The following is a 57671-nucleotide window of genomic DNA, read 5'->3' on the forward strand; positions in this document are numbered from 1 at the left end:
CAAAGAGCCTTTATTATTTCACGATTTATTATGACGATTCTTCTGTAAAAATTCCGGTATCTTGATGCCGCCCGTATCGGTTGTGCTGCTTATTGGCGGTTTAGCCTGACCTGACTGGCTTACAGGCTTACGATCAGGGTCCGTATTAAAGCTTGTCCTAGGAGGAACATATGAGCTTTGACCTGTTCTTAAAATATTATGTAATGATGAAGGGGAAGTGGTTCTCTTTAAGAACTCCGGTGTTTTTACCAGTTCTCTGGGTTTTGATTCAAGACCGGTAGCTATAACTGTAATAGATGCCGTATCCGGAGTGGAGTCGTCAAACATGGCACCGAAAATTATGTTTGCCGTATCCCCTGCTAATTCCTGAACCAATGTGGCGGCGTCATTTGCTTCAATTAGGCTGATATCACCGGATATATTAATAATTACATGAGTGGCTCCCTGTATGGTTGTTTCAAGAAGCGGACTTGTAATTGCCTGCTTTACTGCAGTTATACACTTATCGTCTCCGGTTCCATAACCGATACCTATATGGGCAATTCCCTTATCCTTCATGACGGTCTTAACATCGGCAAAGTCCAGGTTAATTAATCCCGGTACGTTGATTAGGTCCGTAATTCCCTGAACACCCTGCTGCAATACTTCATCCGCTTTTTTCAAAGCTTCCGGCATTGTTGTCCGGCGATCGACTATTTCAAGCAATTTATCGTTAGGTATTACGATTAGGGTATCAACCTGTTCCTTTAACCTTTCTATTCCCGCCAAAGCGTTTGCCATACGGGTCTTTGCTTCGAATTTAAAAGGTTTCGTTACTATTCCTACCGTAAGAATATCCATGTCTTTTGCAATCTGTGCAATTACAGGAGCGGCACCGGTACCGGTTCCTCCTCCCATGCCGCAGGTTACAAATACCATGTCTGCTCCTTTAATTACTTCAGTTAATTGTTCCCTGCTTTCTTCGGCGGCTTTCTGCCCGATTTCAGGCTGAGCTCCGGCACCAAGGCCTTTTGTCAGCTTTTCACCTATCTGAATACATACAGGAGCCTTACAGGTTTTAAGATGCTGCTTGTCCGTATTGACCCCGATAAATTCAACACCTTTTATATTCTCTTCTATCATTCTGTTAACGGCGTTGTTCCCTGCTCCTCCTACTCCGATAACAAGTATTTTCGCAGTATTTTCCGCCTCATTAGTTCTTATTTCAAGCAAGGTCAATTCCTCCTTCATCGTATTATTCAAAATTGAACTACTTACAATCTGATCTATTGGTAATTATACCATATTAAACCACATTATAATGGGACAAAAATCAGTCATAATACTACTTATTGTATATTTCTTATTATATATGATATCTTTAAATTCCCAAATAATCAAGCATAATTTTATTATTTTATGAATTATTTGATAATTTTTTATCTAATCTTCCGATTCCGGTTTTGCTATGAAATAATCTGTGCCGGTTGTCATATCTATGGTTAATTTTTTGCCCTCTACCTCGTCCAAAATGTTTTTTAATTTTGCCAAAACTTCATCATATGTACTTCGTTTGCCAAGCTTTGCTTTTATATCGCCGCAATCTAACGTTACTTCATATTTATTGTTGAAACTTATTGTATTTACGTTAAGACCGTACTTTTCAATCTGCTGTGTCAAATTCAGAATTACATCAAATAGCTCTTCTTTCTGCACCTCCAGTTTTTCGTTCAATGCAATTTTTTGAAATTTCAGTCCCTTGACCTGCGGAATATCGTCAATTTTATTTGACGTGCTTTCCACAATTATGCCGTCTTTATCAAAATAGAAGTAATCACTCATGAATTCTATACAGCCTATAATTCTCTTATCATAAACCCTGATACTGACGGAATTTCTGTCTACCAGTTCAAAGGACATTTTTTCTACAAACGGAATCCTGATATCAACAAAGTATTTGTACTTCAGATAAAATATAAGCGTATTTTTGTCTTCCCTCTTATTTATCAGCCTTTTAACAATTTGGTCCTGGCTATACCTTGAAGAACCGGTTACCGTAATATTTTTTAACTGAAAATAATATATAAAGATTGCAGCCGGTATTCCAAGAAAAACAGCTAATTTAATAAGGCGCTTGCTTATCCGTCTTAGTACACTGTTATTCTTCCTGTATAATTTGTTATCCATAATATACTCCATTCAGGTGCATATTCATAGTAGTATAATGGGCTTATAAAATATTCTCACTGCAAAAACTTACGTTAGCCCCGAGGCTGCCTAAGTCTCTGCATATATCCTCGTAACCCCGCTCGATTGTGTCCGCTTCCTTTACTATTGTAGTTCCTTCAGCAGCTATACCTGCTATAATAAGGGCAGCACCCGCCCGAAGATCATGGGCTTTTACTGTTGCTCCTTTAAGTTTTTTAACCCCCGATATAACTGCTTTCTTTTCTTTCTCATCTATAGTAATATTTGCCCCCATCTTCTTTAGTTCATAAGCATTCTGAAACCGTGATTCGAATATTGTTTCTATAATGGTACTTTTTCCGTCCGCAAGACTTAAGACGGTCATCAGTTGAGACTGCATATCGGTAGGAAATCCCGGATAAGGCTGAGTTTTAAGTACTTCAATAGGTAAAGGCCTTTTATCGCACTTTACTCTAAGGGAATTTGCACCTGTCTTTATGTCACATCCGACTTTACTTAACACCCTAATAACAGAATCCAATTGGTTTACAGGGGTGTTTTGTAAAATCACATCGCCTCCGGCAGCTGCTACGGCTGCCATATATGTTCCTGTTACAATCCTATCCGGTGAAAGCGTAAATTCCACATCACGAAGACTCTTTACGCCTTCTATCTCAATAAAGGCAGTCCCTTTTCCGCAGATTCTTGCTCCGGCTTCAACTAAGAAATTGCATAGTTCCAGTACTTCCGGTTCTCTTGCTGCATTAAATATCCTGGTAACCCCTTCCGAAAGTACCGCCGTAAGTATAATATTTTGTGTTGCCCCTACGCTTGGAAATTTTAGAAAGATATCGGTTCCGACAATTTTTTCCGTCCGGCAGTATATTATATCCTTGTCCTCCCCCAGAAACTCCTGGCTCACATTCATTCTCTTAATAGAGTCCAGATGAAAGTCTATGGGTCTTTTTCCTATTGAACATCCTCCCGGGTACGCTATGGAAACCTCATGACATCTTCCTAGTAGTGATCCCAAAAACAGAATGGAGCTTCTCATCTTCCGTACAGAACTTTCTGATACTTTTGCAGATGAAAGTTTTGAGGTGTCTATAATCAGAGTATTTTCATCCCATTCGGCCGAACACCCCAACTCCTTAAGTATTTTTATCATATGAAATACATCCAGTATCTTGGGACAATTCTTTAGTATGGTTAAACCTTTATTCAAAACTGTTGCAGCAATTATCGGCAATGCTGCATTTTTTGAACCCTGTATTGTTAATTCTCCTTTTAAACTGCCACCGCCGATAACCTTGATGCTCGACATAGCACACCTCAGACATTTATGGAAATACAATACACTATATGATATTTCCTTTGTCCGGGTGATAAAGTGGCAATAATCTATGAGTTAGTAGCCATAAACCGGAGCAAAACCAAGGACTTAAAGCCCCAATATTAAAATATTACGGCTTAAATCTGCTGTTCAAAACCGGTTTTTGGCTATTTACTGTCAATATAACGAAATATTGCGTTATCTTTGTATCTTTATTTGATTGGAGACACTTAGAACTATCCCCATTTCAAACAGGATAACAAGAAGCGAGCTTCCTCCGTAACTGATAAAAGGAAGAGGTATTCCGGTAGGCGGAATGGTGCTGGTTACAACCGCAATATTTATTAATACCTGAGATGCTATATGAGCAAGAACGCCGGTCGCTATAAGGCCTCCGTACAAATCCGGGGCATTTATGGCTATAATAAAAATACGCCAGAACAAAAGAATAAACAAAAGGATAAGGGCAACTGCCCCAAACAATCCCAACTCCTCGCAAATTACCGAAAAAATCATATCGTTATGGGATTCGGGAATAAAGCCCAGCTTTTGCATGCTCTCTCCCAAGCCCTTACCGAATATTCCGCCCGAAGCTATGGCATATAAGCCTTGAAGAATCTGATACCCCAGTTCATGGGTTTCAACATTTCTCCATGCTTCAATACGGGTGGATCTGAAGTCTACGAAGAATATCATAAGGGAGGCCAATCCGCCCATGACAATACCCGATATTATAAAATAAGCCTTTTTTCTGCTGGCTACAAAGCATATTGAAACTATTATTATGCCTATTATTAAGCCGGTAGATAAGTTCTCGACAATTATAAGGCCAACCAGGGGTGCCATAAATAAGCATACCCTAAGGAATCCCCATATTTTATCCAGCTTTTTGGGTGCCAGATTTACTATGAACGCTGTTCCTAAAATGACCGCTATCTTGGACAGCTCAGACGGCTGAAATGAAAAAGAACCTATGTTGATCCAACGTTTTGCACCTTTTACTTCTTCACCGAATACTAATACCAATGCCTGAAGCATTACGCATAAAAAATAAAGTATCGTTATGGGTCTGAGCTTAATTATAGGGAGCTTTCTTATATATATTCTGTAATCAATTTTGGATACAAACAGCATTATCAGTATTCCCGCTCCTCCGAAAAGTGCCTGTCTTGCCAGATAATAAGTAGCATCTCCATAGATCCTTTGAGCATTGTAGGACGATGTACTGTATATCATGACCAGGCCAAAGCACACAAGAAAAAGAATCAGGAATAACATACTATAATCATAATAATGATATGTTTTTTTTGCGTTTACTTCACCTGCTGTTCTTGCCATTTGATCTCCCATCTTTACTTGCGTAATTCTTTAACATATTCTTTAAACATCGTGCCGCGCTGTTCGAAATTGTCAAACATTCCCCAGCTGGCACAGGCCGGAGAAAGCAAAACCGCATCTCCGTACTTGGCTATTTTTGCACTTACAGAAACGGCCTCCTTTAAATCTTTTACCGTAATAATATCAGAAAAGCCGTATTTTACGGCAGTATCTGCTATCTTTTTTGCAGTCTGCCCCAAAAGAACCAATGTTTTTATCCTTCCCTCAAAAGACTGTATAAGGCTGTCAAAGTCCACCCCTTTATCGTATCCTCCCGCAATCAGTATGGTAGAACTTTTCATAGCCTTAACTGCTTTTATCGCAGCATCGGGATTGGTTGCTTTGGAGTCATTGTAGTATTTTACACCGTTTATAGTGTCTACGTATTCAATTCTATGTTCAACTCCCGTAAAGGATGTAACTGCCTTTTTTATAAGTTCCACTGGAACTCCCATGGCAAGGCCGATACCAAGGCAAGCCATGACATTTTCATAATTGTGTTTGCCTAAAATCTTAAGCTCATTTACGTTTATAATTTTTTCTATGTACCCGTTTTTGCAATAAACTATGTCATCCCCGTCCAGGTACAAGCCCTTTTTTAGCTTTCTTTCACTTGAAAAGTAAAGTACTTGCGTTTTTATGCGACTTCCTATTTCTCTTGTATATTCATCCTCATAATTTAGGATGCATAAATCATTTTTATCCTGATTCTTTGCTATATTTGCTTTAAGGCTAACATAGTTTTCCATGGTATGGTGCCTGTCTAAATGGTCCGGTGTAATATTCAGAATAACACTTATATGAGGATGAAATTCGTGTACTGTTTCAAGCTGGAAACTACTTACCTCAAGTACCGTTACGGACTTATCGGTAGTATCCGGGGCAATGTCGGAATATGGATTTCCGATATTTCCCGCCACAAACACTTCATTATAATATGTTTTTATAACTTCTCCCGTCAAAGAAGTAGTCGTGGTTTTCCCATTGGTTCCCGTTATGCCTATTATTTTGCCTTTTGCATATCGGTAAGCCAGTTCCAGTTCCCCCCATATGGGGATCTTTCTTTCCTGCACCTTTTTTACAAAAGGATGTTCCAATGTTATTCCGGGGCTTATAATCATAAGGTCAATTTCATCAAGAAGGTATGAAGGAAAGTCTCCGAGATAAGCCCTGAAATTTTTCTCAGTATCTATTTTCCCATAAAAATTAGTAATATCAAAATCTTTTCTTTCTTCATATAATAATACTGCTGCCTCTGATTTTTGCAGTAACTTAACTGCAGAAATACCGCTTCTTGCTGCACCGAATACCAAAACTTGCTTGCCTTTTAAATTCATTCAGTTACCATGCCCCACTTTGCTTAATTAATGGATTCCCATCAGAGCTATAAGACAAAGTATTGTTGTAACTATAGAAAACACGGCTACTATTCTGGTCTCAGACCAGCCCATCAATTCAAAATGATGATGGATGGGAGCCATCTTAAACAGTCTTTTGCCTCCGGTAAGTTTAAAATAACCGACCTGGAGTATGACAGAGATTACTTCTATCAAATATATGAATGCTACTAGAACAATAAATAATGGCATTCTAAGCATATATGCCGCAGAGGCTACAAAACCTCCCAAAGCCAGCGAACCGGTATCCCCCATAAACACTTTTGCCGGATATACGTTATACAGCAAAAACGCAAGCAAGCTTCCGGCTACTGCCCCACAAATCGGGGATATACCGCTTTTAAGGCCAATAGATACCACCGTAAAAAACGTGGCAATCAGTACGGTAACACTGGATTCCAGTCCGTCCAGTCCGTCGGTAAAATTGGAACCGTTTACGGTCCCCAAAACTACAAAGAACATCATCGGAATAAAAAGGTATGAAATATCTACATATTTACCTCCGGAAAACGGAATCATCATCCATGTAACATCTTCTACGGAACCCACCAGGTAAAAACCGAATATCGCGGTAACTAAAATCTGTCCCAAAAGCTTTTGCCATGCCTTTAACCCCAAAGAACGTTTCATAACCACTTTTATGTAATCATCCAAAAATCCGATGATACCGAAACCTATAGTGGCAAACAAAACGGGAATTATTTCTTTGTTGTCTTTCAGGTAAAAAAGGCAAGTAATAGAAATACTCAAAACAATTATTATTCCGCCCATGGTAGGTGTTCCTGATTTTTTAAGATGGGATTCCGGTCCTTCCTGTCTTACATACTGGCCGAACTTCATACGTCTTAAAATAGGTATCAATAAGGGACATAAAACAACACAAACACCAAATGATATTATAACCGGTAAAATAACCTGAAAATCCGAATAGTTCATAAAAAACTCCTTATCTGTCTTTTTTTAGGTATAATTCTTATGTATTTGTCTCTGATTATTATAAACAAGTGGCCTGAAACTTAAACTTATCAAAATAATAAAAGTAATTTTTGTATAGGAACACTCGGTTTATTATACTTTATGACATGTAAAATAACAATATTATTTGAACTGTAAAAATTACAAAAATTTATTGGTAATAAAGTACCAAAGGACTGTATTTATTTACAATTTCGCCCGGAAGCGGAAATTGTTCAATAACAATATCGCCTTCTCCGAGAGTATATATTTCTCCGAATTCGTATACTCTTAAAAGATCTTTCATTTCCTTTTTGGTCTTACCTATAAAGTCAGGAACAGTAAAAGTACCGACCTTATACTCCTTTTGCTCTTCTTCGGTATATCTTTCTTCAATTCCCAAATAAGGAAGAATATTATCGAATAATTCTGCAATGACCGGAGCCGCTATGGTTCCTCCGTAGTATATTCCTACCGGTTCGTCTATAAGTACAATGGCGATTACCTGAGGATCATCCGCAGGAGCAAAACCTACGAAAGATGATATGTATTTACCGGATCTTCTCGGAAGTTTTTCGGAAGTAGCTGTCTTTCCTCCTACACGAAAACCGGGAAGATAAGCTCTTTTTCCGGTACCGTCGGATACTACGGCTTCCAAAAGTTTTTTCATTGTTTCAGATGTTTCCTTTGAGATAACATTTTCAGTCGTTTTATATTCCAGAGTTTTTATTACTCTTCCGTCCGGTGCTTTGATTTGCAAACCGAAATGAGGTGTAACCAGTTTACCTCCATTGATAACCGCACTTACAGCCACAAGAAGCTGCAGGGGTGTTATCTGAAAGGACTGTCCGAATGACATGGTTGCAAGCTCCACAGCACCTACATTGTCTATATTGTGCATTATGGAATTTGCTTCTCCGGGAATGTCTACACCGGTCCTGTTAAACAGGCCGAGACGTTTGAAATAATCATACATTCTTTCTGCCCCAAGTCTTGCTCCGATTTCTATAAATACCGGATTGCATGAATTCTTTATTCCTTCAACAAAATTCTGACTGCCGTGGCCTCCGGCCTTATGGCAGCGGATAATCCGGTCTTCAACCGTCTTAAATCCGGGACAGAAAAATCTGTCTTCAAGTTTTACTTCATTTTCTTCCAAAGCGGCAGTTGCCGTAATTATTTTAAAAGCCGATCCCGGCTCATATGTATCGCTGATGCTGGCATTTCTCCACATCTGGTTTAGAAGTTCATTAAGCTTTTCATCACTTAAAGTTTCTCCTACATAATCTTTTGCAATCTCATTTATTAAAGTATAGGGATCGTTTAAGTCAAACTCAGGTGCATTGACCATAGCATAAATTTTGCCGTCTCTTGGGTCCATTACTATCAGTTTTACGTTCTTTGCGCTCTTGGCTTCCATCACTTTGTAAGCAGCCTGCTGAGCATACTTTTGTATATTTATATCCAGGCTTATGTAAAGATCGTTGCCCGGCTGAGGTTCTACCCTGTCTTCAGCCGCATTCGGTATTTCCACTCCGTAGGCGGTTGTAAGGGTAAGAATCATTCCGTTTATTCCTTTAAGATAATCTTCATATTTTACTTCCAGGCCGATTACTCCCTGGTTGTCACTGCCTGTAAATCCAATTACCTTGGATGCCAGGTTGCCGTAAGGATAGTATCTTTTGTAATCCTCATCAACCATAACCCCATCCAGTTTATACTCCCTGATTTTATCGGCTATTTCTTTACTTACATTGGATTTTATTCGTTCGATTGCCGATACTTTTTCCACCCTTTTCCTTACGTATTCCTCGCTTAAACCCAGATGTTCGGAAAGGACGGAAATCACCTTTTCAGGATCCGTTATCTGGCTGTGGATTACCGAAATTGTACATACGGGTTTGTTGGTTGCCAGTTCTACACCGTTTATGTCATATATGCTGCCTCGCTTGGCTTTAATGGGCCTTTCCCTTTCATGAAGAGCCTTAGCCTTGGCAGAATAATACTCAGATTTAAATATCATCAAATAAACAAGTCTTCCTGTCAGTATACAAGTTACCAGCAAAATAACCGATAAAACAATTAATATATTTCTTCTGTTATAAGTCCTGTTTCGTGCCATATCATCAGTCCCAATACTCTTATCGTTTTATTTTATTACCGATGATATGGCTTTATTCATTGGTGTAATTTTTAATCGGCCGGATTTTTACGGTCCGTTGGGATTTTCGTCTATGCTGTCATTATGGCCGTTTGAGTTTTGCGTGTTTTGATTTACCTCAAGGTTTGAATCTTCGCCCGCATCATTAGAGATGTTTGTACTATTGCTGCTTGAGTTATTGTTATTAACATTATTATCATTGGTACCGTTGCCGTTTAAATTGTTGTCATTTGAGCTGTTATTGCCATTTCTATTTGAATTATTGCCGTTTGACGTATTTTGATCGGAGCTACCGGCATTTGTATTACCGTTTGCATTGCCGCTGTTTATGTTTGTACTATTACCGCTTGCATTATTGGTATTACTGCCTGTGTTGCTGCCGGAATTATCTGCTGTATTATCGTTTGCTGTTTCATCAGTCTGATTTAAGTTTTCGGACGTGTCTTCTTTTTCATCATCCAAAGTATTTCCGTCAGTATTGTCAATAATCCTTGCGCCGGTTTCATCTCCGACACTCACACCATTACCGTCTTTTGGAAGCAGGTAATCTATCTCACCCTCAGGATAAATGCCAAGTGCGGGAAGAAGTTCCTTCATTATACGGCTTGCAAATTTGGTTGCTATGGAACTGTCATCCTGCCTTTCTACATTCTGAGGTTCGTCTATAACAACATAAATTACAATCTCAGGATTAAGTGCCGGGACTGCCCCCAGGAAAGACACTACATAATTGCCCTGATTTCGGGGAAACTTTTCAGCAGTACCGGTTTTTCCGCCTATAGTATATCCTTCCACCTTTGCAGGTTTTGCGGTTCCCATCTCTACGGTCTGATACATGGCTTCCCGTATAAACCTTGAAGTTTCATCCGATACAGTACGCCTTATCAGTAAAGGATCGATTTTCTTAATAGTAGCTTTTTCGTCATTCATTATCTCCTTTACCACATGAGGCTGATAATAGTATCCGCCGTTTACCAGGGACGAAAAAGCCGCAGCCATCTGAAGCATGGTTACGTTAAAAGTCTGTCCGAAACTGCTTGTAGCCAGTTCAGCCGCATTAAGATTATCAAGCGAAGTAATAATACCGCTTTCTTCTCCTGGCAGGTCTATTCCGGTTTTTTGACCAAAGGAAAAGTATTTTTGATATTTATAAAATAAATCCCTTCCCTCCAGCCTTGATATCTGCATCATTGCGTCGTTGCATGATTTCATCAGGGTTTCGGCCAAAGTCAGCTCCCCGTGGCCGTATCTGGCATTACATCTGATAGTCCAGCCTCCCACCTGTTCCGACCCGTCACAATAGAATGAACTGTTTTCGGTGATAATCGCCTCTTCCAGCCCTATAGCTACAGTAAATGGCTTAAATGTTGAACCGGGTTCATATCCAGAACTGATAATATCGTTTTTCCAGATCCGGTTCATGGCTTCAATCTTTTGTTCCAGAGTCATATTGGCAAGCTCTTCTTCGCTAAATATTCCTTCAAGATTTCTTGGAGAATTCAGATTATACTCATAATTTGAATGCATAGCGATGATTTCCCCGCTGTTGGGATCCATCACCAGAACCCCTATGCTTTTACTTCCGAATTCCTCAAGGAATTGACGTATGTGCTTTTGTACAATTCTTTGGGCATTTACATCGATTGTACTTACTATCGTATTTCCGTTCTGCGGCTTCTTAACGATCCTTTCTATATTTAGAGAAGAATCATAATAGCCATACTCTCTTCCGTTTTTCCCGTTTAATTCTTCGTTATAATATTCCTCAATTCCAAAATACCCCTTGTTGTCTGCGGATGTAAATCCGATGACATCACAAGCCAGGGTATCATAAGGATATGCTCTGATATATTTTTCTTCAAACCAGAGGCCCTTAATATTTGAATCCTGTTTTATCAGTTTTTTAAATTCCTCTACCTGAGCCAATTGCAGGTTATCAAGCAAAATTTTATATCTGCTTTTGGGACTTTCTTCAAGTATTTTGTTAATTGTGTCAGGTTCAATTTGGAAATACTCATTAAGGGCTTTTATTGTGCTGGGAATTTTATCCGAATTAAGCAAGAGATTTTCCGGATCGAGAATCAATCGATATCTAAGTTCGCTTCTGGCTAAGACAGTACCGTTCCTGTCGAGAATTTCTCCTCTTTTATACGGTATTACAGAACTGACATAGGTTTGCCTTGAAAGAACCTGCTTGGCATACCTTTCGCCGTCAGTTTCCATTATGTAAATCAGTCTTCCGATAAGACCGGCCAAAAGCAGGGTAATTACACAAAATACAAGCAATAATCTTGCTTGCATTCTGGAAGTAAATTGCTTTATTTTTACAGTTGTTTTTTCCATAGTACTTTGACCTCATTACAAAGCATAATCTTAATCCGGTATATCTGCATACTGTCTGATATAGCTTTCTTCGGCTTTTTTATAAGTAATAACCTCATTATTGTTGGGATATACCATCCCCAACTCATTTACGGCTACGTTATATACATAATCAAGATCATAAACCATATTTATCTGTTCATATGCCGCATCGTTTTCATTCTTCATGGTAGCAAGGGTTTTTTCCATAGTTATAATATCTTTTTCCAACCTGCTTACCTCGTTTTGCAGCATTAAAAACTCTATGCAAAAGTATAAAGTCGCACCTATAGCTAAGGTCAACACAAACAATGACGCCTTGCTTATGCCTGATAAGCCTTTTGGCTGTGTGCGTACCTGTCTTTCCGGTCTGGCATGCTCCCTTATTTTTGGCTCGGTTACCGGAGCAGCCTTGTAAGCGGTATTATAATTGTTCACGGCATATCGCCCGCTTAGTTCTCTTTTGCGGGCCGTATTGCCGTCTATATAGCTTGTCCTTGTTTGATACTGAAAATTGCTTCTGTTTTGAGCCATGACTTTTCCCCTCTCTGCACCCATTAACGTCTTAAATGTTATCCTCTGATGTCTTTTCAAATACTCTTAATTTTGCGCTTTTTGATCTTTTGTTAAATTCTATCTCTTCATCCGAGGGTAGGATCGGTTTTTTTGTTACAATTTTTCCTTTAGGTTTCTTACCGCATACACAGACCGGAAAACCCGGCGGACAAGTGCAAGGATTTTCATTTACTTTAAAGGCTTCTTTTACAATTCTGTCCTCAAGGGAATGGAAAGTAATTATAGCCAGTCTGCCTTTGGGCAGAAGCAAATCAATCATATCCTGCAAAGTTTCCTTAAGAACTTCCAGTTCTCGGTTTAATTCGATCCTAATAGCCTGGAAAGTCCTCTTGGACGGATGTCCTCCCGTAGCTCTGAACTTGGCGGGTATAGCTTCCTTTATTATTTCGTTTAATTCAAAAGTTGTTTCTATAGTTTTCTTTTCCCGTGCCCGGACAATGTGTTTGGCTATATTTTTGGCAAACTTATCCTCACCGTAATTTTTTATGATACGGTAAAGGTCCGCCTCACTATAGGTGTTTATAATATCTTTTGCGGTAGTTGTAGTTCGCTTGTCCATCCTCATATCAAGCGGACCGTTCTCACGGTATGAAAAGCCCCGCTCCGGGGTATCCAATTGATGAGATGACACCCCAAGGTCCAGAAGGATTCCGTTGACTTTATCAATTCGTAGGTCCTCGAGTACTGCTTTTATATTGCTGTAATTGCTTCTTACTACCGTAACTTTATCTTTAAATTCAGCCAACCTTGCTGTGGCAGCATCAATGGCTGCTTCATCCTGATCCAGACAGACAAGTCTTCCGGTGGTAAGCCTTGAGGCTATTTCAAAAGAATGGCCGCCTCCGCCTACTGTTCCGTCAACATATATACCGGCAGGATCAATGTTTAGATTTTCGATAACTTCATCCAATAGTACAGGTTTGTGTTCAAACGCCATAATCAGGCTCCTTATCCATAGGGGATTTAGAAATTAATACCGTATTGTGACATATGCTCCGCTATTGAATCCACATCATCATATTGATTGTTCTGCTCCCAGCGTTCCTTGTTCCATATTTCAATCTTGTTTAAAACACCGACAAAAACAATTTCCTTTTCAAGAGCGGCGCTTTCACGAAGCTTTGCAGGTATTAATATTCTTCCCTGTTTGTCAGCCTGACATGCAGCAGCACCTGCCATAAAGTAGCGCTGCAACTGTCTTGCTTCTTTTGTCCCCGGAAGTGTCTTAAGTTTTTCAACGAATATCTGCCATTCTGAATATGGGTACGCAAAAAGACATCCGTCAAGCCCCAGGGTTAGAACAAATTCTTCACCCAGTTCTTCCCTGAATTTGGATGGTATAATAATCCTCCCTTTTGCATCTATTGTATGGACATATTCACCCATAAACATAGGCAGCACCCGTCTTCATAAGTAACATGGCTTGTACCATTTATATTTATAATTAAATGGCATTTCATTTGCATTTTAGCCACATTAGTGGTTTTGGTAATTGTGTAAAACCAATGATTACTGCAAATTTGTGGTTGTACTGTAGTGATTAACCACTTATATGGTCATATTCCCTTATAACTTTTCACCACTTTCGTGGATTTTACCACCACTTCACACCACTTTGCTCCACTTCTGACTTAATTTTATTATAATAATGGGAATTAATCAAGTACTTATCCAAAAAAATAAAGGCACAGAAAGCCCATAATTACTGGCAAATCTGTGCTTTTATGAGGTAAATTTACAATATATTGTACTAAAATCAAAAATCGAACAAAATATGTCAATATATAGGCGATTTTCCGGAATATAGGAAATTGGTCCCGGTTTATAAAAATTATGGCAATTAAAATATTTCTTATAGTAATTAAGTTTACTTAGACTATTTTTCACGGGAAAACGAAAAAATCTCTAATGATAAAAAAGCTGCAGCAAATCTTAGGCTTGCTGCAGCTTAGCTGATTTCAAATACTACTGCTATTTAGATTTTTTTAATTTCCCTCTTTTATAAATAATCATTCCCACAGAGAACAATACTATCAGGGCTGAAATCAATTGGGATATGGGAATCGGTGTTCCCCACAAAAACAATTGGTCGGTCCTGAGTCCTTCAATCCATACACGGCCGAGACCATAACCTGCCAGATACAGAAGCATAATCTCACCGTCGAATTTTTTGCGTTTGGTGCAAATTATCAGTATTATCAATACGGCAAGATTCCATAAAGACTCATACAGGAAAGTCGGATGAACCTGAATATATTCGGCACCATTTACCCAGACAATATTATTTCTGATTTCCATAATCCGTTCAAAAGCAGCCTGTCTTCCCGCATATTTTTCAGCCAAACTTACAACAGGCATTCTGAAATCATAGGATACGTCCTTTATATTTAGCTGCATTGCAAAAAGACTGTCGGTATATTTGCCGAATGCCTCCCTGTTAAAGAAGTTGCCCCAGCGGCCGATTATTTGACCTGTTATAAGACCTATACATCCGGTATCCGCAAGGAGCCAAAAGGGATATTTTTTGACTTTGGAAAAAACCACCGCAGATAAAATAGCTCCGAATATCCCTCCGTAAATCATCAGGCCGCCGCTTCTTAGATTAAATATCTCAAGTAGATTGTCCTTAAACTCATCCCAGGAAAAAACTACATAGCCCAGTCTTGTAAAAATTACAGATACTACTATGGCAATCAAGGCAAAATCCAAATAAAGTTCCGGGTCCTGGCCTGTCTTTTTTGCGACCCATTCGGCTATCAGAAATCCGCACAACATTCCAAACCCGATTATCATGCCATAGAAGGCAATTCGAAAACCGAAGATGTCAATACCTGTCGGAACATTCTTTAACTCTATTCCCAAATTCGGAAACCTAATATTGGTTAAGGCTTCACTGCTAAGCAGTATTCCCATTATTTTCACCACTTTCTCGTGCAATATTATACATTAAAGCGGAAAAGAATGACATCTCCGTCCTGAACAATATAGTCCTTTCCTTCCAGGCGTACCAGGCCCTTTTCTTTAGCCGCATTGTAGCTGCCGCATTTTACCAGATCATCATAATTGACTATCTCTGCCCTTATAAAGCCTCTTTCGAAGTCCGAATGAATTTTACCTGCCGCCTGAGGTGCTTTGGTGCCGGCCGTAATTGTCCAGGCCCTAGTTTCTTTTGGACCTGCAGTTAAGAAACTGATAAGGCCCAAAAGCCTGTAACTTGCTTTTATTAGTTTATCAAGACCTGATTCTTCAAGTCCCAAATCCTCAAGGAATATTTTTCTTTCTTCATCGTCCAGTTCTGCCATTTCCTGCTCGATCTTGGCACATATAACAAACACTTCTGAGTTTTCTTTTGCCGCAATCTCTTTAACCGCTTTTACATACGGGTTATTTGCTCCGTCATTTGCGTAATCTTCCTCATTAACATTTGCAGCATAGATAACAGGCTTTGCGGTAAGAAGGTTATAAGTGGCTATAAGTTTACTCTCTTCTTCTTCCGCCGCAAAAGTTTTGGCCGGTTTTCCTTCTTCCAGATGCACTTTTAATCTTTCCAGCATTTCAAGCTCTTTAGCCAAATCCTTGTCGTTTTTGGCCCCTTTGGCAGTCCTTGCAATTCTTCTTTCCAAAATCTCCAGATCGGAGAATATTAGCTCCAGATTTATGGTTTCAATATCTCTCCCCGGATCAACCGAGCCTTCTACATGGACTATATTCGAATCCTCGAAGCAACGGACTACATGAACAATGGCATCGACCTCTCTTATATGGGAGAGGAATTGGTTGCCGAGGCCTTCTCCTTTTGAAGCTCCTTTTACAAGTCCGGCTATATCCACAAATTCAATGATAGCCGGAATAATTTTTTCAGAATTATATAAATCAGCCAGTACCTGCAGTCTTTTGTCAGGTACGGATACAACTCCGACATTCGGATCTATAGTACAAAAAGGATAGTTGGCCGATTCCGCACCGGCTTTTGTCAATGAATTAAACAGTGTGCTTTTGCCTACATTGGGTAAGCCTACGATACCTAGTTTCATATGTTCGTTCCTTCCTTATATAATGTAAAGATTTCTTCTTATATTTAATCCCTTGTTTCAAATACGGTTAAAATCCCATCATCAAATTCGACTATTCCTTCTTTATCTGTAATCTCATTGCTGATTCCCAGGCTGCTTCCTTTTTTGAGTATTATTCCGTCCAAAGGATATTTAAAACCTCGCAGCTTTAATCCCTTTACCTGATAAGTAAAAGGAAGAAGGGAAACAAAATTGCCGTATTGCTTGTCTTTCTTTATGACAAAATTTTCGGCTTTAAGATAAATTTTATTATTTGCATCTATAATTTTTGCATCAATTTTCTTTTCCAATGCAACATAAAGAAGGTTAATATTAGCCAAAGTATGATCCAGGCGGGTCCCGGTAGCTCCTGCAAAATCAATAACCGAAGGCTTTTTTGTTAAGGCCAGCTCAAAAGCCAGCTCGGTATCAGTCATATCCTTTTGCGAAGGAAAAGTCATTATCGGTATGGATTTTTCCCTGTATTTACTTAATATTTCCGAACCTGCGGAATCAAAGTCCCCCAATATATAGTCAGGCAAAATATTTAGCCTGTCCAATGCAAGTAAGCCTTTGTCCGCTGCTATAATCACGGAATACTGTTCATTTAAAATCAGGGAACGTAAAAAATCATGTTCTATACTGCCCCCGGTTACTATCAAAACTTTATTCTTACTTATGTTGTTGCTCAAATTTCCTGAATACCTCATAATATCTGTTTATATTGGCCGCTATGTCTCCTTCAAATATGCTTGTTCCGGAAACAATTACATTTGCTCCGGCTTCCAAAACGTCGGCAACATTATCCGGTGTTATGCCTCCGTCTACTTCAATATCTATATTAGCACCGGCTTTTTGGGCCTTTTCTTTTAAATCCCTTATTTTATCCAATGAACTTGGTATAAATGCTTGTCCTCCGAAACCCGGATTAACACTCATTATCAGAACCATATCGATATCATTTATAATGTAATCCAAAACATTAAGGCCGGTTGCGGGATTTAAGGACACTCCCGCTTTAAGGCCCAGTTTTTTTATTTTATGAATGGTATTATGAAGATGAGTGCATGCTTCCGCATGTACTGTTATTATATCGGCTCCCGCTTTTTTGAAATCTTCAAGCAGCCTTTCGGGTTCATTTACCATCAAATGCACATCAAAAATTAAATTTGATTTTTCCCGGATTGAAGATATAACCGGAATACCAAAACTGATATTGGGCACAAAGTTACCGTCCATTACGTCGATGTGCAAGTAAGGTACCCCTGCTTCTTCTACTGTTTTGATTTGTTTTCCCAGTACATTAAAATCAGCCGCTAAAATTGACGGCGCAAGTTTAATCATAGTGGCCTCCATCAGTAAATACAATAACAAGTAAATTCATTATATATTGTCCGTAAATATATGCTATATATTATAAAAATTCACTTAGCCAACGATTCATATTTATTAATTTTAAAATACTGTTATTTTAATACCGTTTTATTTCACTAAGTTCTTCATATAAATCCTTATAATTTTCATATCGGATGCTGCTGATTTTACCCTCATTTAGTGCCTCTTTAACGGCACAACCGGGTTCATTAAGATGCATGCATCCTATAAAACGGCACATATCTTCATATTCTTTAAATTCTATAAAATAATCCTTCAGCTCATCCTTGTCTATTTCGTCTATATAAAGGGAGCTAAATCCTGGAGTATCCATTATATAGGTGTCTTTATCTATACAGATAAGTTCCGAATGCCTGGTGGTATGTCTGCCTCTTTTTATCTTTTCGCTTACTTCACCGGTTTTTATTTTGGCATCCGGTTTTATCAAATTTATCAATGATGATTTTCCTACTCCTGAAGGACCGGCAAGAACTGTGGTTTTTCCTTTTAATAAATCACATATTTCAGTAGACCCGTCTTGCATAAGCACACTTATGCCGATAACCTTATACCCGGATATCCTGTACGTATCCATCAGCAGGCGGATCTCATCCTGACTTGCTATATCCTTTTTATTAAAGCAGACTATAGCATCTATGTTCTGCCTTTTCATCATAATAAGGAAACGGTCCAAAAGGTTTAAATTCGGATCCGGCTGTGCTGCCGCAAACATGACCAAAGCCTGATCCACATTTGCGACAGCAGGCCGCTTAATTTCATTTTTCCTCGGAAGAATATCGGTTATAACACCCGAACCTTCAGGCTGATCATCGGTATCAATTTCCACATTATCACCGACAAGAGGCTTTATATTTTGATTGCGAAAAACCCCTTTTGCCTTGCATTCATATATTTTATCCTCCTGCGGTACATGCACATAGTAAAATCCGGCTATACCTTTGATTATCTTGCCCTTCAAGCTATTCCTCCACTGCATTAAAGTTTACATACCATACATAAGCTTCATCGGTTCCTCTTAATTTAAACAATTCACCGTCTATATACATTCTCACTATGCCTACAGATTCACTTTCTCCTTCAACCGTAAGCTCAAGAGGGAAGTCCGTGACAGTCATAACCTCGTTATAAATCTCGGTGCTGTAGCCGTTTTGCTCCAGTTCCAGAATAACTTCGGCTTGATTGTCTCCCACATAATCCAAAGGATTAATATCGCTAATTCTTAACGTTCCTAAGTATCTTACATTACCGGAATGACCGGTTGAAGGACCTGTTTCAACACTTTCCGGTCCGGTACTAACGCTTACATTAATCTTGGTACCCTGATCAACCAGCTCACCGGCTGTAGTATCCTGATAGAATATCTGTCCGGCAGGATATCTTTCCGAAGGCTCTTCACTTACACTTCCGAGAGCCAAACCGGCATTGGCAAGTAAGGTCCTTGCTTCATCAACAGTCTTTCCGATAAGATCGGGAACTGCCGCCTGTTTAACTTCGGGACCTGCGCTGATATATACTGTTATGGTATCTCCTTCTTTTACCACTGATTCCTTCGGCGGATCGGTAGAAATAACTTTTCCTGCCTGTATCTCGTTGCTGTTCATAGTTTCAAACTTGACCTTAAGCCCTACTTCGGCAAGTTTTTGCTCAGCCTGTTCTTTGGTCAAACCATATACATAAGGTATCACAAAAGATTCAGGCCCTACACTTACATACAGGATTACTTCTGACCCCACAGGGAAATCCGTATCCGGATTAGGATATTGCCTTACGACAAAACCGGGTTCTTCTGTTGAATATTCTTCTTCAGATCTTACTAAAGCAGTCGGGTCTTTTGCTTCAATAGTAGCCTTGGCATCCTCATACTTAAGCCCTTTAACATTAGGAACTTTATATGTTTCAATTGCCTGAGTAGGCTCCGGTGTCGGAGTTAGTTCTTCAGTAGGTTCGGGAGTAGGTGTCTCCGTAACTATCGGATCTGTATTGGGATTTTCTTCTTTCCTAGGCAGGATAAAACGAGCGACAATATAAAATATTGCTATTGTCACAATCACTATAGTAACTATCGTAATTACCGAAAAGATTTTATCAACCTTTTCATCCATGGCTTCCAGATCATCGTCGTCATCGTCAATTGCCTTATCATCTTTCCTGTTGTGAAGATTGTCTGTAGAGTAAACACCGTTCTTTATTCTTCCCAGATCATTCGAAATATTGATAGTCGGAGAATCATTGGCCACAAAGGCAGGAATCTGGACAAAATCCCCGTCAGGATTGGTTAGTGCCCTCTTTAAATCGGCAATTAACTCAGAGGCAGAGTGATATCTTCTCTCAGGTCTTTTTTGCATACACTTTTGAACTATTTTATCCAAACTAACCGGAATATTTTCATCCAGTTCTCTTAAAGGTATGGGTTCCTGCTGTAAATGGGACAAAGCTACCGATACGGTATTGTCTCCAGCAAACGGTACCTGTCCTGAAAGCATTTCATATAATGTTACTCCAAGAGAGTAGATATCACTTTTCTCATCACTATAACCGCCCCTGGCCTGTTCAGGGGATAAATAATGAACAGATCCCATGGCATTTGATGTAATTGTATTGGAATTGGAAGCCTTGGCTATACCAAAATCGGTTACTTTTACTTTTCCGTCTTTGGATATAATAATATTCTGGGGTTTTATATCCCTGTGAATAATATTATTGTCATGGGCTGCTTCCATACCCTGGGCAATCTGTATGGCTATACCAACGGCTTCTTTAATATCAAGCTTTCCTTTTCTTTCGATAAACCGCTTTAAGGTAATTCCTTCTATAAACTCCATAACAATATAATGTAAGCCGTTTTCATTGCCGACATCATAAACATTAACGATATTGGGATGGGATAAGCCGGCAGCCGATTGAGCCTCACCTATAAACTTATTTACAAAGCTTGTGTCGCTGGCATATTCCGGTTTTAACACCTTAATCGCAACAAAACGGTTCAGCCGCTGGTCTTTTGCCTTATAAACATCGGCCATGCCGCCTGAACCGACAATATCAATTATTTCATACCGATCGCTTATATACATACCGGGTTTTAACATTATCTTTCACCTCTTTTTCATACTTTAATAACGATGACTGCTATATTATCTCTCCCCCCGTACTGATTGGCTGTTTTTACCAATGTTTCGGCAGCAGTCTTAGGGTCGTCTGCATTTTCCCTGATAATCTTTTCTATATATTCGTCTTCCAGCATATTGGTAAGACCATCAGAGCACATCAAAACAATATCCCCTTCTGCAAGTTCCACTTCAAAGAAATCCGGTTGGGCTTTTTCATTGACACCAAGCGCTCTTGTTATTATGTTCTTATTCGGGTGAACTCTGGCTTCATCCCTGTTTAATTCACCCGTTTTTACCATGGCTTGGACCAGGCTGTGATCTTCTGTTATCTGCCTTATTTCTTTGCCGATAACATAAAGCCTGCTGTCCCCTATGTTTGCAACATACATTTCTTTACCGCATATTGTAGCAACTACAAATGTGGTCCCCATTCCTTCCAATTCTTCCTGTTGCTTTGACTTTGTATAGAGAGCTTCGTTAGTAGCCCTGATGGCTTCTTCCATAAGTGCTATCGGGGATGTTATATTGCTTTCTTTTATAAATTGCGTAAAAAATTCAACGCAGAACCTTGAAGCATAATCACCGGCTTTATGCCCTCCCATCCCATCGGCTACAATAAAAAGGTTCGGTAAATTGCCGATAGGATTTGTCTCGCAAAAGACATAATCCTGGTTTATCCTTCGTTTTTCTCCTATATCCGTGATAGAAAATGCTTTCAAGCCTGCACCTCCTCGTCCATCCCAAAACATTTGGAATTTGGCAGGTGCTATAATGCCCCCCATTGTCAAGACAATTTTTCAGCTTTTCTAAGTTAGATTCTCCTTTCTTTAAATTTCTATATTTTACATTTATTTACTATGTCTGAGGATGTCAAGGGCGAGCGTAAGCGAGTTCATCTTGACCCTTGACATCCAATACACATACATCATTTTTCTTTCCGGTCTGTCATGACAGACCGGCTGCCTTCCGGCGAGGACGGGGTTTGGGGCAGAGCCCCAAGGTTTTATACGACTGCCTGAAACTGTTTGTAAACCCCGAAATAATACTCTGCTGGCGTTTTGTAGTCTAACGACTGATGAGGTCTCCGGTTGTTATAATATTCAACATAATCCCTGGTAATCTGCCGGAGTTGGTGCCCTGTTTCGCAATCCTCAAGATAAAGCTTTTCCCACTTGTAAGATCGAAAGAAGCGCTCTATCCTTTGGTTATCCAGTGCTCTTCCTTTCCCATCCATTGAAATTTTTATATTGTTACTTTTTAGTAAGTTTATGTAATCATCACTGGTAAACTGTGAACCTTGGTCACTGTTCATAATTTCAGGTTTCCCGTACCGTTTGATCGCCTTTTTTATTGCCTCTAATACAAATGTCCTTTCCAAAGTATTTGATAACTCAAATCCAACAATATACCGGGAATACCAGTCTATAATGGCTACCATGTACATAAAACCACGTTTCATCCGGCAGTATGTTATGTCTATAGACCATACCTGGTTTGGATGATCAATATTCAAGCCTCTCAGCAAATACGGATACAAATACTTGCCATGCAGACGTTTGCTAAGATTAGGTCCAGGACAGAAACCATGGATCCCCATTTCCCTCATGTAACGCCGGGTTCGCTTTCGATTGATATGAATGTGATAATCCCGGTTCAGGATATTCGTCATCCTGCGGTAGCCATACTCCGGATGAGCCGTGTAAATCTCATCAATAATACGCTTAATCAGGTATTCCTCATCATTTACTGGAACCGGCTTGTAGTAAAGGCTTGTACGGTTAATTCCCAACAGTTCGGCTTGCTTTGTGATGCTCAGTTTCTTTTCTTCTCTGTCAATCATCTTCATGCGGTCTTCACGGGACTTAGAGTCGGCCAGATTTTTTTTTAAGCCAGGCAACCTCATATGAAAGTTGTCCAATTTGCTTAAACAGTTCGTCCTTCTCCTTTTCATACGACTGTTTGACCTTCTCTACTTCATCAGTTTCCTTGCTGAAAACTCTGCCTGCATTGCTTATGAATTCTGCCTTCCAGCGACTTAGCTGGTTCGGATGTATTTCATATTCGGCAGCAATCTCATTCAGCGTTCTTTCTTCCCTTAAGACCTCAATCACTATTTTTGCTTTTTCTTCCGGTGTAAAATTTCTTCTCTTTTCCATAGTTCCATTCTAACTTATTTTGGCCGTTTTGTCTGTCTTAATTTCTGGTATCATTATATGCACCCTATCTTATCAGGTTTAAAACAAAGATATGGGATACAACTAACCGCAACAATTTATTTGCTACACCTGTCCATATAGCTCTTTCTAAGCTGCCCGCAGGCAGCATTTATGTCCGAGCCCATTTCTCTTCTAATAGTAACATTTATTCTATTTTTTTCAAGTATATTTTTGAATTTTTGTACTCTGGCATTAGCCGACCTTACATAATTTCTTTCTTTTATAGGATTAACAGGTATTAAATTAACATGGCAATTATAGCCTTGAAGAAGTTGTGCCAATTCTTTAGCATGCTCTTCTTCATCATTGACTGACTGCACAAGGCTGTATTCAAAGGTCAGCCTTCTTCCTGTTCTTTCATAATAATATATAAAGGCATCCATTACCTCCGAAAGCTTGTACTTTCTGGCTATCGGCATAAGTTTCTGCCTTAATTCATCATTGGGGGCATGAAGTGACAATGCCAAAGTAACCGGAAGGCCTTCTTCAGCCAGGCACCTTATTTTATCGGGTATACCGCAGGTAGATACGGTAATATTTCTGGCACTTAAATTAAGGCCGTTTTTGTCACTTACAATACGGATAAAACGTACCAGGTTATCATAATTGTCCAAAGGTTCTCCCGTTCCCATTACCACCACATTGCTGACCCTCTCACCGCTCATAACCTGTATCCTGTATACCTGGTCAAGCATTTCCGATGCAGACAGGTCCCTTTCTTTTCCACCTATGGTTGAAGCACAGAAAGTGCACCCCATGCTGCACCCTACCTGGGATGAAATACATACACTGTTGCCGTGGCGGTATTTCATAAGGACACTTTCAATAACAGCATTATCACTGAGCCTGAATAAGTACTTAACAGTCCCGTCCTTTTCAGATACAAGACTGTCAACCGCCTTAAGCACAGTTAACGGATAGTTTTCACTCAGTAATTGCCTTAAATCTTTTGGCAAATTTGTCATTTCATCATATGACGCAGCCAGCTTACAGTGCATCCAGTCATAAAGCTGCTTGGCCCTGAATGCCGGCTGATTTAGTTTCTTCATTTCTTCCGTTAATTCATCAATATATAAGGATTTTATATCCATAACCATCGTATTCCTTTAACAAAGCGTCTGTTTCGTTTTTCTTAACCTGCATATAAAAAATCCGTCAGTCGGATGAACTCCCTGTAAAAGCTGCAGATATCCATTTTTGGTAGTATCTGAGTGTAATTCTTCAGGCAAAAAGTCGTTTATATTTTCTGCTTCGAAATCTTTATGGTTTCTCAAAAACCAGTCCATGTTGTCTATGTTTTCCCGTCGGTCAACCGTACAGGTAGAATAAATCAATACTCCTCCCGGCTTTACATACCGACATACAACATCCAGAATTTCTCTTTGTAATGTTACAAGTTCTTTTTGTTGATTTTGTGTCAGTTTATACTTTATATCATATTTCTTACCTAAAACCCCCAATCCGCTGCATGGAAGATCCGCAATCACAATATCGGCCTTTCCTACTATATCCGGATCAAGTACCCTTGCATCCCAGACCTTTGTTTCTATATTATTTAATCCCATGCGGCGGATATTCTCATTAATAAGTCCCACCTTATATTCGGTCAGATCCCTGGCAGAAACAAGTGCGGCATTTTCCGCTAAATGAAGGCTTTTTCCGCCCGGTGCCGCGCAAACATCAACCACAAAATCGTCATTTTTTGCACCGGCTATTTTACCGACCAGCATGGAACTGGCATCCTGTATTGTAAAAAGCCCCTTTTTAAATGTATCAAGCCCTTCCAAATAATCAAAGTCTTTAATTATAAATGCTTCTTTAAGGTAAGGATGCTCTGCTGCTGTTACCCCTTCATTGCTCAGTAATTTTTTTAACTCATCTGGAGTAGCTTTTTTAATATTGCAGCGAATAGTAATATCCTTTTCCCTTAAAGAAGCTATAAGCATAGTCTCTACCTGTTCAGGTTTATATTGCTTTAAAAGCATATCGGCTATCCATTGCGGCACCGAATACATTATGCTTAAATAATAGCCAAAATTTTTATCCTTGTCGGGAAATCTAATATCATCTTTACGCCTTGCTATAGTTCTTAAATTGGCGTTAACAAATCCCGACAATCCTGCAAACCCCCGCCTTTTTGCCAGTTTTACGGCTTCATTACATACGGCAGATGCAGGAATCTTATCCATATACATAAGCTGATAAGTACTAAGCCTTAAAAGGTTTCTTATAAGGGGCTTCATTTTTCTTACCGGCACGGAAGAAAACTGTTCGATTATATAGTCCAATGTTATATAATGCTTTACGGTTCCTGCAAAAAGCCTTGATATAAAAGCCCTTTCATGTTTTGGCCTGTCCTGGTATCTTTTTAATGTATTATTTAAAACAGCATGGCTGAACTGATCGCCTTCAATTACTTCAAGAAGCATATCAAGCACTATTTCCCGTTCGTTTTTATGGTCAGTCACGACGTCTTCCTCCGCCGAATAAAATAATAAGCCTCAATAACTGCAGGATCGATGTGGCTGCCGCTGCCACATAGGTCAAAGCGGCTGCGCTTAAAACCTTCTTTGAATAATTTATTTCCTCACCGTGTAAAATTCCTGTTTCCCCAAGCCTCTGAATTGCCCTTCTTGAAGCGTTAAATTCCACAGGTAAAGTAACCAGTTGAAACAATACCGCCGTAGAAAACAGAATAATGCCCAGATTTATCAGTGTCTGTGATCCGGCAAGGAGCAGTCCGATCAAAATTAAAGGCCATGCGATAGCAGCTCCGAAATTTACTATCGGAACCAATGTATTTCTGAACATCAAAGGGATGTATGAATTTTGATGCTGTATGGCATGACCGCATTCATGGGCAGCCACACCGATAGCCGCTATGGAACTGCTGTCGTATACGGAATCGGAAAGTCTTAATACTTTTCTTCTCGGATCGTAATGATCGGTCAGGTGTCCGCTTATGCGTTCAATCTGTACGTCAAAGATGCCTGCCCGGTGAAGGATTCTTTGAGCCGCTTCGGCTCCGGTCATTCCGGAAATACTTCTTACCCTGGAGTATTTATCAAAGGTTGACCTTACCTTCGCCTGTGCCGCCAAAGACAAGACCACTCCGATCAGCACCAATATATATGTCGGGTCAAAATAATAAAAAGGATATCCCATAAGATCACCTCTTTCAAATATCTTGTTTCATTAGAAAAAATTATATTCAATATGATAAATTTATGACTAATTTATGATAAGTTATCCGAGAACAATTCCTTTTTCTATTTTGTATCCTCTTAAAAATTCGTCTGCGGATAATCTCTTTTTCCCTTCCAGCTGAAGTTCCAGAATTTCAAGTGCATCTTTTCCGGTCATGACGACTATGGAATCTTTGTTTACTTCCACCACTTCTCCGGGTTTTGCGCCGGCTGAATATTCCTTTACTTTTGCTTTCCAAAGTTTTAAGGTTTTGCCGTTAAGTTTCGTATAAGCACTGGGCCATGGGTTAAGCCCCCTGATTAATCGTTCAATATACACAGCCGGTTTTGTAAAATCAATATTTCCCATTTCCTTGTCCAGCATTTTTGCATAAGTAGCCTGTGAGTCATCCTGAGGAACTCTTATAGCCGTTCCTTCTTTTATCTGCTCCAAAGCTTTAACCAGCAGTTTTGCACCCAAAACAGCCAGCTTGTCATGAAGGCTTCCCCCGGTTTCATCATCACTAATCTGAATCTTTTCCTGCAAAATCATATCGCCAGTATCCAGTCCCACATCCATATGCATAATGGTAACACCGGTTTCTTTCTCTCCGTTTATAATAGCCGCCTGTATCGGTGCCGCTCCACGATATTTGGGAAGCAACGACGCGTGGACATTTATACAGCCGTAAGGAGGTATATCCAAAATATCCTTAGGTAAAATCTGGCCAAAAGCCGCCACTACTATTACATCCGGCTTTAAATCCTTTACCTTTTGAATAAATTCCGGATCTTTAACCTTAACAGGCTGATAAACAGGAAGATTAAGTTCAAGGGCCGCTTCCTTGACTTCCGGAAAGCATAATTTTCCCCCTCTTCCTTTGGCTTTGTCGGGTTGAGTGACAACTCCTACGACTTCATGACCGGCTTTTACTATTTCCCGTAAGGTATTTACCGCAAAATCCGGTGTACCCATAAATATAACCTTCATGCCGCTTTTTCCTTTCTTCTTTCAATGATAGCTATTATTTATCCGTCAATTAATCATTACTTATATAATATTATAATGGTTATAAAGCTAACATTTGCAAGTAATTTTAAGAAATCTAATAAACGATGAATAAGCAAAAATATTTACTGTCGTTATAAAATCACCAAAATAATATACCTGTTAATTATTATAACTGCAAACACACAGCAAAATCTACATTTTCATCAAATTTTAAGAAAACTTTATATCTTACTTAACAGACATGACCATATCTATATCCGATTATTCGTCCATTGCTTCGTCAGAGAAATCTTCTTCATCCGTATCATCTTTATAAACATCTCTAAGTTCCCCTGTCACCTTTTCCACATACAGGATACCGTTAAGATGGTCAATTTCATGACACAAAGCCCTTGCAAGAAGTTCAGTACCTTCAATTATAAACTCCTGCATATATCTGTCATAAGCCTTAACTTTCACATAATCGGGCCTTTCTACAATTCCGACTTTACCGGGTATGCTTAAGCATCCTTCTTCTCCGATCTGGCATCCTGATGATTCGATAATTTCGGGATTAATTAAAACAATCGGATTATTCCTTTCTTCGGAAACATCAATAACAATCACCCGTTTTAAAACTCCTATCTGCGGTGCCGCAAGCCCTACCCCGTCGGCATCATACATGGTTTCTAACATATCATCGATTAAAACAAGCAGCTTCTCATCTACCTTTTTTACTTCTTTGCTTACCTTAGTAAGCACACTGTCACCTATTTTTCTTATATTTCTTATTGCCATTTTTATCTTCCTTTCTTAAATAACAATCAATTTACTAATAAACATTCATCGGATCGAAATCAAACTGAAGGCTGCAGCCCGTAAATAGCCCTGATTCTTTAAAGTATTCTTCAAGATAATTCTTCAGTTCTATAAGTACATCATAGTTTCCGTCTTTGATATATATAACCCTGCGGTAAATATCCATGGCTTTCGATATTGAAGCAGGGGCAGGACCTATTATATTTGATTTAAAATCTTTTGTACGGATATGCTCTTTTAAGGCTTCGCCTATTACGGCTATAGCCCGGTCTGCCAGGCCCTCGTCTTTTGCGGTAACTAAAACCAAAAGGATATGGGCTGCGGGAGGATAATTCAAAAGCTGCCTGTAAAGCATTTCCTGTTCGTAAAATTTCCTGTAATTACCTTCGGCTGCCGCAGTAACGGTATAATGTTCAGGATGATAGGTCTGTATAACCACCTCACCCGGAATTGTGTCCCTTCCGGCCCTGCCTGCTGCCTGGGAAAGCAGCTGGAAAGTTCTTTCTCCGGCTCTGAAATCCCCGGCATATAAAGACAAATCGGCAGCGATGATTCCCACCAAAGTAACCAAAGGAAAATCGTGTCCTTTAACTATCATCTGGGTTCCTACCAAAATATCCGCCTGATGATTAGAAAATGCGGACAAAATTTCCTGATATCCGTTCTTGCCTTTTGTAGTATCCATATCCATCCTAAGAACTCTTGCTTTCGGAAACTCTTTCTTTACCATTTCTTCTACTTTTTGGGTACCTGTACCGAAAGTTGCGATATATCTTGAACCGCACATAGGACATAAAGCCGGCATTCTTTCTTCATATCCGCAGTAATGGCATATAAGTTTCCCATGAATATGGGATGTTAAAGCTATATCACAATGATTACATTTGATTACATGCCCGCAGCTTCTGCATGATACAAAACCGGAATAACCTCTGCGGTTTATAAAAAGCATAATCTGTTCGTTTTTTTTTAGCCTGTCTTCCATCAATTCCTTAAGCTTGCGGCTGAATATGGACCTGTTTTTCTGTTTTAATTCTTCCCGTAAATCTACTATCCAGACTTTAGGCAAGGTTGCTTCCTTTGCCCTTTTATCCAAGGTAAAAAGTTTATATTCACCCGAAAGCCCTTTCATGTATGATTCAAGGGACGGGGTTGCTGAGCCTAAAATAACAAAGGCCCCGGTAAGCTCAGCCCGTTTTTTTGCTACTTCTACCGCATGATATTTGGGTGTAATTTCACTTTTATAACTTCCCTCATGCTCTTCATCTATAATAATAAGCCCCAGATTTTTAAACGGTGTAAACAGTGCCGATCTTGGTCCGATTATAATATCTATTTCACCGTTTCTCGCCCTTAAACTTTGATCGTACCTCTCACCGTCAGACATTCTTGAATTTAGGATGGAAACCCTGTCTCCAAACCTTTCATAAAACCTGTTAACGGTCTGATAGGTAAGGGCTATCTCCGGTATCAGTACTATAACTTGCTTACCCGAAGCTATTACCTTAGATATAACCTCCATATACACTTCGGTTTTTCCGCTTCCGGTTACCCCATGGATCAAATAGGTATGACGCTTTCCATTATTATAATCATTTATTATCTGATTCACAATAAATTGCTGTTTTTCGTTGAGAATTACAGGTTCTTTCTGGGCCTTTTGCCTGCTGAAAGGATTTCTGTAAACTAACTCCCTTTCAATTCTTATTATACCGTTTTCCTCAAACCATTTTAATACGGTCCTGCCTATATTAAGGCCTTCCGTTACATCAGTATAATCCAAAACCTGGCCTTTTAATAAAGCATCCAAAAGCCTTACCCTGGCCGCATTGTTTTTCTTTTTCTGCTCCAGATAAAGCTTTTGGATTTCATTCCCTGATACGGCAGGCACAATTCTTCTTTTTTCTTTTATCTTAACGGCCTTTTTTACCGGTATCACTGTTTTTAGGGCGTCTATCATAGTTCCGCCAAAAGTTTCCTTCATCCAGTAAGCCAGATAAATAAGATGGCTTTCTATAACAGGATCGTTAACTATAACACGGTGAATGGGTTTAATTTTTTCTACGTTTATTTTAGGTTCATCCGACAGTCCCACGATATAACCCTTAATCCTGCGATTGCCAAGCCCAAAAGGAACTTCCACCGGAGCGCCGATAACAGCCGAAGACAAGAATTCCTCAGGAACGGCATACTGATATGTCTTGTCTAAATTTTCATGGGATATGTCAATTATTATGTCGGCATACTTTTGATAAGACATAACAGTCCTCCTTTGTAAAGCAATTAGCTGATGGCGTCCCTAACAAGCTCCCTGTCATCCATATGATATTTAACGCCCTTAATTTCCTGATAATCTTCGTGGCCTTTACCTGCAATAATTATAACATCTCCCTCCTGGGCGTTGTCTATACAATATTTAATTGCTTCCCTGCGGTCAGTTATAGTTATATATTGTCCCGGTCCTTTTTTAACGCCTTCAACAATATCTTTTATAATGTCTTCCGGTTCTTCAAACCTGGGATTATCGGAGGTTACAACCGTAAAATCCGCCAACTTTGAAGAAATCTCACCCATAAGGAATCTTCTGTCTCTGGAACGGTTTCCGCCGCAACCGAATACACACACCAATCTCTTAGGGTTGTATTCCCTAATTGTTGTAAGAAGACTTTCCAAACTCATAGCATTATGGGCATAATCAATCATAACAGTATATTTTCCGGGAACGGGAACCAGTTCAACTCTGCCCCTTACCTTAATATTTCTTAACGCTTTTTTGATGTCTTCCTCGGACACGTCAAAATGCCTGCAAAGGGCAATGGCACACAGTGAATTCAGTACATTAAATTTCCCGGGAATATCTATTGTTACATCAAAATTCAAAAGCCCTCTTACCGAATAAGATACTCCAAGATAACCCGGTTCATGGATAAGTTGAACATTCGTAGCATATATATCCGCTTTTTCGCTAAAACCGTAGGTTTCCACTTTGCAGGTATGACCTTTTAAGATTTCTTCGGCATATTTGTCATCTATATTAACCAAACCAACCTTGCACTGTTTAAACAATTTGCTTTTACATTTTAAATAATCCTCAAAGTCCTCATGCTCATTTCCGCCTATATGATCGTAGCCCAAGTTTGTGAACACTCCGTAATCAAATATAAATCCGTCCATCCTGTATTGCTTAAATCCCTGAGATGAGGCTTCCATTACCACACACCGGACGCCTTTTTCAACCATCTTTGCAAAAGTCTCCTGAATAATATATGATTCCGGTGTGGTATTGCTTGCAGGAATTACTTCATCTCCTATTATAGTTTCGATTGTCCCGATTAATCCAGTCTTAATACCCGCATTTTCCAAAATTGATTTTATCATATAAGTTGTAGTAGTTTTTCCTTTGGTTCCTGTAACACCTATGGTTATAAGTTTTTCAGCAGGATGCCCGAAATATGCGGCAGACATATATGCCAGGGCTTTTCTTGCATTATCTACCTTGATTACGGTGATATCTTTCGGAACTTCAACATCCTTTTCCACAATCAGGGCTGCTGCTCCTTTATCTAATACATCGGGAATATACTTATGCCCGTCTGTTACTGTACCCGAAATACATACAAACACAGAATCCTTTTTAGCCTTTCTAGAATCATAAACCAAATCTGTGACGAAAGTATGTACGTCTCCCTGCAGGCAGGTATACTCGACCTGTTCCAATAAATCTTTCAAATACATATATAGTCCTCCTATGGGTTTTTTTATTATATTATACTCCCATATGCATATTTTTCTGTTGCATTCTTTGGTATAAATATTGCAATTATTGCTTTTTCACCCAATCATATATCTAATTATAGGCTAATTTGGGATTTTGTAAAGAAAATTTAAGGATAACAAAATCCTCCAGAATAGACCCGGAGGATATAATCCTATCATCTTTTTATATTTTGAAATTTTTTAGGATAGCTTTCAACAAATTTACTTTTATTTTTTTATCTTTTCAGATCAATAATATAATTTGTTTCAGGGAGCATATTAGGGGCATATTTTCTGTATTATTAATTCTATTTATCTTGAGTGAGATTCTTGTTTCTTTTTTTATGCCTCTTCTGTTTTAATTTTATTGATATCCTTTATACAATTTTTTTCTTGAATATTCATCCATTTCTTATTCCATTTTTCTACTTGAAAGCGAACTCGATTTCTTAAATAAATCATACAATATTTACTGTTACTTTTCCATCAATTTTTTCTTTCCCGAATAATTTTATTTTAAATATATTTACTCATTTTTTCTGGAATATTTTAACCTTAAATCTTTACACATTTTTTCATTATTGCAGCGTGGCTGGCGTATTTTCTTCTGCGATGTAATTTTCGAATATTGCCTTATTTCTGTAATATTTCTTTAAAGCCATGATACCTTATAGCCTTCTTTTATACATTAAGGCAATATCATTTAGACTTGCTTACTTAATAAAATATAAGCAAAATATTTCCAAGCAAAAAGCAGCTTAAAAAAGCTGCTTAATCAAATGCATTCCAGTAAACCAAAAATACCAATACACATCCCCATGCATTTCCTGTAATTTTTCTTACAATCAGCATCCCATATATTAAAAACATGGTAACTGTCATTTCTATAATTGATTTTGGAGTTATCCCAATCATGCCGTGAATAAGAATACACACAAGGGCACATATTAATGCTCCCCAATCAAAATATTTATACTTTGACGGCATCAATTCGCTTAATTTATCCCGAATAATAACATAATTGAATCCTTCAAAGAATCCCCAGCAAGTTGCGGTAATAAGCATACCCAAAACATTCCACGGGAATCCGCTTGATAATATTTCGGCTGTTGTATTAACTTTTATAAAGGGTACCCATTTATGGATTTCACCTATGTATAGTCTAAAGGCAAATTCGGGAATACAAAAGACAAGACTTAGTACCAGAGCTTTAATTAAATTTTTGGTATTCAATCCGTGATTTAAAAAACTGTCTTTTCTTATGATGCTCACTATAACAGACCCTAATCCGGCTACTCCAAACTGAAATACGCCTATCGATAATACCCTTAAAATAATATTTACCGAATCGTCTTTTATAAACTTATTAATATTATTTCCTAAAACCGTATATATTCCAAGGGCAATAACCGATGTTAAAAGTATAATCCAAAGATCAACCGACAATTGCTTTTCTCTTTCTTTGCTTATTCTATCCATCTTCTTTTTTCCTTTCTGTTATTATTAGGAAAATTGCTTTAAAACTTTTCAGCTTATACATTGAACTTTGTATTATATATCCCTTTGATTTGATTTCATATATTCAAAACCTTTCAGGTAAAAAATATTGAATCTGTGCCCGAATATAAACCCGGTATGCTTTAGTTTAAATCTACCGATCACTCTGCCGTATCTTCAATGATTATTTCTTCATCTATTACTTCGATGCTGTTATCACCGACATTTCTAATATTGCCTGACATATCCAGACTTCCCAGATGAGGCAGACCTCTTAAGTTACTTATATCTTTAATTTTATTATTTCTTACTTCAAGGCTTCTTAGGTTTTTTAAATTGCTTAGCACGCCAATGTCTTGTATTTTATTGTCATTAAGATATAAATACATAAGATTGGTAAGCCCTGCAAGTTTAGTGACATCGCTGATATTGTTGTTTGACATATGTAGACTTTCAAGATTAATAAGATCTTCAATACCGGAAAGGTCGCTTATACTGTTATTGTCTAAATTCAAATTCTTTAAAGCCTTTAATCCCGTCAATGGACTTATATCACTGATCTTATTGTCATTCAGCATTAAATATGTAAGCTTTTTCAATCCTTTAAGACCGCTTATATCACTTATATCATTATAGGATAAATCCAGATATTCCAAATTTATCATTTTCTCCAGGCTGCTGATGTCTTTTATTTTATTGCTGCCCAAATACAGGGTTTTTATTTCAGTAAGCCCAGATAGAGGCGAAATATCACTTATATCATTGCTCCACAATGATAGTTCCTTTAATTTTTTTAATTCTTTTAAGCTGTCAATTTCTTTGATTTTATTATTATTAAGGTATAAGGCTTGAAGGTCAGGCAGTTCTTTAAGATAAGAAATATCGCTTATTTGATTGGATTGACAGGAAAGCCATTTCAAATTTTTAAAATGAACGATATCCTCCAAACTTTCGATATCTCTGTAGTCCAGGTTCAATGAAGTTATCTTATACAGGTCGCTAAGATATATGTCACTCGTAGGTTTTAAAAGTATTTTTCTAATAACATTCTCAAAATTCTTGCTTTTCCATACTATAACTTTGTCTTCTTCCGGCTTTTGCATTGCCAGCCGGCTCATAAAATTTTTGATGACTTCATCTTTAGGCTTTCCTTCAACTACATACGGCCCGACAACATCATCCTGCCAGGATAAAAAATCCTCATCATAATTGCTGTAATAACTGTATGATTTATTGTAGGGATTTTTTAATATCTCATAAATTAATGGATTTAAATTCTGTCCCTCAAAAAACTTGCGGCTGCCGTTTGCTTTTTTAAGTACCCTTCCTAAAATGACAGATATTTTGTCATTCGAAGTATATCTGTTCCTTTGATATCCTTCGGAAGCAGCCCTGTACTGATATCCTGCTTTTGAACTGTCTAAAGTTAGCCATTCAATAAAAGGTCCCAATATATCCTTGTTTGGAGAATTTTTGTTTACCATTATTCCGAGGTTAAAATTATAAATAATATTATAAGGGGCCATACACGCCGCCCAATCCTCTGCCGTATTTTCCAGTGTCATATTTATGAAATTGTCTGTAAATGTTATATATCCGAATACCTTATCGCCTTTATCGTCAAGAGCATCATACCAATTCTGTGTCCAAATACGGGTATCTTTTATATAACCCTTGTCATATAAATATTTTGCCACATCCATATATTCGATCCATGCGGGATTAATTTCGCCGTTATCAGTCAAGGAAAAACTGTTGTCAACCGCAACTGCCAAATCCATATAACCGGATACTATATAATAACCGTTCTCTTTTAATGTTTTGGCCGCTTCTATAAACCTGTCCCAACTGTTTGTACCGCCTCCAATGATCTTATTTATCTCATCGGGATCGTCCGTCCCAAAAATCTCTTTTGCAACTGACCTCCGATAAACAAATAAAGATACGGTTGCATTATATGGAAGAGTAATTAACTCTCCTTCCGGATTGCTTCCGTTATCAATAATATATTGAGGAATATCAGCCTTTTTTAAAGCTTTCTTTACATCAATACCAAGTTCTTTAAAAGTGCATGCATATTCTGAAAGTTCTCCTTTAACAAACTGTGTAGCATATGCCGGTACACAATATAAATCTATGGAATCAGGCTCATTTATCAGTTTATCCATTATTATTTCCGTGATATCTTTCGTACTGTAATCCAAACCAATGTCATGAAAATCAATAAAATACTCAAAATCCCAATATTCTTCCGCGTATTTTTTGATAAGTTCCCGCTGCCCGGAATCTACGGTATAGAAATTTATTTTGCGTACTTCACCTACCGAAACAGGTTTGGTGTAAGATTTTTTAGTTTCTATATTAACCGTTCTGTTTAGTGTAATAAAAGCCAAAACAATTACAGCGATTATAAGCAAACATACACAGACGATGAATACAGTTTTTTTATGGAACAATTTAAATTTCAAACCGTACTCCCCCCCTATTTGCATTTCATAAGCTATAACCGAAATAAATCTCTTTTTCCCTGCCTTTCCCTTTTAATTCACAATTTCAAGGTCCGGTTTATGCAAAATATCCACAATATCAAGTTTGATATAAAGCTTCTGTCCTCTCCCCTGTCTTTACCGGCGGCTAATTCCGCCCCTTTTAGACAATTGCTTTATCAACAGCTCGGTTTTTTAGCCGTCTGTTCATCCGAAAGCCATTCGTCAAGCATGCAGACTCCGGCTGGATTGCCCTTAAAATGTTCATCGGTAAATACATCTACTACATAAATACTTCATACCCCGATTCTCCCCGTTTAGATTTATTATATTTTTATATGAGTAAGTAAAGAAATAATTTCATATTTTCATTAATTTAGATGTTTGTACTTATATATTGTATATAAATTTTTTATTTTTCCATATTTTATCATATGCTTTATTATTATGCAAAAAATAAATTAATTATTTCCTGTCACTTACATATTCATAATTTCAGTACTTTAAATAAGGCTACCATGAAAGCCTTTCACCGCAGTAATTTATAAATAAAGGCCTTTCCTCAACAGGAAGGTCCATATCCAAAACCACGTGAAGTATTCCATTGGCAGCCTCATCGGGACTAAGTTTTGCAGTCGTATCTAAATGCCCCCTCATATATGTTGCCACATGGCCCGGATGCATAGCAATTACCCTGCCGCCCTTAGTTCGTATATTGTTATGTACAAGAGCTGACTGCATATTATTTGCAGCCTTAGACATACAGTAGCCAAACCAGCCTTCCCTGTAGCAATCTTTTATGCTTCCTGCCTCGGATGTGATATTTAAGACAGTTTTTAATTTACTGTTCATAACAAGAGAACATAGGGCATTGGTAACACGAAGGGGACCTACAGCATTCACATTAATAACATGCAATATTTCATTAAAATCCAGATCATCGCCAAGTACTTTTTCTATATCGCCAAGAATTGCGGCATTGTTAACCAAAAAATCAATATGTGGAACTAAGGAAGCCACTTTATCTTTCATAGCTTTAACATCTGTATCATCTCCTATATCTAGGTCCACAATTTCCAGTTGGTTGCAATAAGTATCTTTAAGTTCGTCAACAAATGTTTCCTTCGGGTTTAATCTGCAGGCCACCACAAAAAAATCTCTGTTAAGCAAGCCCTTTACCAACGCAAGCCCTAAACCATGGTCAGCTCCTGTAACAAGTGCATACATCATAAATATATATCCCCCTAGGTTTTAATGTAATTTAACTCCAGTCCGTCTATTTAAACCGAAGCCTTATTCCATTTACTGACTGCTAAGACAATTCTTTTTCGTCATTTGGAACAAAACCACGCCTGGCATTAGACCTTTATACCCTCATTTCACCGTCAATTTCTTTCGTCCAGTACCTCTTCAGGCAATACAGATAATGCCTTTTTTAATATATATTTTACACTTTCGTTTTCTGCCCAAGGAGGAGTTATTATTTGCCTCCATAATCTGCTTCCTCTTTTATTGTGAAAGAGCCCGATTACATTTTTCAAAGCCTGTTGTCCCGTTTTCCTGTCATCGCCAAACCTCTCAACATATTTTATCAGACCTTCTATTATTTCACGCCTTGAAATATTATTTACTTTACCGCCATCAGCAAATTGGTCTACTTTAGTCAATAAAAACGGATTCTCATAGGCGGCTCTGCCCAACATAACTCCGTCCACATAATGTAAATGTTCCCTGATAGCTTCTATAGTCTTTATTCCTCCGTTTATCTCTATAAATAAACGGGGAAAGGCTTGCTTTATTTTATATACTTCTTCATACCTAAGAGGCGGGATTTCCCTGTTTTCTTTCGGACTTAGACCCTCCAGGATAGCTATACGGGCATGAATTATAAAATGTTCTACTCCTGCCTGGGAAAGAACCTTAACAAAATACTCCAAATCCTCATATTTATCAAAGACCACTTTATTTAAAGAGTCCGGCAAAACATTGGTTCCGTCGATTCCTATTCTGTGTTTTACGGTTATCGGTTTATTTGTTTCGTTTTTCATAGCCTGGATTATCTCTGCGACAGCTTCAGGATATGCCATGAGGGCTGCTCCCATTTGGTTTCCCGAAACCCGGTCTGAAGGGCAGCCGACATTTAAATTTATCTCATCATAGTCCCATTCTTCAGCAATTTTTACCGCTTCCGCTATCTCCTTCTTGTCACATCCAGCTATCTGCAGTGCTATAGGCTTTTCAAAAGGGTCAAAATCCAAAAGTTTATTTCTGTCTCCATGAACGATAGCACTGCTTGTAATCATCTCCGTATATAATACGGATTTTTTCGTAAGCAGTCTGCAAAAGTACCTAAAATGTCTGTCAGTTATATCAATCATAGGAGCAATGCTTATTCTTGCCATTTTTCTCTCCAATCTTTTATCAATAGGTAGTTCATTTAACATAATCATTCTGCCAATTTGTAAATTTCAAACTTCCGTTTGCCAACGTTCTGTTTTTCTAATCGGATAAAACTTTTAGTATTAATTTTTTGAACTTTATTCATACTGACTGCAATTACCGTTTCTTTACTGCAAATATTTTTTAATGATTCCAGCAAACAGCTGACATCACCTGTTCCTCCCTGCCAATCTACTAAATTCCCATAAGGAACATCTGTTATTATAATATCAGGTTTAACATCTAATTCAATACTCTCAAAAGCGTTTGCCTGAAATACCTGCACCTCAATTTCTTTTTGAATCATATTTAATAATTTTTTCGCACTCTTTATCGCTTCATTGTGCGATTCTTTATTATATTGTTTATAGAGCGATTCTAGCTCACTTATTCTGCGTTTAATACCTTCTTCGGATAATAATGAGAGATTGCGCTTTGCTATCTCAAGCATCATAAAATCTATATCACTGGCTATAATTCTAGCTATAGACCCCTGATTTAAAAATCCTAATACCGTTAGAGAATATCCCCCTCCACAGCAACAGTCATATAAACATATTTCTTCCTTTTTACCTGAATAGCCCAGGCATCTTCCGTATATTTCATTTATAAGCCTGACAGGAAAATTTGGCACCCCGCTAACATTATATAAAACTCTGCCACTTGCAAAATCTTCGTAATTACAATTCATTGCATATTTATATTCCATATTAATTACCACCGCTAGTTTATAATATGTTATTATTTTAATTTATTATCAATACCACTGTAAAGACATTCATAGTATCAACCACATCTCATTTCATACTTTTTAGCCTTTTTTAAAACCCGGCTTATATTGTAATTGTTCCTTTTTATAACGTTATTTTCACCTGGTTTTTTATGTTTAACCTTACAAAAAACTCCCTGTGAGGATATCTGTATATGTTTTATCAGGGTATTTTGTCCTCTTTCATTTGCCTATTTATCAAGGTATTCATCAAGCACCATCCTGTCCCCGTCTGTGCAAATAGTTATTGCTCCCGTCTCGTATGTAATAAAATAATTACTGCCTATCTCATCCAATCTCTCCAGAAGCTCCTTATGGGGATGCCCATACCGGTTGTTCTTTCCGCAGGATATCAGGGAAAACCTCGGTTTTACAATTTCAAGAAACTCTTTGCTTGTAGAATATCCTGACCCATGATGGGCCACTTTTAATACATCGTAATTATAAGTCATCCGTTTTTCTTTATTTAACCTGTTTTTTCCCAACATTGAAATTATCAATTCTTCCCCCTCCGCCTCTAAATCTCCTGTAAGAAGCATATCAAAATTTCCATAAGTCACACTTAAAACGGTTGAGGCCGCATTTTCAGAAAAATAATTGTATCCTTCAACAGGGTTAAGGCAAATTATTTCCAGTTTTCCCTCCTTTATATAATCTCCGGCCTTAATATACATGGTTTTGACATTATATCTTTCTGCAAGATTCTCCAGCCTACTGTAGGTATCAGATTTTGCCATAACCGCCATATCAATTTCTCCATTTTCATACCCGTATTTGATCAAAACGGTTTTTGGCAAAACAAGATTATATACGGTAATTTTATTATCTTTAATAAGCTCCATAATCCCGCTTATATGATCCGTATCCGCATGGGTCACTATAGCATAATCGATACGGTCAATCCCTCTGGACAAAAGATACGGCCTGATTCTGTAAATACCCACATTTTCAACATCCATGCTGCCGCCGTCAATGAGAAATGTTGTACCATTTTCTGTTTCCATAAAAATAGCATCCCCCTGGCCCACATCAAGAACGGCGACTGTTAACCCCTCCCTGTTTTTTGGATATATCAAAACAACTATGGCAAGGGCAAGAATTATTAATAATTTCTTTTTTCCGTATTTTTGCACCCCAGCAATGAATATAAAAATCAATAAATAGTAAATAACTATCCTCAATCTTTCAGGCCGGCCTGCCGTAATCAGGCTTAGCGGCAGGTTTGTCCCCAGTCTGCAAAGAACTTCATAAAATATAAGTATATAATTGGCCCCTCCCGCCAAAAATTTTCCTATAGGCAATGATATCATCCCAAATATTCCGGAACATAATGCCGAAACCATAAGTAAAGATGACAATGGCACAACCAACATATTAATAATTACCCCATAGGAAGCAAGCTGGAAGAAATAATATAACACAAGCGGCAGCGTAAAAATTTGTGCCCCGGCACTTACATAAATTCCGCTTAATATCGCATTCTTAGCCTCAAACAGCTTATTCAGGCAGGGAACAATTAAAGCAATACCAAGTATTGCGCCATAAGACAGCAAAAATCCGGCATGAAAAAGCTGCATGGGATTTTGAAGAAGGATGATAAATGCACTTAGAGAAAGGGCTGACAGTAAATCATAGGTTTTTCCGATAAGATTTGCAAACAGCATAATTATATACATCACTAAAGCCCGGTTGGTAGATACACTGAAATTTGTAAGGATACCGTAACAATAAATAAACATCAAAGATACCGCACTAGATATATAAAGCCCAAGCTTCAATTTTCTGAGAAAATAGTATATAACCGCACCTAACATGGAGATGTGAAGGCCTGATATGGCAAGAATATGAGATATTCCGTTTTCCTGATACAGATTCTTTATCTCATCATCCAGCAAATACTTCTCTCCAAGGATCATAGCCGTAAGGACTCCCGCTTCCTTATCTGGAAGAATTTTTATATATGTATTAATAAGCCGCTCTTTTAAATTATGCAATGCCGACCTGAAAATGGAATAAGACGAATCGGTAAGTGATATGTTTTCAGAATATACTTTATAAGAGATGTTTTGGATTTTATAATGGAGGTATTCGTTGAATCCTCCGGGATTTGAATTTGGGGAAAATTTATAAACCGTTCCGGATACAGTTACCAAATTTCCGATCTTAAAATCGTCATGGTCTTTGGCATATACTATAATATTTTCCACTGGATATGTTTTGTCATCCGATAAGGTTATCCGGTTATCTTTTAAATAATAAATACAGCCCTTTTCTCTTTTAGCTATCGAATTAATCTTTCCGGTAAGTATACAGGATGCCTTATCTTCAAATGCCGTATCCATATCCGGCGGCTTCATTTGATCTTTCATAACCAGAAATCCGAGCAGCATAAGAAGCGGGAGAATCCACAAGAAACTGTCTTTTCGATTTAGATATTTTTTGAAACGGTAAATTAACAGATACGTAAATAACCATATCAAAAGACTTGGAATTAAAAGAAATGGCAGGGGGATCTTTTTTAAGGCAAACAGAATTCCTCCGACAAAAGCCACGATCCCCCACAGGAAGGGTCTTTTTATCAACTTATTTTATCCCTCCTATTCTTCTTCCTCGTTAATGGAAAGGTTTCGTTCAAACAACCCGTCGAAGGGAGTATTGTGGAACATTTCGACTGTCTGACCGTTGATTCTGAACTGAACTTTGTTTATACCCGGCAGTTCAACCAAGGAATTTACTATGGAATATATGGCAACTTCATCGGTCACGGTAGGAAGCTTCTCCAAAAACTTTTCATTTAAATCTACATAGCAAATTTTTTCCTTAGTTGATACATTAAGAACCGTAGTACCCTCCGGGACGGTAGCGTATAATCCCATTTCTGTCGGTCCGTTAATAATCTGATTAATTACATGTTCTTCTATGGGCGAAGTTCCCGTATAAAAAATATTCCTTGTAGTCTTTTTTAATTTGTCACCCGTTTCATTGGCAAAATACAGGGTTACCTTATAATGGGTTTCAGCTCCGGTATTTTCGATAAAAAATTCCGCTGTCATAAGACCGGTCTGTACCCCGTTGGAGTCGATAAAGGGCTGACCGTTCACGTTGAAAAAAACAAAATCAATTCCCGGTATCTGGCACATGGTTTTTACAATGGTAGCCCTGCATAACACTTCCGGAATTCCTTTCAGCTCGTTGTAACTGGAATCGAAATTAATTATAAGCTGATCATCAGAAATACTATAATCCTTGATAGTTACACCTTCCGGAAGCCCCTTTTTATAAAACTTATTGGCAGGTTCATTCTGCAATACCTCCAAAAGCTCGGCGACCAACTCTTCTTTAGTCTTTCCTTCCGGAACATAACTTTCACTGACAAGTCCCGAAGTCTTGCTGTCTATATAATAAATCTGATATTCATTTTTTAAGATATCGATATTTTCATTTTTGCCGCCGCATGATATAAGCATCATCGCTGCAAGAATTAAAAATGCGATAAAAGCCCGTTTCATCTATATACCTCATTTCATAATAAAAGAGAAATGTTAAAATCACGCCGATTACTATATAAATATTAAAAATCCTGACCCGTTAAAGCTGTTTGTTTTATTGCCACAATCAGGCTATATAATTTAGCGGTATCCTTACGTTGAAGGTAGTCCCTTCTCCCTCCACGCTATGAACTTTAATCGCACCACGGTGCATCTGGATAACGCTCTTTGTAATTGCAAGCCCCAGTCCGGTACCGCCCGATTCCCGGGATCTGGCCTTATCCACCCTGTAGAATCTTTCAAATATCAAATCAAGCGCATCCTCAGGTATTCCTATACCGGAATCAGATACTTTGACATAAAAATATTTATGATCGGCATTTAGTGATACCCTTACCCAGCCGTCCGGCACATTGTACTTTATGGCATTTTCTATTAGGTTTGTCAGAGCAAGGGATAATTTTACCTCATCCACATCGGCAGTAACAGGGCGGAAGCTCTCATAAATCATTTCTATGTTTTGCTTTTTGGCAAGGGGCTGCAGCCTTTTTAATATCTGCTCCAAAAGCTCATTTATGTTGACACTGCTTATATTCATGTCACCGGCGGTTTTATTAAGTTTAACCAGGGCAAGAAGATCATCGATAATCTTACTTTCTCTTTCGATTTCTTCCGTTATATCAACCATAAATTCACGGTACAGCTCTACGGGTGCGTCTTCCTGCATAAGCAAAGAATCTGCCAAAACCTTAATTGAAGTTATCGGGGTTTTAAGCTCATGAGATACGTTTGAAACAAATTCCTGCCTTGAATTTTCAATTTTTTGAAGCCGATTAATCATCTGGTTGAAAGAATCCGATATTTTTTCAATCTCGTAATATCCTTTGATAGAGACCCCTTCATCCATCACGCCTTCCGATATTCTGTCTATGGAGCTGACAATATCAGTTAAAGGCTTGGTTAGCTTTCTTGAAAAAATAATAGCAAATAAAACTATAAATATGGCTAAAGCCAATGAAAATATGACGGCTCTTTGCTCCAAACTAAGCAGAATACTTTTTATGTCTTTGGAAGAGGAGTTCATGACAACAGCACCCACTACAGTCTTTTGATTATCGACCGTATGGGTGATAGGGTGTGTCAGTATCAGATAATTGTTTTCCTTGTCATAGACTTTGCTTATGTTGCCGTTAAAGCACTGGATTACTTCTTTTGATATCAGATATTTATTGTCGTCATAAAGTCCGTAGGTATCTTCTACAATATTCAGGTTGCTGTTTACTATAAGAATACGCCCCTGAAATACTTCCGCTATTCTGTTTACTTCCGCATCGATTTCAGGTACATCCGCCAGAGTCAAATACCCGGTAGGTACAATTTGGTTGGAAAGCATAATAATCTGGTCCTGCATCTGGCTAAACTTGCTGCTTACCGCTTTTTCCTCGTAATTGTCAAGCAAAATATACATGAAAATATACAGAGGAATAAGACCTACCACAATAAATACGAGAAGCATATGCATTCTCATGCTGTTTATAAATTTTAATTTACTCTTGATTCTGGAAAAAATAGCCGACACCCCATTTTGTATGTATATATTTTGGTTCGCTTGGATTGCTTTCTATTTTTTCCCGAAGTCTTCTTATATGAACGTCAACGGTTCTAACATCTCCGGGATAATCATATCCCCATACGATATTAAGCAAATTTTCACGGCTATATACTTTGTTGGGATTTAATACCATAAGTTCAAGCAAATCAAATTCTTTTACAGTCAGGTTAACTTCCTTATCCTTTATATAAACCCTTCTGTTCTCACAGTCAATCTTCATGTCATTAAATGTAATAACTTTACTCTTTTCATTGGAAGGTGCTGCTGTATTTCTGCCGCTTCGGCGCATTATTGCCTTTATCCTGGCCTTAACTTCAAGTATATTGAAAGGCTTTGTTATATAGTCATCGGCACCGTATTCCAGACCGAGAATTTTGTCCATGTCATCCCCTTTTGCCGTAAGCATAATTATGGGCATAGATGAAAATTCCCGAATTTGCTGACATACTTCAAAACCGGATAACTTAGGCAACATGACATCCAGAAGAACCACGTCATATTCGGTTTTTCGTGCCGCTTCCAATGCTTCTTCGCCGTCATAAGCGCAATCTACAATCATACCGTCCTGTTCCAGGCTAAATCGAATTCCTTTTACAATAAGCTTCTCATCATCAACTACAAGCACTCTCTTTGCCATTGACGCACCCCTCTTCACATTATTTTAATCTCTTTAAAATAAAAATTAATTTTATTTCTAATTAGTTACCGACTGTAATTTTATCGGCTATCCTGCTAAACAAACCTTCCTTAATCCCCGGAACCTTCATCAGGTCCTTAATATCGGAAAAATTGCCATGCTTATCACGATACTCTATTATGCTTTTTGCTCTTGCTTGTCCGATGCCCGGCAGGCTCATAAGGGCACTTTCATCGGCTGTATTGATATTCACTCTGGAGTCTAAAACATCCTCCTTAAAACTTACGCTTTCATTTCCCTGAACATACTCAGCCGGTGTTAAGTCTTTAAGCTCGTCTTTTGTAGGGATATAAATTCTTTGCCCGTCCTTAACTTCCATGGCCTGATTAACATAATCACCGGCAGCATCGGCTTTTAATCCTCCGGCAAGTTTTATAAGTTCCGCCAGTCTTGTTCCTGTTTCCACCTTATATACATCGGGATTTTCTACCGCACCGCACAGATGAACATAAATTAATACGGGAATTTCATCAGTCCGGGCATCGAAACCGTTTTCAATTATATCACCGGTTATTTCTGATGTACCGTCAGGAATACCGTCTTTTAGGTCCGTGTAATCAGAGCTGCTTTCCAAAGATGTAATTAAATCATTTTTTCCCTTATCAAATGAACAGGTGTAAATCAGTCCCGCCACAGCAAAAAACAGGCAGGATAATATAACCATTATTAATTTCCTATTTTTCATTTCAATCTTCCTTTACAATCCCATATTTAGGAATTATATCAGAAGATCTAAAAGTTCCCTCTATACTTTCTTTATTAGTATCTTTATTTTACATAAACAGATAATCGAATACAATAGGCATTTCGTCAAATAAATCTTAATTTTCTGTCACTATTTCCATTTGAATGTTATAATACCAATAATAATTATGATGATTCCAATCAACTTACGCCATTCGAAATCAACTTTCTCCGCCCCAAAAATTCCGAGTAGTTCAATCAGATACGCTACCAGCATCTGGGATGTGATGATAAACATGTTGGCCCTTGCCGGTCCTAAAGTCTCCACGCTTTTTATAACGGTGTAAGTAATAGCTGCGCCTATTACTCCTCCAAGCAGCATATATTTATTATCAATTTTTAAAAGTTCGGAAAAACTGTGATCCCTGCCTGTCACATACCAGGCACCCAGACATGCCAAAAACGCAGTAAACTGGACAAAACTGGAGCAAACCCAGATGCCCGTTTGCTTGGTTACTCCCGTATTAAACACACCCTGTATGCTCATAAATGCCCCGGAAATTATAGCAATTATAATACCCCACATGAAGAATCAAACCTTTCTTTTATTATTGTTTAAAATTATCAGTCATCAGGTTGCTTCTTCAATAACATTTCCAAATTTGGGGCTTGCTATACAGCTTTCATTTTAAGATTTATGCCTTACAGCTATAATATTTAATCAAACAAACATAGAAATTAAATAAAATACATAACAAAAAATATCGCCCAAAATATCGGAGGCATAAATATTTTGGGCGGTTATATTATAAAATTAGACTGTTATTTATTTTTTCAATTCTTTTTAGCCTTATCAAGGCAATCGGTAAGTATACCGATCATTTCATCCACATGATATTTGCCTGCAATGAGAGGCGGCAAAAATCTTATAACGTTGGCCCCGGCTGAAATCAGAATAAGGCCCATCTCTAACGCATCATTAATGATATCTTTCACCGGAACCGAAAATTCCAGGCCTTGCATAAGGCCAATTCCGCGATGGTCACTTATAATGCTGTATTTGGACTTTAATTCGTTAAGCTTCTTATACAGATATTGTCCCGTTTTCTGAACATTTTCCGTAATGTTTCTGCTTTCGAACAAGTCAAATACCTTGCTTACAGCCGCTGTTACAAAAGGGTTACCCCCGTAGGTAGTTCCGTGATCTCCGGGTTCAAAGGCGGATGCTATTTCTTCCGTTGCCGCAAAAGCTCCTACAGGGACTCCGCAACCCAAGGCCTTTGCGCAGGTTATTATATCCGGTTTAACATTATAATGCTGATAAGCATACATGGAGCCGGTCCTACCCATACCGCACTGAATTTCATCAAAAATCAGCACTATCCCTTTGCTGTCACAAAGTTCTCTTACACCTCTGATGAAATCTTGCGCGGCGGGGTATATCCCCCCTTCCCCCTGTACCGGCTCCATTATGACAGCGCAGGTGTTATCATTTATTAAATCTTTAACGCTATCAAGATTGTTGAATTCGGCAAACTTTACCCCTCCGATTAAAGGCTCGAAAGGATCTCTGTATTTTTTTGTGCCCGTAACACTTAAAGCACCCATGCTTCTGCCGTGGAATGCCCGTTCCATTGATATTATTTCTCCACCGGTTTTGCCGGTTTTTTTATAATAGTACTTTCTGGCAAGTTTAATGGCTCCTTCCACAGCCTCCGTACCGCTGTTGGTGAAAAACACCCTGTCCATTCCCGATGCTTTTGCCAATTTCTGAGCCGCCTCTATAGCCGGTATGGTGTAAAAATAATTGGATGTATGCAAAAGCAGGTCTATCTGCTTTTTTAAAGCCTGATTATATTCTTCATCGTTGTATCCCAGGGCAAAAACCCCGATACCGGATGTAAAATCCAGATACTTCTTTCCGTTTATGTCATAAAGATACATACCTTCTCCCCGGTCAAGCACAAGCGGATACCTATTGTAGGTATGGATAAGGACTTTATTTGCTTCATCGATATAATGTTTGATTAAACTCATCATTTCACATCCCCTCTGCCGATAGTTTCGTTATTAAAATTCAAGTATTTCATTTTCAAAAAGGCTTTCTTTATGAATAATAGCAGTCCCTATCCCCCTGTTGGTAAAGAACTCAAGCAAAAGGCAGTGGGGCATTCTTCCGTCCAAAATATGTACTCTGGATACACCGTTTCTGACCGCATCCACGCAGTTTTTCAATTTAGGCAGCATGCCTCCCCCTACAAAACCTCCTGCAATAAGTTCATCGGCCTTTTCTAAGGTAAGTACCGAAATAAGGCTGTTTTTATCTTCCGGATCGGCATAAACCCCTTCAATATCAGTTAGAAACACCAACTTCTCAGCACCGATGGCAGTTGCCACGGCACAGGCAACGTCATCGGCATTTATATTGTAATTGACAAAATTCTCATCAAGCCCTATAGGAGCGATAACCGGTACAAAATCATTGTCGATTAAAGTATTTATAAGGTCGGTGTTAACCTCTTTGATATTGCCCACATAACCTATATCTTTGCCGTTTACATATCTTTTTTCAACTTTGAGGGTATTTCCATCCTTTCCGCTTATACCTACGGCCTTAACCCCCAGCCTTTCCACCATCTGGACCAGGCTTTTGTTAACTTTACCCAGCACCATTTCCACAATTTCCATGGTAATTTCATCTGTAACCCTAAGTCCCTCAACAAAAACCGATTTATGGCCAAGCCTTTCCAGCCATTTTGTTATTTCCTTTCCTCCACCGTGGACAATAATAGGTTTCATTCCGACTAATTTAAGGAGTGCAACATCTTTTATTACATTGGACTGAAGATTTTCATCAAGCATTGCACTGCCGCCGTATTTTACTACAACTTTTTTATTATTGAATTTCTGTATATACGGCAGGGCTTCTATCAAGGTCTGAGCCTTTAGCACAATCTGATCCATGTCCTGCATAGCAAAATTCCTTTCAGCTTATATTTTGAAATATGTTCAGAAGAAAGTACTATAATTAACTAAGATTAAGACCGGTAGTCCGCATTTATTTTTACATAATCATATGTTAAATCGCATCCCCATGCTGTCGCAGCAGCAGAACCTTGTTTTATATCCACAAGCACCTTTACTTCATCGGCTGCAAATATATCGGTTGCCTTTTCTTCAGAGTAATCAACGGCTAAACCGTCTTTGGCAAGCATCAGGCTACCGTATGTACTTTCTATAACCAAATCTACCTTTTCCGGGTCGAAATCAACACCGCTGTAACCTAAGGCACAAAGAACCCTTCCCCAATTGGCATCTTTTCCGAATATCATACTTTTTACAAGATTCGAAGAGATAACGGATTTACTTAATGTAGCGGCATCTTCCCATGTTTTGGCCCCATTTACTGTTACTTCAAGAAGTTTTGTAGCCCCCTCTCCGTCTGCCGCCAGCATCTTAGAAAGCTTAGTTGTAACCATATTTAAGGCTTTACAGAATGTGTAATAATCTTCATTCTTTTCTTTTATCTCGGGATTGCCCGCCATACCGTTTGCAAGTATTACAAGAGTATCGTTGGTAGATGTATCCCGGTCTACGGAAATCATATTAAAGGTATGCTTTACGTCTTCGCTTAATGCTTCCTGAAGCAGTTCTTTGCTTATTGACAGGTCTGTAGTCAAAACAGCTATCATTGTGGCCATATTGGGGTGAATCATGCCCGATCCTTTAGCCATACCGCCCAAAGTTACTTCCTTACCGCCTATACTAAAGGTAACGGCACATTCCTTGGAATATGTATCCGTAGTCATAATGGCTTCTGCCGCAAGGGTTCCCGCTTCTTTTGTTTCCTTAAGTTCCCCTACAAGTTTGGGTATATTATTTACTATTATGTCTATAGGAAGTTGTTTGCCGATAACCCCGGTAGATGCCGTATACACAGCTTCAGTGGAAAGATTGAGATTTTCGGCCACTGTTTTTGCCATAAGGTAATTATTTTTCCAGCCTTCTTCCCCAGTACAGGCATTGGCAACACCGCTGTTTATAATTACGGCCTGTATATTCTTGCTTTCCTTCGTAAGTTTTATATCCCATTTCACCGGTGCAGCTTTTACCACATTTGTAGTAAATACCCCTGCCCCTGAGGCAGGAACAACAGAGTATACCAAAGCCATATCTTTTCTTTTCTTTTTTATGCCTGCGTATATTCCGGCCGCCTTATAACCTTTAGGGGCTGTAACTCCTCCGTCAATAATTTTCATAAAATTATTTCCTCCGTATTTGAATGGTTATTCAAAACAAATTACAACGAATAATTATTTATAAACAATTCAGTTAGTAATTTATTTATAATTATACATATATATTAAATTTTATGCAATACCTTTTTTTATCTTTTTTATATTTATACCTTTTTTCAATAATTCTTCGTATATCCTTGCGATAGGAAAACCTACCACATTATAATAATCGCCTTGGATTTCTTTTATATAAATTCCGAATTCCCCCTGGATTGCATAAGCCCCGGCCTTGTCATAAGGCTCTCCCGAATCTACATAATCTTCTATTTCTTCTTTTGACAAGAGCTTAACCGACACCCGGGTTCTCACATTAAATACTATACTTTCTTCTCCATTTATGTCTGCATTATCACTCTTATTTCTTCTTATAATAATAGCCACACCGGTATATACGTCGTGAATATCACCGGAAAGGCCGTTTAACATTCTTATTGCATCATCTCTGTCTTTAGGTTTACCTAAAACCTGCCCCTTATGATAAACTACGGTATCTGCTCCGATAATAATTAAATTTTCCCTTTCGTCAGCGAAACGGCCTGCTACTTCTTTAGCCTTTACAGAAGCCAAAGCCTCCACCAGTTTAGAAGGATCCGATTCCTTAATATCTTCATTTACATAAGAAGGAACGGTTTCAAAACCAATTCCCATCTGATTCATTATCTCTTTTCTTCTCGGTGATCCTGAAGCTAAAATAATACGATACATTTTCTTCTACCCTTTCATTTGTATTTTTATTTTTTGGACTAAATATTGCTTAATATTTTGTCGGTTGAGAATTTCTGCCGGCTATTAGTTAAGTTCAGTAGTTACTTCATATTTTCCGGTTTATCATGTTCCGATTGACCTACAATAAGAACAAAAATAAGACAAGTACAAGCTGCTAATTGTATTATATAACATTTCCGATAAATAATTTCTTCAAAATATTAATATTATTTATAAGAATAATTTGATAAATGTCAATTTTGTATTTTTATAAATTTTTGAAAGAAAAATATTGCATTTTTATAAATAGTATTGTATATTTAAACATATAAAATTTTATCTGATTAAATATATTAATTCAAATTTGATACTTCTTATTTGGGACCTTTGCATTTAAAGCCTGGCTTATGTGTTTATGAAACACTATCGGATATATAACACCAATCTTAATTATAAAACAAAACGGAGGGTTTTTATGAAAGAAAAAATAGTTCTTGCTTATTCAGGCGGCCTGGATACTACTGCCATCATCCCCTGGTTGAAAGAAAATTTTGATTATGAGGTAATATGTGTCTGTGTAGATGTCGGCCAGGAAAGTGAGCTCGACGGCCTTGAAGAAAGGGCAAAATTGTCCGGGGCCTCCAAATTGTACATTGAGAATGCCGTGGATGAGTTCGTAAATGATTATATTATTCCCTGTGTAAAGGCAGGTGCCGTATACGAGAACAAATACCTTCTTGGTACTTCGATGGCAAGACCGGTTATAGCTAAAAGGCTTGTTGAAATCGCAAGAAAAGAGGGAGCGACCGCAATATGTCACGGTGCAACCGGCAAAGGAAACGATCAGGTAAGATTTGAACTTACAATCAAAGCCCTGGCTCCCGACTTAAAAATAATTGCTCCATGGAGAATGTGGAATCTTAAGTCACGGGAAGAAGAAATAAAATACTGCGCCGACCACGGCATTACCCTGCCGTTCTCGGCTAAAAACAGTTATTCCCGTGACCGCAATATCTGGCACTTAAGCCACGAAGGCTTAGAATTGGAAGATCCTTCAATAGCTCCGGACTATGATAACCTATTAGTTCTTAGCGTTCCGCCCCAAAAAGCTCCGGATCAGGGTGAAACTATAAGCCTGACCTTTGAAAAAGGCATTCCTGCCTCGTTAAACGGCAAATCTATGACTCCTACCGAAATTATTAAGGAGCTTAATGTGCTTGGCGGAAAACACGGAATAGGTATTGTGGATATAGTAGAAAACCGCGTTGTAGGTATGAAATCCAGAGGAGTTTATGAAACACCCGGTGGAACCATACTTATGGAAGCCCATACTCAACTGGAAGAGCTGATACTGGACCGGGATACCCTGTCCGTAAAGAAAGAAATCGCAAACCGCTTTGCTTCTTTAGTATATGAAGGCAAATGGTTTACTCCTTTAAGAAAGGCTTATCAGGCTTTTGTGGATGTTACCCAGGAATATGTTTCCGGCGAAGTCAAACTGATGCTGTATAAAGGAAACATTATCAAGCAGGGAACAACTTCTCCTTATTCTTTATATGATGAAAATATAGCATCCTTCACTACGGGAGATTTATATGACCATAAGGATGCGGAAGGATTTATAAACTTATTTGGTTTACCTATGAAAGTTCGTGCATTAAAGTATGGGTTATAAACAATTCGCCTGCAACTTTGACTTCGGTTTACATATCCGTTCCGGCATATCGAAAATGTATTTGCAAATTGGCAAAGAATTTTTCCTAAGAGGAAAAATGAATAATTTTATAACGTCGTAATTATTACATAAAACAGGGTGTATTCTATACTAAAGCAGTAGAATACACCCTGTTATTGAATACGATTATTTAGTTCTTATTTTTAGTTAATTTAAAATTTAACAATCCAATATTAAATAAGTTTTCAAATCTTTTTTTCTAAATCAACTTAATTCTTCTATTTACGTTAATAAGGTAAACAGTTTTCCAAATAAATTGTAGTTTCTTTTATTATATTAATCATATGCTTATATATTTTCTTACAAAATTTTCAACCTTCTTGGCATATTCATCCCTGTTAATAACACTGGACTTGGTATGTCCGGCATGGGCAACCAAATATAAGGCCTTGTTTTTCTTTTTGCTTGCATACATTTTTCTTGACATTTCTGCCGGGACATAATTGTCCTTCTTACCGTGAATAAATAAAATCGGTGTGTCAACTTTGCTCACTGCAAAAATCGGTGAAACGTCTTCAAACCGAAAACCGGCCCTTAAATATGTCACAAAGCTTTCCAAAGGAATCAGAAATTTAGGCATATGATAATAATGTTTGAATTGGTGTATTAGTAGCTCTTTCAAATCTGAATAAGCAGAATCGGCAATAGCGCAAACTACTCTGTTATCTATACCCAGGTGAAGTAAAACGGTAGCAGCCCCCATTGATTCTCCGTGGGTTACTATCTGACAACCGGGCCCGTAAGTGTCATAACACCAATCAACCAGTTTCTTTAGGTCAAATTTTTCATAGTAACCCATAGTGGTATAAGCTTTTCCGCTTAAACCATGATTTCTGTGGTCATAGATTATTACTATAAAACCCATTTTCAAAAAAATTTCCGCATAAATCAAGGATCTGTATTTGCTTTGGCAAAAACCGTGACACAGAATTGCAATCGGTATCTTACTGTTTTGATGCCCGGTATCGCTTACGTTTTCTAAAGCGGAATCCTTAGATTTTATGCGGTCTTTTTTGTACTCTCTGCCGTCTAAAAGTTCGCAGGACAGGTAATATCCGTAATCTGAAAAAATCTTAAATCTTTCCTTTTTTGTTTTCTTGTATAATTCCTCATCAAATTTGCCGGATTTTAACTCCATACGATATACCCTGTCACTGGGTAACCTTTTGGGCCTAATAATCATATCGGAAAGCCACCATATATTCGTACCAAACCATAAAAGCAAAAATTTTATCATGACCCATCTCCGTATATTATAGATACCATTAGGATATCCAATAATAAACAGATTATACCTTTCTATGATCAGCCTTCCGGTTTAAACTTATCAAAAATAATTAAATCAAAATAATCTTTATTTTCATCCAGCTCCTGCTGCGATTTTATAGTCCATGCAACCGTTTTTACTTTATACAGCTTTCTGCATATTGAAAAAGAAAGGTCCTTTTTATAAATATGATGATAAGCAATAAAATCCGGTTTTGTAAGGAAATTAAAAAGCAGATGCTTTAAGATAAAAAACTGCATTTTGCTGCCTTCTATCTTATCCTTAATAAAATCGGTAGACAACTGGCCTCTGACTACATGAGGATAATGCTTCTTATACCATATAAGTCCAAAAGGATTAAAAGATTCTATACAGTACAAACCTTTATAATTTGCCAGTTCTTTAGCTACCGCCCTGCAGGTTTCACCGGGTTCCCAGGGAATTTTTAATTCAACAATTACCGGCACCTTTCCGTCTATGCAGTCAAGGACTTCCCTGAAAGTCGGTATAGTTTCCTTGGATTTAAACAGTTTATAATTCTTTAGCTCTTTGTAAGTCAGTTCTGCTACCTTCTTATCAACGCCACAGGCCCGCTTTAAATCATAGTCATGAAATACCACCGGAACATTATCTTTTGTAAGCTGAACATCAAGTTCAATTCCGTAACCGTTTTCTACAGCCAGCTTAAATGCAGGCAGTGAATTTTCAGGAGCCTTGGACTTATTATTGTGATAACCCCGGTGGGCATAAAGCCACCCGTCAAATTTCTTAAGCTCAGGATTTTTCTTAAGCTTTGGCATAATTGCAAGAAGATAAAGCAGTATCAGTACGGCAGCAAAAATCAAAAAACCCTGTAACATATCGGTTTCTCCTTAGATGTTAAAATTAATAACGTTATGTATTAAATTTTAATAATACAAGCAACCTACAATTATAATTACTGCATTTAAAAATGCAATATCTTTTTATTGCCATACTCCCATTTTCCTATTCAATATCTTCTGTTAAACCTTTCGGCGGTTTTGAATCTCCGTGCTTAACAAATAGCATAGTACAAAGAGATGCCAGGGAGAATACTACGGCATAAGGAAACAGGGTATAATAACCGATCTTCTCCAAAAGAAAACCGGATACAATAGGGGTTATTATCTGGGCAGACATTGAAAAAGTATAATAATATCCGGTATATCTGCCGGTATCAGCACTCTTGCACATTTCAACCACCATAGGATAGGAATTGACATTGATGGCTGCCCATCCTATACCGGTACATGCAAATACAACGTTTATTAGAGGTGAAGCTTCTTTAAACATTAGCCCGCATATATAGGAAAAGGTCATAAGTATTATACCGCCTATAATTGTCTTTTTCCTTCCTATTTTACTTGAAATTATACCTATGGGCAGATAGCTTATTAAAGCCGCTACCATAGCCACCATCAAAGGCAATGTATATGATCCGCCCGAATATCCCCAAACCTTGTCCGCATATCTTGAAAATGCGGTTTTTACAGCATTATAGGCAAAAAACCAAAGAAAAATCGATGTCATAATGAATATAAAACTGCGCCTTACATCCGCAGGCATCTTTGCATCAGCTACATCGTTAATCGCCGGTTTTTCATCTTCCCCTATTATATTTGCTTCATTCTCCTCTTTTGCTACCTGTTCTCTTAACTTATTCTCGTTTATTGTTAGTAGTAGAAAAATTACCGATAAAATCATTATTGCAACAACGCTTAAAAATACGGGAAGATTTATGGACCCGTCATCCTTATACAAAAGCAGGGTCATAACAAGGGCATATGCCCCGCCCAAGGTTCCCATAAGATTAATAATAGAATTTGCCTTGCTTCTTAAAGGTTTTGGGGTAACATCCGGCATAAGGGCTACCGCGGGTGAACGATAGGATGCCATGGCAAGCAAGGTAAAACCTAAAGCTATTATAAACAACGTAAAGTTTCTTAAATGTTCCGCTATAGGCAGTATAATTATAAATAAGGATGCGGCAAAAGTTCCTCCGGCAATAAACGGCATTCTCCTGCCTAATCGGGTATTAACCTTATCCGACAAGGCCCCCAAAAGCGGAAGCAAAAATAAAGCAAGCACATTGTCTATAGCCATAATAGCACCCACAACCGTCTCTCCTAGACCGAATGTGCCTTCCAGCATCTTAGGGATTATGCCGTCATAAAGCTCCCAAAATGCACAGATTGATAAAAACGCAAACCCCACAAAAAATGTCCTTTTGTAATTCAGTTTCATCATAACCCTCCATTCATTCCTTCTCCTGTTAAGCCTTTGCGGCATTATAGATACAGGTAAATCAAATTACCCGACATCCCTTTTTAAATAATATCATACGACAACTACTATTAAATCCTAAGTATACTACCTTAAATTCTTGGCGTTAAAAACATATACTCCGATTCCGACAGCTATTGTAAGATTTAGTGAATCCACATCTTCAGTCTGCGGAATTTTAACGCTTGTGCCTGCGTTAAGGAACGAATCGTCAAGTCCCGTAGCTTCGTTGCCAAAAACCAAAGAAAAAAGCTCCGATTTGGAGCAATCGGCTATATCAAGCGTTCTTTCACCGTTAAGCATAAAAGTAAATACGTCATGATCTTTATACTGCCTTCGATATTCATCAAAAGATTCAAAAAATTGAAAATTAACCTTAAATAAAGCTCCCATAGATGCCCTGACACACTTTGGATTAAAAATATCGGCTCCGGGAAGAATTATAGCTAAGTCATAAATGCCAAAGCCCGCAATTGTTCTTAAGATAGTACCTAAATTACCCATATTGCTTGGATTTACCAGAACTATATGGGACTTGTCCTGTGACAGCCTGCAGGAATACTTATCAAATATTCCTGCCACATAACAATTCTCCTTGTCGCTTAATTTACTTATAAGCTTGTCATTGATTTCCACGGGTATATTATGCTTTTTGCAAAGGTCCATAAGCCCGTCCATATCCGTATAGCTGGAGTGGGCCACTACTTGCCGTACCTTTTCGGGTTTACTTAAAATAAGTTCATAGGTTGGGAATGCTCCCAAGGTATAAGAATATTCTGCGTCTTTTTTGTATGGTTTAATTTGAACTTTATCAGAACTATTTTTACCTTCTTTTTTATGTTCCATAGCATAACTCCGATATTAATTTTTATTATTAAACTAATTCCTTATCCGAAACTTATTATTTAATATAGCACAGTCCGTATATTCCTTCAGTACCCCGAAACTTATATCCTGACAGGAAACCAAAGGTTTTATGATTTTTTGGACTGTGCCACCTTAATTATTTTAACCTGCTTTATTTAACCCTATAAATCGCATTTTTTGCCCATAAATACCAAAGCCAGCATACCAGGACCCGTATGAGTTCCTATTACCGGGCCGATCTGGGATATTATTACGTCTTTTACGACGTTCATGCTTCTTATTTCTTCCGCAAGCTTTTTAGCCTGTTCAAGATTATCTGAATGGCCTACAATGACTGTTTGGGATTTAAGATCTTCGCCTTCCTTAATCATTCTGTTTATCAAAAATTCGGTTTCTGCTTTTGATCCCCTGATTTTTGATACAACAACCAGCTTCCCGTTTTCATCGGTACTTAAAACAGGCCTTATGCGGAATGCCGTACCTACTACCGCCTCAACTGACGTAACTCTTCCGCCTTTTTTTAGATAAAACAGGTCTTTAACCGTAAACCAATGCCTGGAATTATATTTATGGTTTTCAACCCATTCTTTAAGTTCGTCAATCGTAAGTCCGTTTCTTTTTTGAAGCGCGGCATGATATACCAGCAACCCTTCTCCTATGGAAGCACACTTTGAATCAATACAGTAAATTTTTCTGTCCGGATATTCCTTTATAAGTTCCTCCATTACCAGTTGCGAAGCATTGTATGTACTGCTTAAACCCGACGAAAAACCTATATAGATCAGGTCAAGCCCTTCATCTAAAATATTTTTAAAATACTCCGTAAATACAATCGGAGTAATCTGAGTTGTATGGGTATCTGCTCCCGCCTTTAACTTTTCATAAAATTCATCAATCTTAAGTTCTTTTTCATCGGGATGAAAATTATATGCCACATTGTCTATATCGACTCCCATAGGTATTACCATAATCCCATA

The 57671-nt window shown here is 38.1% G+C and carries 48 protein-coding genes (1 of these 48 running past the window's edge); 1 reads left to right on the forward strand and 47 read right to left on the reverse strand.

Annotated elements, in window-relative coordinates:
- Positions 1 to 18: 18 nt before the first annotated feature.
- The 42 genes from ftsZ to HHT355_RS07360 form a co-directional block, all read right to left on the reverse strand.
- Complete coding sequence (ftsZ, locus tag HHT355_RS07155) at positions 19 to 1212, reverse strand: cell division protein FtsZ (protein WP_103202758.1); 1194 nt, start codon at positions 1210 to 1212, stop codon at positions 19 to 21.
- 210 nt (positions 1213 to 1422) lie between these two features.
- A complete protein-coding gene (locus HHT355_RS07160; protein WP_103202759.1) occupies positions 1423 to 2166 on the reverse strand; it encodes a cell division protein FtsQ/DivIB in 744 nt (247 codons plus the stop codon).
- Positions 2167 to 2209: 43 nt separating this feature from the next.
- Positions 2210 to 3490: a UDP-N-acetylglucosamine 1-carboxyvinyltransferase gene (gene murA, locus HHT355_RS07165; protein ID WP_103202760.1), complete on the reverse strand. Its 1281-nt coding sequence runs from the start codon at positions 3488 to 3490 to the stop codon at positions 2210 to 2212.
- A 207-nt stretch (positions 3491 to 3697) separates the two neighbouring features.
- Entirely contained in the window at positions 3698 to 4837 is a 1140-nt protein-coding gene (locus tag HHT355_RS07170) for an FtsW/RodA/SpoVE family cell cycle protein (protein WP_103202761.1), read from the reverse strand.
- Positions 4838 to 4851: 14 nt separating this feature from the next.
- Positions 4852 to 6213 (reverse strand): UDP-N-acetylmuramoyl-L-alanine--D-glutamate ligase, encoded by a 1362-nt coding sequence (gene murD, locus HHT355_RS07175; RefSeq protein WP_103202762.1) that lies wholly within the window; start codon positions 6211 to 6213, stop codon positions 4852 to 4854.
- A 27-nt stretch (positions 6214 to 6240) separates the two neighbouring features.
- A complete protein-coding gene (gene mraY, locus HHT355_RS07180) occupies positions 6241 to 7209 on the reverse strand; it encodes a phospho-N-acetylmuramoyl-pentapeptide-transferase (protein WP_103202763.1) in 969 nt (322 codons plus the stop codon).
- 190 nt (positions 7210 to 7399) lie between these two features.
- On the reverse strand, positions 7400 to 9349 hold the full coding sequence (locus HHT355_RS07185) for a penicillin-binding transpeptidase domain-containing protein (RefSeq protein WP_103202764.1): 1950 nt from the start codon (positions 9347 to 9349) through the stop codon (positions 7400 to 7402).
- Between the two features lie 87 nt (positions 9350 to 9436).
- Positions 9437 to 11731, reverse strand: coding sequence for a peptidoglycan D,D-transpeptidase FtsI family protein (locus HHT355_RS07190; protein ID WP_103202765.1), 2295 nt, complete (start codon positions 11729 to 11731; stop codon positions 9437 to 9439).
- Between the two features lie 30 nt (positions 11732 to 11761).
- Positions 11762 to 12283, reverse strand: a complete 522-nt coding sequence (locus HHT355_RS07195; protein WP_158245920.1) for a septum formation initiator family protein — start codon at positions 12281 to 12283, stop codon at positions 11762 to 11764.
- 31 nt (positions 12284 to 12314) lie between these two features.
- Positions 12315 to 13262 (reverse strand): 16S rRNA (cytosine(1402)-N(4))-methyltransferase RsmH, encoded by a 948-nt coding sequence (rsmH, locus tag HHT355_RS07200; RefSeq protein WP_103202767.1) that lies wholly within the window; start codon positions 13260 to 13262, stop codon positions 12315 to 12317.
- 26 nt (positions 13263 to 13288) lie between these two features.
- Complete coding sequence (gene mraZ / locus HHT355_RS07205) at positions 13289 to 13717, reverse strand: division/cell wall cluster transcriptional repressor MraZ (RefSeq protein ID WP_103202768.1); 429 nt, start codon at positions 13715 to 13717, stop codon at positions 13289 to 13291.
- A gap of 579 nt (positions 13718 to 14296) precedes the next feature.
- Positions 14297 to 15238, reverse strand: coding sequence for a prolipoprotein diacylglyceryl transferase (gene lgt, locus HHT355_RS07210; RefSeq protein WP_103202769.1), 942 nt, complete (start codon positions 15236 to 15238; stop codon positions 14297 to 14299).
- A 26-nt stretch (positions 15239 to 15264) separates the two neighbouring features.
- Positions 15265 to 16359 (reverse strand): redox-regulated ATPase YchF, encoded by a 1095-nt coding sequence (gene ychF / locus HHT355_RS07215; RefSeq protein WP_103202770.1) that lies wholly within the window; start codon positions 16357 to 16359, stop codon positions 15265 to 15267.
- Positions 16360 to 16403: 44 nt separating this feature from the next.
- Complete coding sequence (locus tag HHT355_RS07220; protein ID WP_158245921.1) at positions 16404 to 17069, reverse strand: thiamine diphosphokinase; 666 nt, start codon at positions 17067 to 17069, stop codon at positions 16404 to 16406.
- On the reverse strand, positions 17050 to 17721 hold the full coding sequence (rpe, locus tag HHT355_RS07225; RefSeq protein ID WP_103202772.1) for a ribulose-phosphate 3-epimerase: 672 nt from the start codon (positions 17719 to 17721) through the stop codon (positions 17050 to 17052). The genes HHT355_RS07220 and rpe overlap by 20 nt, the downstream gene beginning before the upstream one ends.
- Positions 17722 to 17848: 127 nt before the next feature.
- Positions 17849 to 18730, reverse strand: a complete 882-nt coding sequence (rsgA, locus tag HHT355_RS07230; protein WP_103202773.1) for a ribosome small subunit-dependent GTPase A — start codon at positions 18728 to 18730, stop codon at positions 17849 to 17851.
- A 1-nt stretch (position 18731) separates the two neighbouring features.
- Positions 18732 to 20858: a Stk1 family PASTA domain-containing Ser/Thr kinase gene (pknB, locus tag HHT355_RS07235; protein WP_103202774.1), complete on the reverse strand. Its 2127-nt coding sequence runs from the start codon at positions 20856 to 20858 to the stop codon at positions 18732 to 18734.
- A 17-nt stretch (positions 20859 to 20875) separates the two neighbouring features.
- Positions 20876 to 21598, reverse strand: a complete 723-nt coding sequence (locus tag HHT355_RS07240) for a Stp1/IreP family PP2C-type Ser/Thr phosphatase (RefSeq protein ID WP_103202775.1) — start codon at positions 21596 to 21598, stop codon at positions 20876 to 20878.
- A 284-nt stretch (positions 21599 to 21882) separates the two neighbouring features.
- Positions 21883 to 23035 (reverse strand): IS3 family transposase gene (locus HHT355_RS07245; protein ID WP_456298587.1). Its coding sequence is split into 2 segments (ribosomal slippage): positions 21883 to 22765 and positions 22764 to 23035, totalling 1155 coding nucleotides; the frame shifts between segments, so codons are not numbered across the junction.
- 116 nt (positions 23036 to 23151) lie between these two features.
- Positions 23152 to 24186: a 23S rRNA (adenine(2503)-C(2))-methyltransferase RlmN gene (rlmN, locus tag HHT355_RS07250; RefSeq protein ID WP_330403383.1), complete on the reverse strand. Its 1035-nt coding sequence runs from the start codon at positions 24184 to 24186 to the stop codon at positions 23152 to 23154.
- A gap of 15 nt (positions 24187 to 24201) precedes the next feature.
- Positions 24202 to 25563, reverse strand: a complete 1362-nt coding sequence (gene rsmB / locus HHT355_RS07255; protein WP_103202777.1) for a 16S rRNA (cytosine(967)-C(5))-methyltransferase RsmB — start codon at positions 25561 to 25563, stop codon at positions 24202 to 24204.
- Entirely contained in the window at positions 25556 to 26260 is a 705-nt protein-coding gene (locus HHT355_RS07260) for a zinc metallopeptidase (RefSeq protein WP_103202778.1), read from the reverse strand. Before HHT355_RS07260 ends, rsmB begins: the two co-directional genes overlap by 8 nt.
- A gap of 81 nt (positions 26261 to 26341) precedes the next feature.
- Positions 26342 to 27271, reverse strand: coding sequence for a methionyl-tRNA formyltransferase (gene fmt / locus HHT355_RS07265; RefSeq protein WP_103202779.1), 930 nt, complete (start codon positions 27269 to 27271; stop codon positions 26342 to 26344).
- A 282-nt stretch (positions 27272 to 27553) separates the two neighbouring features.
- Positions 27554 to 28069 carry a peptide deformylase gene (gene def, locus HHT355_RS07270; RefSeq protein WP_103202780.1) on the reverse strand — a complete coding sequence of 172 codons (516 nt, stop codon included), beginning with the start codon at positions 28067 to 28069 and terminating at the stop codon, positions 27554 to 27556.
- 34 nt (positions 28070 to 28103) lie between these two features.
- Positions 28104 to 30350, reverse strand: coding sequence for a replication restart helicase PriA (gene priA, locus HHT355_RS07275; protein WP_103202781.1), 2247 nt, complete (start codon positions 30348 to 30350; stop codon positions 28104 to 28106).
- Positions 30351 to 30373: 23 nt separating this feature from the next.
- Complete coding sequence (locus HHT355_RS07280) at positions 30374 to 31825, reverse strand: UDP-N-acetylmuramoyl-L-alanyl-D-glutamate--2,6-diaminopimelate ligase (protein ID WP_103202782.1); 1452 nt, start codon at positions 31823 to 31825, stop codon at positions 30374 to 30376.
- A 792-nt stretch (positions 31826 to 32617) separates the two neighbouring features.
- Positions 32618 to 33325 (reverse strand): hypothetical protein, encoded by a 708-nt coding sequence (locus tag HHT355_RS07285; protein WP_103202783.1) that lies wholly within the window; start codon positions 33323 to 33325, stop codon positions 32618 to 32620.
- 179 nt (positions 33326 to 33504) lie between these two features.
- The gene (locus HHT355_RS07290) at positions 33505 to 35811 is read right to left on the reverse strand and encodes an extracellular solute-binding protein (protein ID WP_158245922.1); all 2307 of its coding nucleotides are present in this window, start codon (positions 35809 to 35811) and stop codon (positions 33505 to 33507) included.
- A 197-nt stretch (positions 35812 to 36008) separates the two neighbouring features.
- Positions 36009 to 36122 carry a PhzF family phenazine biosynthesis protein gene (locus HHT355_RS13970; protein ID WP_113976276.1) on the reverse strand — a complete coding sequence of 38 codons (114 nt, stop codon included), beginning with the start codon at positions 36120 to 36122 and terminating at the stop codon, positions 36009 to 36011.
- Positions 36123 to 36342: 220 nt separating this feature from the next.
- On the reverse strand, positions 36343 to 37059 hold the full coding sequence (locus HHT355_RS07300) for an SDR family NAD(P)-dependent oxidoreductase (protein ID WP_103202785.1): 717 nt from the start codon (positions 37057 to 37059) through the stop codon (positions 36343 to 36345).
- A gap of 155 nt (positions 37060 to 37214) precedes the next feature.
- Positions 37215 to 38273, reverse strand: coding sequence for a tRNA dihydrouridine(20/20a) synthase DusA (gene dusA, locus HHT355_RS07305; protein ID WP_103202786.1), 1059 nt, complete (start codon positions 38271 to 38273; stop codon positions 37215 to 37217).
- Positions 38274 to 38275: 2 nt separating this feature from the next.
- A complete protein-coding gene (locus tag HHT355_RS07310) occupies positions 38276 to 38977 on the reverse strand; it encodes a hypothetical protein (RefSeq protein WP_103202787.1) in 702 nt (233 codons plus the stop codon).
- 251 nt (positions 38978 to 39228) lie between these two features.
- Positions 39229 to 41619 (reverse strand): DNA internalization-related competence protein ComEC/Rec2, encoded by a 2391-nt coding sequence (locus HHT355_RS07315; protein WP_103202788.1) that lies wholly within the window; start codon positions 41617 to 41619, stop codon positions 39229 to 39231.
- A gap of 15 nt (positions 41620 to 41634) precedes the next feature.
- On the reverse strand, positions 41635 to 42546 hold the full coding sequence (locus HHT355_RS07320) for a GerMN domain-containing protein (protein WP_103202789.1): 912 nt from the start codon (positions 42544 to 42546) through the stop codon (positions 41635 to 41637).
- Between the two features lie 106 nt (positions 42547 to 42652).
- The gene (locus tag HHT355_RS07325) at positions 42653 to 44041 is read right to left on the reverse strand and encodes a sensor histidine kinase (RefSeq protein WP_242967605.1); all 1389 of its coding nucleotides are present in this window, start codon (positions 44039 to 44041) and stop codon (positions 42653 to 42655) included.
- A 31-nt stretch (positions 44042 to 44072) separates the two neighbouring features.
- Complete coding sequence (locus tag HHT355_RS07330) at positions 44073 to 44774, reverse strand: response regulator transcription factor (protein WP_103202791.1); 702 nt, start codon at positions 44772 to 44774, stop codon at positions 44073 to 44075.
- Positions 44775 to 44835: 61 nt separating this feature from the next.
- Positions 44836 to 45519 carry a helix-hairpin-helix domain-containing protein gene (locus tag HHT355_RS07335; RefSeq protein WP_103202792.1) on the reverse strand — a complete coding sequence of 228 codons (684 nt, stop codon included), beginning with the start codon at positions 45517 to 45519 and terminating at the stop codon, positions 44836 to 44838.
- Between the two features lie 150 nt (positions 45520 to 45669).
- Positions 45670 to 46104 (reverse strand): DMT family transporter, encoded by a 435-nt coding sequence (locus HHT355_RS07340; RefSeq protein WP_103202793.1) that lies wholly within the window; start codon positions 46102 to 46104, stop codon positions 45670 to 45672.
- 248 nt (positions 46105 to 46352) lie between these two features.
- Positions 46353 to 47558: an aspartate aminotransferase family protein gene (locus HHT355_RS07345; RefSeq protein WP_330403384.1), complete on the reverse strand. Its 1206-nt coding sequence runs from the start codon at positions 47556 to 47558 to the stop codon at positions 46353 to 46355.
- Positions 47559 to 47588: 30 nt separating this feature from the next.
- Entirely contained in the window at positions 47589 to 48482 is an 894-nt protein-coding gene (argB, locus tag HHT355_RS07350; RefSeq protein WP_103202907.1) for an acetylglutamate kinase, read from the reverse strand.
- Positions 48483 to 48556: 74 nt separating this feature from the next.
- Positions 48557 to 49777 (reverse strand): bifunctional ornithine acetyltransferase/N-acetylglutamate synthase, encoded by a 1221-nt coding sequence (gene argJ, locus HHT355_RS07355; RefSeq protein ID WP_103202794.1) that lies wholly within the window; start codon positions 49775 to 49777, stop codon positions 48557 to 48559.
- A 111-nt stretch (positions 49778 to 49888) separates the two neighbouring features.
- Positions 49889 to 50521 carry a Maf family protein gene (locus tag HHT355_RS07360; protein ID WP_103202795.1) on the reverse strand — a complete coding sequence of 211 codons (633 nt, stop codon included), beginning with the start codon at positions 50519 to 50521 and terminating at the stop codon, positions 49889 to 49891.
- 475 nt (positions 50522 to 50996) lie between these two features.
- Between HHT355_RS07360 and HHT355_RS07365 the strand changes: the two genes are divergently transcribed.
- On the forward strand, positions 50997 to 52196 hold the full coding sequence (locus HHT355_RS07365) for an argininosuccinate synthase (RefSeq protein ID WP_103202796.1): 1200 nt from the start codon (positions 50997 to 50999) through the stop codon (positions 52194 to 52196).
- 340 nt (positions 52197 to 52536) lie between these two features.
- On the opposite strand, the gene HHT355_RS07370 is transcribed toward HHT355_RS07365, so the two are convergent.
- From HHT355_RS07370 to HHT355_RS07390, 5 genes are all read right to left on the reverse strand, one after another.
- Complete coding sequence (locus HHT355_RS07370) at positions 52537 to 53493, reverse strand: alpha/beta hydrolase (protein ID WP_103202797.1); 957 nt, start codon at positions 53491 to 53493, stop codon at positions 52537 to 52539.
- Between the two features lie 68 nt (positions 53494 to 53561).
- Entirely contained in the window at positions 53562 to 54383 is an 822-nt protein-coding gene (locus HHT355_RS07375; RefSeq protein ID WP_103202798.1) for a glycerophosphodiester phosphodiesterase family protein, read from the reverse strand.
- Positions 54384 to 54510: 127 nt separating this feature from the next.
- A complete protein-coding gene (locus HHT355_RS07380; protein WP_103202799.1) occupies positions 54511 to 55788 on the reverse strand; it encodes an MFS transporter in 1278 nt (425 codons plus the stop codon).
- Between the two features lie 126 nt (positions 55789 to 55914).
- On the reverse strand, positions 55915 to 56673 hold the full coding sequence (locus HHT355_RS07385) for a TrmH family RNA methyltransferase (protein ID WP_103202800.1): 759 nt from the start codon (positions 56671 to 56673) through the stop codon (positions 55915 to 55917).
- A gap of 182 nt (positions 56674 to 56855) precedes the next feature.
- Positions 56856 to 57671, reverse strand: the 3' portion of a protein-coding gene (locus tag HHT355_RS07390; RefSeq protein WP_103202801.1) for a DegV family protein. Its footprint extends 63 nt past the window's final position; 816 of the gene's 879 nt are visible here — the last part of the coding sequence; the start codon falls outside the window, past its right edge — the gene reads right to left on this strand; it ends in the stop codon at positions 56856 to 56858.

The sequence above is a fragment of the Herbinix hemicellulosilytica genome (assembly GCF_002904165.1).
GTDB lineage: Bacteria > Bacillota > Clostridia > Lachnospirales > Lachnospiraceae > Mobilitalea > Mobilitalea hemicellulosilytica.

Bases quoted from the DNA above. Each gene is read 5' to 3' on its own strand.
- HHT355_RS07160 (WP_103202759.1), bottom strand. From the start codon at position 2,166: ATGGATAACAAATTATACAGGAAGAATAACAGTGTACTAAGACGGATA.
- murA (WP_103202760.1), bottom strand. From the start codon at position 3,490: ATGTCGAGCATCAAGGTTATCGGCGGTGGCAGTTTAAAAGGAGAATTA.
- HHT355_RS07170 (WP_103202761.1), bottom strand. From the start codon at position 4,837: ATGGCAAGAACAGCAGGTGAAGTAAACGCAAAAAAAACATATCATTAT.
- murD (WP_103202762.1), bottom strand. From the start codon at position 6,213: ATGAATTTAAAAGGCAAGCAAGTTTTGGTATTCGGTGCAGCAAGAAGC.
- mraY (WP_103202763.1), bottom strand. From the start codon at position 7,209: ATGAACTATTCGGATTTTCAGGTTATTTTACCGGTTATAATATCATTT.
- HHT355_RS07185 (WP_103202764.1), bottom strand. From the start codon at position 9,349: ATGGCACGAAACAGGACTTATAACAGAAGAAATATATTAATTGTTTTA.
- HHT355_RS07190 (WP_103202765.1), bottom strand. From the start codon at position 11,731: ATGGAAAAAACAACTGTAAAAATAAAGCAATTTACTTCCAGAATGCAA.
- HHT355_RS07195 (WP_158245920.1), bottom strand. From the start codon at position 12,283: ATGGCTCAAAACAGAAGCAATTTTCAGTATCAAACAAGGACAAGCTAT.
- rsmH (WP_103202767.1), bottom strand. From the start codon at position 13,262: ATGGCGTTTGAACACAAACCTGTACTATTGGATGAAGTTATCGAAAAT.
- mraZ (WP_103202768.1), bottom strand. From the start codon at position 13,717: ATGTTTATGGGTGAATATGTCCATACAATAGATGCAAAAGGGAGGATT.
- lgt (WP_103202769.1), bottom strand. From the start codon at position 15,238: ATGGGAATACTGCTTAGCAGTGAAGCCTTAACCAATATTAGGTTTCCG.
- ychF (WP_103202770.1), bottom strand. From the start codon at position 16,359: ATGAAACTAGGTATCGTAGGCTTACCCAATGTAGGCAAAAGCACACTG.
- rpe (WP_103202772.1), bottom strand. From the start codon at position 17,721: ATGATTAAACTTGCGCCGTCAATTTTAGCGGCTGATTTTAATGTACTG.
- pknB (WP_103202774.1), bottom strand. From the start codon at position 20,858: ATGTTAAAACCCGGTATGTATATAAGCGATCGGTATGAAATAATTGAT.
- rlmN (WP_330403383.1), bottom strand. From the start codon at position 24,186: ATGGATATAAAATCCTTATATATTGATGAATTAACGGAAGAAATGAAG.
- HHT355_RS07260 (WP_103202778.1), bottom strand. From the start codon at position 26,260: ATGGGATATCCTTTTTATTATTTTGACCCGACATATATATTGGTGCTG.
- fmt (WP_103202779.1), bottom strand. From the start codon at position 27,271: ATGAAGGTTATATTTATGGGTACACCGGATTTTGCGGTAAATACCTTA.
- def (WP_103202780.1), bottom strand. From the start codon at position 28,069: ATGGCAATAAGAAATATAAGAAAAATAGGTGACAGTGTGCTTACTAAG.
- priA (WP_103202781.1), bottom strand. From the start codon at position 30,350: ATGTCTTATCAAAAGTATGCCGACATAATAATTGACATATCCCATGAA.
- HHT355_RS07280 (WP_103202782.1), bottom strand. From the start codon at position 31,825: ATGTATTTGAAAGATTTATTGGAACAGGTCGAGTATACCTGCCTGCAG.
- HHT355_RS07285 (WP_103202783.1), bottom strand. From the start codon at position 33,325: ATGGATAGAATAAGCAAAGAAAGAGAAAAGCAATTGTCGGTTGATCTT.
- HHT355_RS07300 (WP_103202785.1), bottom strand. From the start codon at position 37,059: ATGATGTATGCACTTGTTACAGGAGCTGACCATGGTTTAGGGCTTGCG.
- dusA (WP_103202786.1), bottom strand. From the start codon at position 38,273: ATGTTAAATGAACTACCTATTGATAAAAGATTGGAGAGAAAAATGGCA.
- HHT355_RS07310 (WP_103202787.1), bottom strand. From the start codon at position 38,977: ATGGAATATAAATATGCAATGAATTGTAATTACGAAGATTTTGCAAGT.
- HHT355_RS07320 (WP_103202789.1), bottom strand. From the start codon at position 42,546: ATGAAACGGGCTTTTATCGCATTTTTAATTCTTGCAGCGATGATGCTT.
- HHT355_RS07325 (WP_242967605.1), bottom strand. From the start codon at position 44,041: ATGCTTCTCGTATTTATTGTGGTAGGTCTTATTCCTCTGTATATTTTC.
- HHT355_RS07330 (WP_103202791.1), bottom strand. From the start codon at position 44,774: ATGGCAAAGAGAGTGCTTGTAGTTGATGATGAGAAGCTTATTGTAAAA.
- HHT355_RS07335 (WP_103202792.1), bottom strand. From the start codon at position 45,519: ATGAAAAATAGGAAATTAATAATGGTTATATTATCCTGCCTGTTTTTT.
- HHT355_RS07340 (WP_103202793.1), bottom strand. From the start codon at position 46,104: ATGTGGGGTATTATAATTGCTATAATTTCCGGGGCATTTATGAGCATA.
- HHT355_RS07345 (WP_330403384.1), bottom strand. From the start codon at position 47,558: ATGATGAGTTTAATCAAACATTATATCGATGAAGCAAATAAAGTCCTT.
- argB (WP_103202907.1), bottom strand. From the start codon at position 48,482: ATGGATCAGATTGTGCTAAAGGCTCAGACCTTGATAGAAGCCCTGCCG.
- argJ (WP_103202794.1), bottom strand. From the start codon at position 49,777: ATGAAAATTATTGACGGAGGAGTTACAGCCCCTAAAGGTTATAAGGCG.
- HHT355_RS07360 (WP_103202795.1), bottom strand. From the start codon at position 50,521: ATGTATCGTATTATTTTAGCTTCAGGATCACCGAGAAGAAAAGAGATA.
- HHT355_RS07365 (WP_103202796.1), top strand. From the start codon at position 50,997: ATGAAAGAAAAAATAGTTCTTGCTTATTCAGGCGGCCTGGATACTACT.
- HHT355_RS07370 (WP_103202797.1), bottom strand. From the start codon at position 53,493: ATGATAAAATTTTTGCTTTTATGGTTTGGTACGAATATATGGTGGCTT.
- HHT355_RS07375 (WP_103202798.1), bottom strand. From the start codon at position 54,383: ATGTTACAGGGTTTTTTGATTTTTGCTGCCGTACTGATACTGCTTTAT.
- HHT355_RS07380 (WP_103202799.1), bottom strand. From the start codon at position 55,788: ATGAAACTGAATTACAAAAGGACATTTTTTGTGGGGTTTGCGTTTTTA.
- HHT355_RS07385 (WP_103202800.1), bottom strand. From the start codon at position 56,673: ATGGAACATAAAAAAGAAGGTAAAAATAGTTCTGATAAAGTTCAAATT.